Source organism: Alicyclobacillus pomorum DSM 14955 (assembly GCF_000472905.1).
Classification (GTDB): domain Bacteria; phylum Bacillota; class Bacilli; order Alicyclobacillales; family Alicyclobacillaceae; genus Alicyclobacillus_A; species Alicyclobacillus_A pomorum.
In genome coordinates this window covers 1-57,671 of sequence record NZ_AXAR01000018.1, presented here as the reverse complement: position 1 = coordinate 57,671, position 57,671 = coordinate 1, and the positions used below count along the sequence as shown (strand labels likewise).

The 57,671-nt window shown below is 51.7% G+C and carries 46 protein-coding genes, 11 tRNA genes and 1 riboswitch; of the genes, 38 read left to right on the top strand and 19 right to left on the bottom strand.

All coding sequences use genetic code 11. The annotated features are described in order from the left end of the window. Nucleotides 1–116 precede the first annotated feature (116 nt). Complete coding sequence (locus YWK_RS0115415; protein WP_026965504.1) at nt 117–1,220, bottom strand: hypothetical protein; 1,104 nt, start codon at nt 1,218–1,220, stop codon at nt 117–119. A gap of 205 nt (nt 1,221–1,425) precedes the next feature. Between YWK_RS0115415 and YWK_RS20220 the strand changes: the two genes are divergently transcribed. From YWK_RS20220 to pdxT, 4 genes are all read left to right on the top strand, one after another. After that, a complete protein-coding gene (locus tag YWK_RS20220; RefSeq protein ID WP_051375653.1) occupies nt 1,426–2,664 on the top strand; it encodes a D-alanyl-D-alanine carboxypeptidase family protein in 1,239 nt (412 codons plus the stop codon). Nucleotides 2,665–2,754: 90 nt separating this feature from the next. Beyond that, on the top strand, nt 2,755–2,880 hold the full coding sequence (locus YWK_RS22715; RefSeq protein ID WP_281172261.1) for a hypothetical protein: 126 nt from the start codon (nt 2,755–2,757) through the stop codon (nt 2,878–2,880). A 55-nt stretch (nt 2,881–2,935) separates the two neighbouring features. Then, nucleotides 2,936–3,820, top strand: coding sequence for a pyridoxal 5'-phosphate synthase lyase subunit PdxS (gene pdxS / locus YWK_RS0115400; RefSeq protein ID WP_026965503.1), 885 nt, complete (start codon nt 2,936–2,938; stop codon nt 3,818–3,820). 133 nt (nt 3,821–3,953) lie between these two features. Continuing rightward, complete coding sequence (pdxT, locus tag YWK_RS0115395; RefSeq protein WP_026965502.1) at nt 3,954–4,529, top strand: pyridoxal 5'-phosphate synthase glutaminase subunit PdxT; 576 nt, start codon at nt 3,954–3,956, stop codon at nt 4,527–4,529. A gap of 50 nt (nt 4,530–4,579) precedes the next feature. On the opposite strand, the gene YWK_RS0115390 is transcribed toward pdxT, so the two are convergent. The 4 genes from YWK_RS0115390 to YWK_RS0115375 form a co-directional block, all read right to left on the bottom strand. Then, entirely contained in the window at nt 4,580–5,287 is a 708-nt protein-coding gene (locus tag YWK_RS0115390; RefSeq protein ID WP_026965501.1) for a hypothetical protein, read from the bottom strand. Between the two features lie 184 nt (nt 5,288–5,471). Further along, nucleotides 5,472–5,771, bottom strand: a complete 300-nt coding sequence (locus YWK_RS0115385; RefSeq protein WP_026965500.1) for a hypothetical protein — start codon at nt 5,769–5,771, stop codon at nt 5,472–5,474. A 305-nt stretch (nt 5,772–6,076) separates the two neighbouring features. Then, nucleotides 6,077–7,012, bottom strand: coding sequence for a DMT family transporter (locus YWK_RS0115380; RefSeq protein ID WP_026965499.1), 936 nt, complete (start codon nt 7,010–7,012; stop codon nt 6,077–6,079). Between the two features lie 120 nt (nt 7,013–7,132). Further along, nucleotides 7,133–7,507 (bottom strand): VOC family protein, encoded by a 375-nt coding sequence (locus YWK_RS0115375; RefSeq protein WP_026965498.1) that lies wholly within the window; start codon nt 7,505–7,507, stop codon nt 7,133–7,135. 170 nt (nt 7,508–7,677) lie between these two features. Between YWK_RS0115375 and serS the strand changes: the two genes are divergently transcribed. From serS to YWK_RS0115330, 6 genes are all read left to right on the top strand, one after another. Beyond that, nucleotides 7,678–8,958 carry a serine--tRNA ligase gene (gene serS / locus YWK_RS0115370; RefSeq protein ID WP_026965497.1) on the top strand — a complete coding sequence of 427 codons (1,281 nt, stop codon included), beginning with the start codon at nt 7,678–7,680 and terminating at the stop codon, nt 8,956–8,958. Nucleotides 8,959–8,961: 3 nt separating this feature from the next. Then, nucleotides 8,962–9,258 (top strand): hypothetical protein, encoded by a 297-nt coding sequence (locus YWK_RS0115365; protein ID WP_026965496.1) that lies wholly within the window; start codon nt 8,962–8,964, stop codon nt 9,256–9,258. 15 nt (nt 9,259–9,273) lie between these two features. After that, entirely contained in the window at nt 9,274–9,723 is a 450-nt protein-coding gene (locus YWK_RS0115360; RefSeq protein WP_026965495.1) for a hypothetical protein, read from the top strand. A 191-nt stretch (nt 9,724–9,914) separates the two neighbouring features. Continuing rightward, a tRNA-Arg gene (locus tag YWK_RS0115355) sits at nt 9,915–9,993 on the top strand. Nucleotides 9,994–10,594: 601 nt separating this feature from the next. Continuing rightward, nucleotides 10,595–11,158 carry a hypothetical protein gene (locus tag YWK_RS0115345; RefSeq protein ID WP_026965494.1) on the top strand — a complete coding sequence of 188 codons (564 nt, stop codon included), beginning with the start codon at nt 10,595–10,597 and terminating at the stop codon, nt 11,156–11,158. Between the two features lie 885 nt (nt 11,159–12,043). After that, the gene (locus YWK_RS0115330) at nt 12,044–12,328 is read left to right on the top strand and encodes a hypothetical protein (RefSeq protein ID WP_026965492.1); all 285 of its coding nucleotides are present in this window, start codon (nt 12,044–12,046) and stop codon (nt 12,326–12,328) included. Nucleotides 12,329–12,697: 369 nt separating this feature from the next. On the opposite strand, the gene YWK_RS0115325 is transcribed toward YWK_RS0115330, so the two are convergent. From YWK_RS0115325 to YWK_RS0115295, 7 genes are all read right to left on the bottom strand, one after another. Then, the gene (locus YWK_RS0115325; RefSeq protein ID WP_026965491.1) at nt 12,698–14,227 is read right to left on the bottom strand and encodes an ATP-binding protein; all 1,530 of its coding nucleotides are present in this window, start codon (nt 14,225–14,227) and stop codon (nt 12,698–12,700) included. Continuing rightward, a complete protein-coding gene (locus YWK_RS0115320; protein WP_026965490.1) occupies nt 14,202–14,594 on the bottom strand; it encodes an ATP-binding protein in 393 nt (130 codons plus the stop codon). The genes YWK_RS0115325 and YWK_RS0115320 overlap by 26 nt, the downstream gene beginning before the upstream one ends. 291 nt (nt 14,595–14,885) lie before the next feature. After that, nucleotides 14,886–15,434 carry a 6-phospho-3-hexuloisomerase gene (gene hxlB, locus YWK_RS0115315; RefSeq protein WP_026965489.1) on the bottom strand — a complete coding sequence of 183 codons (549 nt, stop codon included), beginning with the start codon at nt 15,432–15,434 and terminating at the stop codon, nt 14,886–14,888. A 15-nt stretch (nt 15,435–15,449) separates the two neighbouring features. Further along, nucleotides 15,450–16,085 (bottom strand): 3-hexulose-6-phosphate synthase, encoded by a 636-nt coding sequence (gene hxlA / locus YWK_RS0115310; protein WP_026965488.1) that lies wholly within the window; start codon nt 16,083–16,085, stop codon nt 15,450–15,452. Next, a complete protein-coding gene (locus YWK_RS0115305) occupies nt 16,082–17,377 on the bottom strand; it encodes an MFS transporter (protein WP_026965487.1) in 1,296 nt (431 codons plus the stop codon). Before YWK_RS0115305 ends, hxlA begins: the two co-directional genes overlap by 4 nt. A 185-nt stretch (nt 17,378–17,562) precedes the next feature. Beyond that, complete coding sequence (locus YWK_RS0115300; RefSeq protein WP_026965486.1) at nt 17,563–18,582, bottom strand: LacI family DNA-binding transcriptional regulator; 1,020 nt, start codon at nt 18,580–18,582, stop codon at nt 17,563–17,565. 144 nt (nt 18,583–18,726) lie between these two features. Beyond that, nucleotides 18,727–19,395 carry a LysE family translocator gene (locus YWK_RS0115295; protein WP_245578637.1) on the bottom strand — a complete coding sequence of 223 codons (669 nt, stop codon included), beginning with the start codon at nt 19,393–19,395 and terminating at the stop codon, nt 18,727–18,729. Between the two features lie 178 nt (nt 19,396–19,573). Beyond that, nucleotides 19,574–19,696, top strand: a riboswitch (cyclic di-AMP (ydaO/yuaA leader). A 314-nt stretch (nt 19,697–20,010) separates the two neighbouring features. Between YWK_RS0115295 and YWK_RS0115290 the strand changes: the two genes are divergently transcribed. The 5 genes from YWK_RS0115290 (at nt 20,011) to YWK_RS0115265 (ending at nt 27,142) form a co-directional block, all read left to right on the top strand. Further along, a complete protein-coding gene (locus tag YWK_RS0115290) occupies nt 20,011–21,225 on the top strand; it encodes a murein hydrolase activator EnvC family protein (protein ID WP_026965484.1) in 1,215 nt (404 codons plus the stop codon). Nucleotides 21,226–21,501: 276 nt separating this feature from the next. Then, nucleotides 21,502–22,077 carry a MerR family transcriptional regulator gene (locus YWK_RS0115285; RefSeq protein ID WP_026965483.1) on the top strand — a complete coding sequence of 192 codons (576 nt, stop codon included), beginning with the start codon at nt 21,502–21,504 and terminating at the stop codon, nt 22,075–22,077. A gap of 403 nt (nt 22,078–22,480) precedes the next feature. Beyond that, a complete protein-coding gene (locus tag YWK_RS0115275) occupies nt 22,481–23,737 on the top strand; it encodes an MFS transporter (RefSeq protein ID WP_026965481.1) in 1,257 nt (418 codons plus the stop codon). A gap of 157 nt (nt 23,738–23,894) precedes the next feature. Further along, on the top strand, nt 23,895–25,148 hold the full coding sequence (locus YWK_RS0115270) for an NRAMP family divalent metal transporter (protein WP_026965480.1): 1,254 nt from the start codon (nt 23,895–23,897) through the stop codon (nt 25,146–25,148). A 278-nt stretch (nt 25,149–25,426) separates the two neighbouring features. After that, entirely contained in the window at nt 25,427–27,142 is a 1,716-nt protein-coding gene (locus tag YWK_RS0115265) for an acyl-CoA synthetase (RefSeq protein WP_245578636.1), read from the top strand. Nucleotides 27,143–27,245: 103 nt separating this feature from the next. On the opposite strand, the gene lpdA is transcribed toward YWK_RS0115265, so the two are convergent. The 5 genes from lpdA to YWK_RS0115240 form a co-directional block, all read right to left on the bottom strand. Continuing rightward, nucleotides 27,246–28,640 carry a dihydrolipoyl dehydrogenase gene (gene lpdA, locus YWK_RS0115260; protein WP_026965478.1) on the bottom strand — a complete coding sequence of 465 codons (1,395 nt, stop codon included), beginning with the start codon at nt 28,638–28,640 and terminating at the stop codon, nt 27,246–27,248. 16 nt (nt 28,641–28,656) lie between these two features. Beyond that, on the bottom strand, nt 28,657–29,895 hold the full coding sequence (locus YWK_RS0115255; RefSeq protein ID WP_026965477.1) for a dihydrolipoamide acetyltransferase family protein: 1,239 nt from the start codon (nt 29,893–29,895) through the stop codon (nt 28,657–28,659). A 64-nt stretch (nt 29,896–29,959) separates the two neighbouring features. Then, entirely contained in the window at nt 29,960–30,997 is a 1,038-nt protein-coding gene (locus tag YWK_RS0115250; RefSeq protein WP_026965476.1) for an alpha-ketoacid dehydrogenase subunit beta, read from the bottom strand. Between the two features lie 31 nt (nt 30,998–31,028). Next, nucleotides 31,029–32,015 carry a thiamine pyrophosphate-dependent dehydrogenase E1 component subunit alpha gene (locus YWK_RS0115245; protein ID WP_156909173.1) on the bottom strand — a complete coding sequence of 329 codons (987 nt, stop codon included), beginning with the start codon at nt 32,013–32,015 and terminating at the stop codon, nt 31,029–31,031. 310 nt (nt 32,016–32,325) lie between these two features. Continuing rightward, complete coding sequence (locus tag YWK_RS0115240) at nt 32,326–34,215, bottom strand: sigma-54-dependent Fis family transcriptional regulator (protein WP_026965474.1); 1,890 nt, start codon at nt 34,213–34,215, stop codon at nt 32,326–32,328. A gap of 246 nt (nt 34,216–34,461) precedes the next feature. Here YWK_RS0115240 and YWK_RS0115235 point away from each other — a divergent pair, with 246 nt between their 5' ends. Then, nucleotides 34,462–35,844 carry an aspartate aminotransferase family protein gene (locus tag YWK_RS0115235; RefSeq protein WP_026965473.1) on the top strand — a complete coding sequence of 461 codons (1,383 nt, stop codon included), beginning with the start codon at nt 34,462–34,464 and terminating at the stop codon, nt 35,842–35,844. A gap of 79 nt (nt 35,845–35,923) precedes the next feature. Here YWK_RS0115235 and YWK_RS21160 read toward each other — a convergent pair whose 3' ends face one another. Continuing rightward, a complete protein-coding gene (locus YWK_RS21160) occupies nt 35,924–37,609 on the bottom strand; it encodes a PucR family transcriptional regulator (protein ID WP_026965472.1) in 1,686 nt (561 codons plus the stop codon). A gap of 157 nt (nt 37,610–37,766) precedes the next feature. Here YWK_RS21160 and YWK_RS0115225 point away from each other — a divergent pair, with 157 nt between their 5' ends. The 8 genes from YWK_RS0115225 to YWK_RS20200 all read left to right on the top strand — a co-directional run bounded on the left by YWK_RS0115225 (nt 37,767) and on the right by YWK_RS20200 (nt 49,791). Continuing rightward, the gene (locus YWK_RS0115225; protein ID WP_026965471.1) at nt 37,767–39,233 is read left to right on the top strand and encodes a CoA-acylating methylmalonate-semialdehyde dehydrogenase; all 1,467 of its coding nucleotides are present in this window, start codon (nt 37,767–37,769) and stop codon (nt 39,231–39,233) included. A 245-nt stretch (nt 39,234–39,478) separates the two neighbouring features. Continuing rightward, nucleotides 39,479–40,402, top strand: a complete 924-nt coding sequence (locus tag YWK_RS0115220; protein WP_026965470.1) for a nucleoside hydrolase — start codon at nt 39,479–39,481, stop codon at nt 40,400–40,402. 195 nt (nt 40,403–40,597) lie between these two features. After that, complete coding sequence (locus tag YWK_RS0115215) at nt 40,598–41,890, top strand: ABC transporter substrate-binding protein (protein ID WP_169727197.1); 1,293 nt, start codon at nt 40,598–40,600, stop codon at nt 41,888–41,890. 71 nt (nt 41,891–41,961) lie between these two features. Next, complete coding sequence (locus YWK_RS0115210) at nt 41,962–42,858, top strand: carbohydrate ABC transporter permease (protein ID WP_026965468.1); 897 nt, start codon at nt 41,962–41,964, stop codon at nt 42,856–42,858. Next, nucleotides 42,855–43,742, top strand: coding sequence for a carbohydrate ABC transporter permease (locus YWK_RS0115205; RefSeq protein ID WP_342664253.1), 888 nt, complete (start codon nt 42,855–42,857; stop codon nt 43,740–43,742). Before YWK_RS0115210 ends, YWK_RS0115205 begins: the two co-directional genes overlap by 4 nt. Nucleotides 43,743–45,092: 1,350 nt before the next feature. Further along, the gene (locus YWK_RS20205; protein ID WP_035467242.1) at nt 45,093–46,049 is read left to right on the top strand and encodes a glycoside hydrolase family 130 protein; all 957 of its coding nucleotides are present in this window, start codon (nt 45,093–45,095) and stop codon (nt 46,047–46,049) included. A 59-nt stretch (nt 46,050–46,108) separates the two neighbouring features. Continuing rightward, on the top strand, nt 46,109–47,167 hold the full coding sequence (locus YWK_RS0115190) for a BtaManbiosPhlase (protein ID WP_026965466.1): 1,059 nt from the start codon (nt 46,109–46,111) through the stop codon (nt 47,165–47,167). Between the two features lie 20 nt (nt 47,168–47,187). After that, nucleotides 47,188–49,791 (top strand): glycoside hydrolase family 2 protein, encoded by a 2,604-nt coding sequence (locus YWK_RS20200; protein ID WP_051375650.1) that lies wholly within the window; start codon nt 47,188–47,190, stop codon nt 49,789–49,791. On the opposite strand, the gene YWK_RS0115180 is transcribed toward YWK_RS20200, so the two are convergent. Next, nucleotides 49,745–50,194: a hypothetical protein gene (locus YWK_RS0115180; RefSeq protein WP_026965465.1), complete on the bottom strand. Its 450-nt coding sequence runs from the start codon at nt 50,192–50,194 to the stop codon at nt 49,745–49,747. The genes YWK_RS20200 and YWK_RS0115180 overlap by 47 nt on opposite strands. Nucleotides 50,195–50,524: 330 nt before the next feature. Here YWK_RS0115180 and YWK_RS22905 point away from each other — a divergent pair, with 330 nt between their 5' ends. From YWK_RS22905 to YWK_RS0115110, 14 genes are all read left to right on the top strand, one after another. Beyond that, the gene (locus YWK_RS22905; RefSeq protein WP_084453761.1) at nt 50,525–50,923 is read left to right on the top strand and encodes a heterocycloanthracin/sonorensin family bacteriocin; all 399 of its coding nucleotides are present in this window, start codon (nt 50,525–50,527) and stop codon (nt 50,921–50,923) included. 168 nt (nt 50,924–51,091) lie between these two features. Then, nucleotides 51,092–53,050: a putative thiazole-containing bacteriocin maturation protein gene (locus YWK_RS0115170; RefSeq protein WP_026965463.1), complete on the top strand. Its 1,959-nt coding sequence runs from the start codon at nt 51,092–51,094 to the stop codon at nt 53,048–53,050. Beyond that, complete coding sequence (locus tag YWK_RS0115165) at nt 53,047–54,990, top strand: TOMM precursor leader peptide-binding protein (RefSeq protein WP_026965462.1); 1,944 nt, start codon at nt 53,047–53,049, stop codon at nt 54,988–54,990. The genes YWK_RS0115170 and YWK_RS0115165 overlap by 4 nt, the downstream gene beginning before the upstream one ends. A 22-nt stretch (nt 54,991–55,012) precedes the next feature. Next, on the top strand, nt 55,013–56,590 hold the full coding sequence (locus YWK_RS0115160; protein WP_026965461.1) for a SagB family peptide dehydrogenase: 1,578 nt from the start codon (nt 55,013–55,015) through the stop codon (nt 56,588–56,590). A 181-nt stretch (nt 56,591–56,771) separates the two neighbouring features. Beyond that, nucleotides 56,772–56,847: transfer RNA gene (locus YWK_RS0115155), tRNA-Ala, on the top strand. A gap of 38 nt (nt 56,848–56,885) precedes the next feature. Next, nucleotides 56,886–56,960: transfer RNA gene (locus tag YWK_RS0115150), tRNA-Asn, on the top strand. 2 nt (nt 56,961–56,962) lie between these two features. Continuing rightward, nucleotides 56,963–57,038 (top strand) — tRNA-Thr (locus YWK_RS0115145). 26 nt (nt 57,039–57,064) lie between these two features. Further along, nucleotides 57,065–57,139: transfer RNA gene (locus YWK_RS0115140), tRNA-Glu, on the top strand. A 6-nt stretch (nt 57,140–57,145) separates the two neighbouring features. Next, nucleotides 57,146–57,221, top strand: a tRNA-Phe gene (locus tag YWK_RS0115135). A 28-nt stretch (nt 57,222–57,249) separates the two neighbouring features. Beyond that, a tRNA-Gly gene (locus tag YWK_RS0115130) sits at nt 57,250–57,324 on the top strand. A gap of 3 nt (nt 57,325–57,327) precedes the next feature. Next, nucleotides 57,328–57,401: transfer RNA gene (locus YWK_RS0115125), tRNA-Gly, on the top strand. A gap of 11 nt (nt 57,402–57,412) precedes the next feature. Then, a tRNA-Val gene (locus YWK_RS0115120) sits at nt 57,413–57,487 on the top strand. 8 nt (nt 57,488–57,495) lie between these two features. Then, nucleotides 57,496–57,589 (top strand) — tRNA-Ser (locus tag YWK_RS0115115). Between the two features lie 4 nt (nt 57,590–57,593). After that, nucleotides 57,594–57,670: transfer RNA gene (locus YWK_RS0115110), tRNA-Met, on the top strand. Nucleotide 57,671 lies beyond the last annotated feature (1 nt).

The following is a 57,671-nucleotide window of genomic DNA, read 5'->3' as shown; positions in this document are numbered from 1 at the left end:
GGTGACACAGACACAAAAAAATCCGCCGTTGGGCGGATTTTTTTGTGCTTGATTACGTTGTTTACTCAGGTAGAGGACGCGTGGTCGAGACAGTGCGTAATCACGAACCGCAACACCTAGGACCGCGCATCATCGTCATAACTGCTTTCGTAGGTTGCATCAATCACGTGCCCTGAACTCGGGGAACTCGGTGCCCGCTTTTTCGCGATTTGCAAGGCCTCAAGTAAGACATCGAGGTCCCTCTGGACTTCTTGATACTGTTTTTCCGCAAACGCTCGTTGTTTTTCGATTTCTTCAACTTCACGCTGTTTCATCGCAAGTTTCTCAAGCAGCTTTTGGTTCTCCTGGCGGAGGTGTCCGACTTCGCCGTTCTCATCAACAATTTCTACCGTGCGCAGGAATTGGATCAACTCGTTCTTAGAAATCTTCGTCCGTTTGAACAGATCTTGTGGCCGGTGTTCCTCAACCGGCTGCACATGGACAGGAGGTTCTGTAGGTTGTTCCGGTCGTTGTGGTCGTTTTGCAACATCCACTTGGAGACCGTCCGTCAACATTGGCTTCAACACTTCTTTCCACTTCTTTCGGGTGGCCAATGCTGTCTTCGACAACCACTCCATGCTGATACTCGGATGAACCGGTCTCGTGGATCGGCGTGTGGGTGTTCGTGATGCGCGCACTTCCACAATGTCCGTGGTGTTGAGATCTGTGTCTTTGATGAACTGGACGAGGTTCATGAGGCAGATCTCGTGAAATGGCCCTTCGGGATCTAGGTGAGCGCATTGGTGGCACACCACATGGCGTAACTCATCCAGAAACGAGCGCTTGAAGTACATGACCTGGGGAATTCGGTATATGTTACCGTCATCCCGCGTCTCCACAATTTCCAACTTGCCTTGCTCAACCAGTCGTTTGGCCGCAGCTTCGGCAGCTACTTCATGGATGGGAAGCCCTCCACTGAGTGCCACGGATAGGTCAAATATTCGGGCCTCCGACTCTTGCCGCTCAAGCAGCGCTTTCTGGTATTCGCGCAGTACAATGCGCTCCGCCTCTTCGTCCGTGTCGGGCCAGTCGTAAACGATGAATACGTCCGGATCGCGTCTGCGTTCAATGTATTCCCGGGCCTCTGCTGGACTAACCTCCTTCTTGTTTTCGAGATCATACAACAGGATGTTGTGTTGTTCAGCAACTTGAATGGCTTCGTAACCTTTTAACGTTCTCAACGGTTTCCCCTCGCATTCAGATGATGGACGTGTGCTTTTTCGATTCATTTCTCCTTATATTGTTCGGAAGAAAGGTTGGGGTATGACGGGATAGCCCTCTCACCTCCGGACCCATCCCTTCCCAAACCATTCCAACCGGCACTCCACACTCCCTATGATATACTGAACCTCGTACCATCTCGGTCATTGAGGAGTGCAGCAAACGGTGACTTTTCGTATACAAAAGTTCCTTCTGCTTGCTGGAGCATCTGCGTGTGCCATCACATGGCTTACAGATGGTCTCCATGTTGCTTCGGCGTCTTCCACAGTCGTCGCCGCGAAGCAGATGCAAGCCTTTCGGTTGCCTGCACCGCCCGTCATTCAAGCCAAATCCGCAATCCTCGTAGACGCAGACAACGGCCAAGTCCTTTACGAAAAAGATCCGGATCAGCGGCGAGCCCCGGCATCGACGACGAAGTTGATGGCGATGCTTGTCACCATGAAAGCGGTTCATGACCACGAGATATCATGGTCGGACGAGGTTCCCGTCACGGAAGATGCCTACAAAGTATCGACCACGCGGGATGTGTCGAACGCCTATCTGGATCCGAAGGAGCACTTTACCCTCCAGGACATGATGAAGTTCATTGCCGTGTTGTCGGCGAACGACGCGACCGTGGCTGTGGCGGATAAGATTGGCGGCAACCAGGCCACATTCGTGCAAAGGATGAACCAGGAAGCCCAGCAACTGGGCATGAAAAACACCCATTACATGAACGCTGACGGGCTGCCCCAGGCCAACCACTATTCGTCGGCGCGAGACCTGGCCACTTTGGCATGCTACATGGTAAATAATTATCCAGAAATTCTACAGTTCACGTCAATCCCGAAGATCCAAGTGCGCAAGTCCAATTCGGTGTGGCCGAGCACTGATGAACTGTTAGGTCATTATCCGGGCGTGGATGGGCTAAAGACGGGGTACACGGCGGATGCGGGATATTGCTACGTCGGTACGGCGAAACAAAACGGCGTTCGGCTGATTTCCGTTGTGATGGCCGATACCACCAACAACATTCACCAACGATTTGAAGATACGAAAAAGTTGTTTGATTACGGGTTTCACAACTTCACGGAATCCAAACCGACCATTCGTGGCCAGGTGCTATCGCAGACAGTCAGCGTACCCAACGGACAAGACACTCAAGTAGCCATTGCGCCGAAAGACGACTTGATTGTCGATTTACCGAGCGGTGTCCATGGCGCATTGAAACTGACGACACAGAGCAACGTTCCAGCCCCGGTCACCAAGGGACAGAATGTGGGAACCCTCGAATACGTTGTAGGGAATACAGTGCTCGCAAAAACAGACGTGGTGGCTCTACAGAACGACAAAAAAGCAAACTGGTTTATCCGGCTGCTACGGTCCATTGGGAGCAGCATCAAGAATTTGATACATCGTCTATAATGTAATAATGTAGTGGTGATTCGGTCGTCCGTAGAAGCGGTGCGCGTTGTGCCGCGTGATGGGACAAGCTACACGAGATGGGGTGGCGAAATGACGACACCGCTCTGGATCAAGATTGGATCCATCGTGTGCAGCACCATTCTGGCGTTACTATTCATCGTTGGCGGATTCTTTGAGACGCGCCGAATGTTGCGTAAAATGAAAAAGAATCAATAACGGTGTTACTGCCAGTTTTATGGTCAACATATTTGCTGGGGGAGGTTGTTCAAGAATGGCGAAGACAGGAACCGAAGTTGTAAAACGCGGTATGGCAGAAATGCAAAAGGGTGGCGTCATTATGGACGTCGTCAACGCGGAACAAGCAAAAATTGCGGAAGCAGCAGGTGCTGTCGCTGTCATGGCGCTGGAACGGGTGCCATCGGATATTCGCGCAGCAGGCGGCGTGGCGCGTATGGCAGACCCGACCATCGTGGAGGAAGTCATGAACGCGGTGTCCATCCCCGTGATGGCAAAATGCCGTATTGGACACATCGTGGAGGCGCGCGTCCTGGAAGCTCTGGGCGTGGACTACATTGACGAGAGCGAAGTGCTGACGCCGGCAGACGACAAGTTCCACTTGAACAAGAAGGCGTTCACCGTGCCGTTTGTCTGCGGTGCACGCGACCTTGGCGAAGCGCTCCGCCGCATTGCGGAAGGTGCATCCATGATCCGTACGAAGGGCGAACCAGGCACGGGCAACATCGTCGAAGCGGTCAAGCACCAACGCATGATGCAGGCACAAATCCGGAAAATCCAGAACATGTCCGAGGACGAACTCGTGGCGGAAGCCAAGAACCTCGGTGCGCCGTACGAATTGGTGTACGAAGTGCACAAGCTCGGCAAGTTGCCCGTCGTAAACTTTGCAGCAGGCGGTGTCGCGACACCAGCGGACGCAGCACTGATGATGGAACTGGGCAGTGACGGCGTGTTCGTGGGATCTGGCATCTTCAAGTCGGAGAACCCGGAGAAGTACGCGCGTGCAATTGTACAGGCCACCACGCATTACAAGGACTACGAGCTGATTGCGGAACTGTCCAAAGGCTTGGGGCCTGCGATGAAAGGGATTGACTTGAACACATTGCGCGACGAGGAGCGAATGGCGACGCGCGGTTGGTAACCGAATGGCGTCACAGTCGAAGTATACAGAGTGGAATCCTGCGAGGCGTGCCTGGCATTGCCTTCGCAGGATTCTTGTATTCGCTTTGTGGCACAGAGTACACGACTTCAATAGGACATAGAGGGACATGACCATGAAAATTGGCGTATTGGCATTGCAAGGCGCATTTCAAGAGCATCAAGAGATGTTGGAGCAATTGGGCGCAGAGACCGTGCTTGTGAAGAAGCCGGAGCACCTCGAAGGTATCGATGGTTTGGTTGTACCCGGCGGTGAAAGTACGACGATGGGAAAACTGTTGCGGGAATACAACTTGTTGGACCCGATTCGAGCCATGGGGCAACAGGGCATGCCGGTTTTCGGGACCTGTGCAGGCATGATTGTGATGGCCAAAGCGATTCAAGGTGCGGATGAGCCCCATCTCGCCTTGATGGATGTAGAGGTCAATCGCAACTCGTTTGGACGCCAGATCAACAGTTTTGAAACGGACTTGGACATTCCCGCAATTGGAGATGAGCCATTTCCTGCGGTGTTTATCCGCGCCCCGCACATCACCAGAGTCGGGGATAACGTCAAGGTATTGTCTACGTACGAGGATCGTGTTGTGGCAGCTCAACAAGGCAATCTGCTCGCACTCTCCTTTCATCCTGAGCTCACGGGTGACAACCGCATTCACAAGTATTTCCTTTCCCTTGTGGAAGAGCAGAAGTAACATATTGAGAAACATAAAGGCGCCGGAATCTCTTGGATTCCGGCGCTTTACTATGCACCTTGATGTTCTACAAACTTCGTCGCGTTTGCCGCGAATTTACTCAAAATCTGTTGTTCTTTCGCTGTCGTCAACTTGCCGTTTTGCACAGCTTTGTCAAGTCGTGCTTTCAGGTCTTTTTTCAGATCAGAGATCAGCGTGGCTTTCGAGATGCCCTTCGACTGGGCGATTTGTGCCAGGGATTGTCCAGATTTCAAGTCAGACTTGAGTGTGGCTTGGTCCATTCCAAGAATTTTTGCGACATCCTTCCATGCTACGACACGCCGGCGGTGCCCATCGGCGGCCTTCCACAGATGCTTGTCTTCCACCAATTTCTTCGCACGTTTATCGTAATTGCTCAGAATCTGCTGTTCCTTTGTTGCCGTCAACTTGCCGTTTTGCACAGCTTTGTCAAGCCGTGTTTTCAAGTCCTGTTTCAAATCAGAGATCAGTGTAGCTTCCGAGATGCCCTTGGACTGGGCGATTTGTGCCAAGGATTGTCCAGCTTGCAAATCATGTTTCAGTGTAGCTTCGTCCACCCCGATAATTTTGGCGATGGAAGTCAGTCCTGAAAATCTTTTCAGATGATGAGGCGCAGCTGAAACTGTTTTGGAGGTTGTGGATTCTGATGGCGCATTCGAGTTGGTTGCTGCAAACGCCGTTACAGACCCCAACACTCCAATGGTCAACGCTGAACCAAGTACCGCCATTTTCAATTTCATTGGATTGCCTCCTTGTCATTTGATGTTTTGCACCTCGGAGATCATCCTATCCAGTTGGTATGGATTTTCTGTGGAGAAGTTGTGCGGTTATTGTGTTGGGGTGTGATATCGGAATCTATGTGCAAGCACACGGCTCTATGTATTGGTCAGAGGCACCCCAAACCGTGGAGTGCCTCCTGTTCCGTTAAATGAAGAATCCTGGACCTGGCCACAGTCCAAATAGTCCAGCGTACGGCACAAACAGTCCCGGAGCTGGCAGGAAAAATTGGACTTGTGAGACGTCCATACTGTCTCCAGCTTGATGCAGCCCCGGCTGGAATTCTTGGGGATGCGGATTTGATCCGCTCGCTAGCTGCGTGTGGTGCACTAGAATGAGGCCATCGCTTAGCGCTCTGTGGACAATCCCTACGTGCATGCCGTACATCGAGTGGCAATGGACCCATTGGCCAACAAATCTGCGTGCATAGTCTTTGCTCATCTCCATCATGTCACCCTCCATACACGGACATTCGCTGCGGTGCGTATGCCTACACCATACGCAGGGATGCGCATTTGTTCTTGTACGTTTGTCATGGGTGTACGTTGGCTTCAACTGCTGGAGATGGAGAGCATGATGAGGGTGTAGCTGTCTACGCTGTAGCAAAAGCATATGAATTATCCACAGAATTGTGCGACAAAACTCTGGATATGTGTATAAAGTACGCAGTGGTCAAATGATTCACTCATCCGTTGCATGGACCTGTCTGGGTTATCCACAACTTTGAACTCAGATTCGTGGACTTTCAAACGTTATTCTTGCAATGAAAGCTGAACCTCTTCAGGTGCGTTCAAAACCGCCATCGCAACCCCGATGACAATCAGAACTCCACCAGCAAAGAAATTCCATGTGAGTTGTTCTCCGAGCAAAAGCCAACCAAACAATCCCCCAACGACGGGTTGAAAGAAAAAGAAGAGGGACCCAGGACCGGCATCCATTAACTCCATTCCTTTGTTCCACAGAAAGAACGCAAGCGCTGTGGACACGACTCCTAAGTACAGGACGCCCGCGAGGAGAAGTGGATGCGACAAGGCTTGAAGTTGATACGAATCCCACTGATGATAAGCGACAGGTGCGGTAAACACCAAAGCAAACGCCAGTGCGTACGTCGTCACTGCGAGCGAAGAGTGATACCTTGCTGCCACTTTCGCGTATACGGACAACAATGCCCAAGTAACGGCTGCTAGCAGCAAATATAAATTCCCCAGTAAGTGAGTCCCCTTGGAAAAGTTCCAGCCTACTACCACAATGACGCCCATGCTTGCGAGAACCAGAGACCTTACCTTACGACCCGACAACCGTTCACCTAAAAGAAAACGTGCGAACACAAAGATAAAAGCAGGGGAAGCTGCCGTAATGAGCGCTCCTGTGTGGGCGTCAGCCAATTTTGTACCTACAAACTGAGACCCGACGGATACGAAGTAACCGATAAAACCAATCCAGGCAAAGAGAATGACAGATTTCCACCATGTTGTCCGGGAACCTAGTTGCATGCTCGGTACTCGCCGGTTTCTTCGGGATGTGATCCACAACACTGCAGTCAAAACGATGACGCCGATAGCATAACGGAGAAACAAGAGAGGAAACGGCGATATGTACTTGAGAACATACTTGCTAACAACATACATACCACCCCAAATGCTGGCGGCCAGTGTTAAACAAATGGCTCCGAGTAAGGATTTTCGCATTGTGAAACCTCCGCCACCTCGTTTTCTTGATTGTATCTCACTCGCTCTCTCACAAGGAACGATTGATAAACCATCTTCCGCACGAATCAGGCTGTCGACATGTCCGGGGCTTTTCAACCATCAGATCCATTCCATGAACTCAAGTCGATTTCCGAACGGATCTCTCACGTAGAATCGTTTTACACCTTCATCTGCGCGTGCATCGTCTTCCATCACTTGGACGCCGTTTTGGAGCAAATGCTCTCGCAGTGCGTCAATATTCTGTACACGAAAGGCTGGGTGGGCCTTTGTGGCAGGAACAAAATCTTTTTGAACCCCGATATGTACCTGATGGATACCACATTGAAACCAAACGCCGCCCCGCATTCTCAGGTTTTCAGGCTTCGGGATTTCAGTCCATCCCAACAGTTCTCCGAAAAATCTACGCGCCTCAGTCTCACAACCTTCAGGAGCGGCGAGTTGAACATGGTCTATTCCAGAGAATTCGAATTTCATCTTTGGCCCTCCTTATGCGCTTTCCTGAATATTACCACCCCTCTGTGTGTATTGTCGCTGGTCATTGAAGGAATTGTGAGCGCACCATTCAGCCAATTCAGTTGATACGACCGCACTCCATTTGGTATTCTCAAGGAATACAGATGGCATAAGGGACGGTGGCATTTTTCATGTTGGACCTCAAAGCGATTCGGCAAGATCCAGACAAGTTCCGCCAGGGCGTAAAACGCAAAAAGTACGATCCAGCTCTCATTGATCAGCTGCTTGAAGCGGACGAAGCCTGGCGCAGTGCGCTCACTGAAGTGGAACGCTTGAAGTCCGTACGTAACAAAGCGTCCGAAGCGATTGCAATGAAGAAGAAGCAGGGGCAGGACGCGTCGGCCGAGATTGCAGAGATGAAATCAGTATCGGAAAAGATCAAGGAACTGGACGAGCGAGTCCGCCAGTTGGACGAGCAAGTGCACGAGATGTTGCTCGGCCTGCCAAATATTCCGCACGAGTCTGTACCAGATGGCGACGACGAAAACGATAACGTCACCATAAAGCACTGGGGCGATAAACCGCAGTTTTCGTTTGAACCGAAACCACACTGGGAATTGGCACAGGATCTCGACATCGTGGACTTTGAGCGCGCGGTCAAAATTACCGGAAGCCGCTTCGTGCTGTACAAGGGCCTCGGTGCCAAGCTCGAACGCGCACTCGCCAACTTCATGCTCGACTACCAGATTGAGAAAAACGGCTACGTGGAGATGTTTCCACAATTCATCGCGAATGACACCAGCCTCATCGGAACTGGCAACCTGCCCAAGTTTGGCGACGAGATGTTTAAACTGGAAGGTTTGCCGTACTACTTGATTCCAACGGCTGAGATTCCACTCACCAACTATTATCGAGACGAGATTCTCGATGCATCGCAGTTGCCCGTGAAGTTTGCGGGGTACAGCTCCTGCTTCCGATCCGAAGCCGGAAGCGCGGGCAAAGACACACGCGGCCTGATCCGACTTCACCAGTTCCAGAAAGTCGAGCTCGTGAAACTGGTGACACCGGAATCGTCCTACGACGAACTCAATTCCCTCGTGGAAGACGCTGAAGATATCCTGCAGGCCCTGGAACTGCCATATCGCGTCATTGAGTGCTGCACAGGGGATCAAGGGGTGAAAGCGTCCAAACAGTACGATTTGGAAGTCTGGCTTCCCGCAGCAGGCAGGTACCGCGAGATTTCATCCTGCTCAAACTTTGAGGCGTACCAAGCGCGTCGCGCCAACCTGCGTTTTCGTCGGGACGAGACATCGAAGCCGGAGTTTGTGCATACACTGAACGGGTCAGGGCTTGCCATTGGTCGCACTGTCGCCGCCATTCTGGAGAATGGGCAACAGGCAGATGGGAGCATTAAACTTCCGAAAGCCCTTGTTCCGTACATGGGTGTGGAGACCATTACGCGGAGGGCATAAGCGATGTCTTGGAAAGAGGTCGTTGGGCTCATTGCTCTCATCGTGATTGTGATTTGCATGATGTATCAGCACAGAGCACTCAACAAGATTGCCTTTGGCCGCTCCATGTTTATCTCGTGGAGCGCCATTGTGATGGGGTTTCTCGTCGGCCTGCTTCCCACCATTGAGGCAGGCGTCGTCTCCGTGGTGCTCTTGTTGCTCGGCTTTGGCATGATTGTGTTCATGGGTGTGAAGTCGTTCCAGCACTTGCGCAAGTTGAGATACCAACAGCGTACCCGGGACGCTGAGCTGCAACAGTAACGAGGAGGGCTATCCTTGCGGATTTCCCACGTGCGTGTGGACTTGAGCGCAGACGACATCAACAGTCTGATTCGCGACTTTGCCGTAGACTCAAACCTCCGCATCACAGACATTCGCGAGGACGGCATCCATGGACAAGTGAAGTTACTCTTTCTCAACGTCGATTTCATCGCCAAGCCATCGTCAGGCAGCGAGTACGAAGCGTCGATTGATATTGCAGCTCACAAACTCGTCGCCATCCCTGGTACCGTCGTGAACCGCCAGTTGCGCGAGGCAATGAAGGACGCGCCGCCGGGTATTGACGTGATTCGGAATTCGCTCGTCGTGCACATCCCGTCTTTGCTGAGAGCGCTCGGAGTTGGGATTAAAATCCGCGAACTGCGGTGCTACAACGGATATCTTCGTATACATGTCGACGATGTGGAGTTACCGCTGTTTCGGAAGTTGGCGGGGGTAGGAAAGTAGATATTTCGGATGAACCATCTCATTGCGGTGATGAGTACATGGATCTTCGTTCTCATGCCGAGAATATTGAATCGAGCGCCGGCCATTGATGCGCGCCGGCGCAGCACCTATCTTTGTGAAACCAGGAACTACATCCGAAGTTTTCCTTTGCGCAATCGGTTGTATTTTTTATATAATGTTGTAGTCAACGTGCACCCGTAGCTCAGGTGGATAGAGCGGTGGTTTCCTAAACCGCGTCTTGCGGGGGTTCGAGTCCCTCCGGGTGCGCCACATTAAAAAATGCCGTTTTGACGCGGCTTTTGGAACATCGGACGAATGAGGGATACATGGCTAGACCGCGTTCGTGATTTGGCGAGTCCGCGTGAGTTACGGCCTCCGTTTTGGCGTTTTGTCGAAACGGAGGTTTTTTGTTATGGATAAACGTAAAGGACGAACGATTGTACGCAAGCTACAGACCCAGAATGATGACGCAAGTCTCATCCGCGAATGGATTCTCCATTCGATGCATGTTTTGCTTTTGTACGAAGAGGGGTATTTGACGACGAATCCTACCCAATGAGTGAAGTTGCTGAAGAGCGGGCACATCGGTTTGTCGAAGAATGGACGAATTGGTCGAATGAGCGAACGATTGATGAGCGATTGAATTGCGAAAATTGGTCACAATTACTTTGCTGACGGTCACCATCCGACCAACCCCGGCCACCCCATTTTGCACAGACGGTTCTATACGCGACTCGTACAGATCTCGATGGGTCGAAACTCTGAGCGACGAATCGACGACGCACCTAATAATAGGCATTGTGTGTGATTTTTATCTGGAGGTATACTATTCTAAAGTTCTGAATGCGAATTGAAGAATGAGGGTAGGGTAGTGAAAAAAGTCATTATTGGGTCTAGTGCGCTAGTAGGTGTTGCCGCTATCTCAGCCGTCATTTGGTGGTATTTACCCAAATATGAAGCGAATCAACACGCGGTATCCATCGCAAAGAGCAAGCCACCATCCATTGATTTAACGCCGATAGAAAACACCGTTACGCATCTGAGAGATAGGATTGACGCCGACACAGGGTTTGCACAAATGGACTTACTGTCAAGCGGGGATAGCTACGGGTGGAGTTTACCATTACAGGACGGCGAGCTTGTACAAGGTCCGAATGAGCTTGAATCTGAAATCGGAAAGTGCGTAGCACCTGATGATGTAAAGAAGAAGCTACAGGCAGACGTTTCAAACTTGAAGCGTCTTTACGAGGTTGCAGCCCAGGAACACAACGCCAAGGACTACAAAGACGGTGCCCAAGCATTGAAGTATTACCATCGTGTCACCGAGGACATGAACTTCTACATAACGAATCAAGGTGAGCATTACGAAGTGTCACACATTCTAGGCGGCTATCAGACCGTCGAGAGCTTCATCAACGCCCATCTCGACCACTAAAAATAGGGAGGGATGCGGGTGTTCGTGGTAACCACGCTGATTTCATTTGTTGCGTTTTTCGTGGTGGCATTGACTGTGTATGCGGTATTTTCTAAGTCTTTCAAAGGTACAAGCAGATCGACAACGCTCTTAGGCGGTGCTGTGATTGCTGCCATACTTGGAGTTGTGGGCCTATTATTGAATGATAAGGATGCGTATGCCTTAATAGCGGTCTCGGTCTTGTGGTTTTCGACAGTGTGTTTGAGAGGAAGGAAGCCAAGCTAATGCTGTGGCTAATTGTAGACAACTAGGCGAACTACAGCTACGAGTACCTCTATCTTCTTTTCTCAAAGAAAATAGAGATGCGAAAAGTCGTGTCAGCTCTGTTTGTTGCAAGCGGAGGTACCCTAATGTCAATGATGGGTAAATCAATTTTTGGCAACATTGGTGTAGGAATACTTGTGATAGGGGTACTCATACAACTTGTCGAGAGTGTAAAAAGAAAGTAGTGTCTGTAACTGCTAACGAGATAGTCCCGAAACTGCAAGTGCAAGAAAGTCGCCCTTGGCTGTGTGCCTTGGGCGTTCTTTCTTGATATACGTCTCGCCTTTCGACACAAGCCACACAGTCGGTGTGCCAACTGTCGAAGGGTGAGACTTTTTTCATGCAAGAAACTGTCGTTTGAAGGCCGTTGAAGGAAGCAAAATGGAGCGATTAACAGAAGTTTTGCGGGGCAGCAAGCCAAGTAAGAACTGCTTTATGGCCATTCGAGCGTGTTCGTCAAAACTTCTAAAATTACACCCGTTGTCTTTGTCTGATAAGTCCGTCTATAATCACATCAACAGCAACGGAAGTAGGCGCGCCAGACATCATAGGCAATGAATACAAATCGGGAGTGATGAATAAATGTTGTTGGTGTATGTGGTCATCGGCTTGTTGACCTTGGGCATGGGATTGATGTTGACGAATCTCAATCGGTCGGTCGCACGTTTAAATGAAGAACATGGGACACTTCGTCAAGAACACATGAAACTCCGTGCTGAACATATGGAACTTCAGAAATATTGCTCTGTACTTGAGAAGCGCATCTTGTATCTGGAACGAAGTCGACGACTTCTCTCTCACATCGTGAAGAATGCGAACGTCCTCAGGAGTACCGGCACAGAACCGGGATTGCGCTTGATTCGTTGATAGCCATGTGAGGCACGTCTCGTCGTATAGGGAGCTCGTCATTGGCAGATTATCATTGGCAGAGGAGGATTCATGAAATCAAATCTTGTTGCGGATTGAGCTGTTATAAAGCCAAATCAGAAAGTGGAAGGCGACTTCAGGCGATGTGCTGAATGCGATGTTAAAAAAACTCAACACAGCCACTTACAGGAATTGTTGGATGCCGAAATTATGGAAGTAATGAGATACTGCTGAACCGGTCACACAGTCGCCTACGCTTTGCTACGGACGATGGGATGTAGAGGTTGCGAGATGCTGATAATCCCATCGTCCATACCCCGGGGATTGCTTAGGAAACATTTTTTCTTTCTGGCTCTGGGCCTGCTCCTATTAATGATATTCCTCCAAGGCTTGTTGCAAAGTTGCCTTCGTCTCTACCTTTTCAGTAAATGGGATTCCTAATTCAATCATTGTGTTCGCAATTTCTGGGCGAATACCCGTGATAACCGCTTTACATCCGAGTAAACCAATTCCTTCTACAATTCGAAACAGATGTCCCACCACAGCCGTATCCATAAACGCAACACCGGACAAATCAATAATGATTCTTTGTATTTTTAGGCTAGAGATTTGATTTAATGTCCGTTCCTGAACTTTCTTAGCCCGATAGGTATCTAATGTGCCAACAATGGGTAGCACCGCCATAGAATTGGATAATGGTATAATGGGAACTGACAAGTCATCAATCGTTTCGCGGTGAGTACGCAGTAATTCATCCTTGTACTCTATATAACTTGAAAAATAATGAAAAATGTAATGGTCCAATATGAAATTGGTCTTTATTCCGAGTTGGAAAAAACCTTCCATATCGAGTTCGACATGTCTATAATAGTTGTGTAAAAAATTCCAATACAATTTACGAAATGCCTGAGATAATTCCAGTTTTATGACCAAAGGAACATCGTTCTTTGCAGCATTCTTTCCAACTTCCTTTGCAAGGATAATCAGTTCATGCTGCCGATCTTCGACTAAGAGTTTTGCCTTTTTATCAAAAATCGCACGCGCATCCAGCTTATACTTGGATTCTTCAATGAGTTGAATCGTATCTTTCGTTTCTAAAGCAAATAACTCGTTAAAACGATCCTGATTCAGCAAAAAAAATTCTTTAAAACTGTGACCGCTTACATATTGTAGATCCAAATCAATCACTCCAATTTTTTCAGTAATCTCAGTTGGAAATCGAATGGTAAACGTAGTTCCTATTCCTTCTGTACTTTGCACATCGATTGAGCCTCCATGTTGGTAGATGGTCGAAAACACCTGAGTTAGCCCCATTCCCGTGCCATCATCTTTCGTTGTAAAGAAAGGGGTTCCTAACAGTTGAATCTTATCTTTAGGTACACCAACGCCTGTATCAGAAATGATGACGTAAACGAAGTCACCCATGCGGTAGTGTTCGATTGCAATGATCCCTTCATTCGGGATGGCTTCAAATGCGTTTTTCAAGAGGTTAAAAAATGCTTTCTTTAACTGATTTCTCTTCCCATAGATTGTATCATCGCTATTATGAAAATTCTTAACAATTCGAACCCGGTAGATTTGATCCTGAAACAAATACAGCAAAGACTCTAATTCTGAACAAAGATTAATAGCAACATACGACTCGTCTTCCAAGTCAGGTTTAGAAACTTGCAATAAATCTTGTAATGTAGAGATTGCCTGATCCAGTTCTGAGCTAGCAAAGTCTATATATTTGTGGGAAAACTCCTTTTGTAGCAACTGGAGAAATCCCTTCACCGATGTTAGTGGGTTTCTCACTTCGTGTGCAATTCCCGCCGCAATTTGACCTATGGAAGCAAGACGGCTTAATGTATGATCCGTCTCTGTGACTTTTTTATTTTCCTGCCCATTTGATAGCAACGATTTTCGTTCCTCTCGTCGAAGTCTCAATCTGAAATTCATCCATTAATCTCTTCGCACCGGACAATCCGAGTCCTAATCCACGCGACGAAGACGTCTTTTTTCCACTCAAAGCTTCATCTACATTGCGAATTCCTGGACCGTGATCTATTACCATAAAACGTATTCCCTTATCAATTAACTCACAATAAAAAATCCCCTTGCTACAGGCATGATCCAAAACGTTTCGGGTTAACTCTGAAACACTCACAAATACCTTCTGTTGATCTGACTCGGAAAAGGGGAGTCGCTTCATAAAATGACGAACGGCACTTAGTGCAACATATATATCATCTTCTGACGAGATGTTCACTTGCTGATAGGTCATCGGCTAAGGAATCCCCCAAGCGGCGAAATTTCATCTATTATTTAATTTGATTATATTGACTCTAAAGAATATATCAATGGGCATTATTTTGCAGTGAATGACCATCACTTGCAGTGGAGGGGGCGTTCGCGAGGACGGATCTCACGAAGCATCGTTTTTCGGAAACTTCGTCCTGCGTCACCAGCAAAACGTGGCTGTACATATTAAGTAGCAGCTATGCTGTCTGAGTGTGACGCAGGACGTGGATTCGAATTTTTGATACTTCGAACTTGGCTACAATCCTACGCCGGATTACTCCATATTGCTGTGACGCAGGAAGGCCGAGTTGTTGTCTTCTCGAAGCTGTGCTGCATAATGGAGACTAATTGCATCCAGCGTGACGTGAACGCACTGGTCAAAGAGGGACCCGAGTGGCTGAATGCTTTCTTGTTCTCCAGCCTGCCGATACTTTGTAGCAGCCGGAATGAGAAGTAACGCATCAGCGACTTTGGCCAAGTCCGATGCACGGTTTGTAGATACTGCAACAATGACAGCCCCGACTGCTTTCGCCTTTTCGGCCACACGAACCACCTGTTCCGTCTTCCCAGAGCCTGAGATGGCTACCAACACGTCGTTTTCCTGAATCGATGGTGTGATGGTTTCTCCAACCACAAACGATGTGGCGCCAAGATGCATCAGTCTCATCGCGAATGCACGTCCCATCAGCCCAGAACGTCCTTCGCCAACCACGAATACACGAGGTGCGCGAATCAGACGTCCTGAGATGTCCTCCAGACTCGTTCTATCCACGTGCGCTAACACACTGCTTATCTCATTCACAATGGTCTCCATGACGCTCATCGCCACACATCTCCTTCAACTCATTGTTTTTTCGTTATCCATTGCAGATTGAAATTGCCGTGCAGCTTCAATGGGGTTGTCTGCCTTTGTGATGGCAGAACCAACAATGACAATGTCAATTCCACGACGCTTGAATTGTGGAATACTCTCAACTGTAATTCCCCCTGCAACCGCCGTTTGAATCCCCATTGGACAATCCGCTATGTTCAGGGTTGTCGCTGATTTTCCCTGCCCCTCCTGCTCGTCCTTGCTTACGTGGTAACACCACTTGACGCCGGTCAAACGAGCCAGTTGGTGATACTGTTCCGGCGGGACATTCAGTAAGTCCACCATGATATGTCCGCCATATTCGTCGGCCACCCGCTTACACATTTCAAGCGTGGCAAACGGTGCTGCCCCCATGACAGTCGCTACGTTGGCCCCTGCTTCGAAACATAACTTCATTTCATACGCCGCGTTATCAAAGGTCTTCATATCTGCTAGGATGGTCTTCGTTGGAAATGCCTTGCGAAAGGCCCGGACGCTCTCCATGCCAAACTCTTTGATGAGCGATGTTCCCACTTCAATCCAGTCCACATAGTCCTCGACGGACGACGCAAGGGCAATGGCTTCATCGATACGGAAGCGGTCCAGTGCAAGTTGAATCTTCATTGACTCACAGCTCCCTCTGAAGACGTATTGGCAAGCAACACGTTTCTACGTGTGCGCACAACAAGAGTAAAGACCACGGACAACAGAAGGCACACAGCCATAAACGCATAGGACAGGCTCGGATTACCGGTCAGACTGTTTAAATAACCGACCACGTATGAACCAGCAAACGATCCAAGTGCACCCATTCCATTGATCAATGCCATAGCTCCGCCGGCAACATTTCGAGGCAGCATCTCAGGTATCATCGCAAAGAAGGAACCGTACGGCGCATACATGGCTCCACCTGCAATGACGAGAACTACAAAGGACATCCAAAAGTTTGACGCACCTAGGAGATAGGACCCGTAAAACGCAACGGCCCCAATGAAGAGTGAGACCCACACGAAAGTCTTGCGATGATTCGACCGATCCGACCAATAAGACGTGAGGATCATGAGAATGGCAGCCAACAAATAAGGGACGGACGACAGCCAACCGGTGCTGACAATCCCCACCTTCGAGGCGGATCGAATCATGGAGGGAAGCCAAAGTACAAAACCGTACACCCCGATACTCCAGAAAAAGTATTGGAACGACAATAAGACAACCGGCTTCGAACGAAATGCTTCTCGATAATTTTTTACTTCTTCCAAGCCGGACTGTTCGCTGAGGAGACGATGTTCTACCGCCTGTTGTTCGGCCGGAGAAAGCCAGGTTGCGTCCTTTGGTCTATCTCGAACCACTGCCAACCAAACAAATGCCCAGATGACCGAGGGAATCCCTTCAATGAGGAACATGCCTTGCCAATGGAACCATTGGACGAGATACCCCGAAATGACCGACATCCAAAGAACGGTCACAGGGTTGCCCAGGATTAAAAACGTATTCGCGCGAGATCGCTCTTCTTTCACAAACCAGTGGCTGATAAATACCAGCATGGCTGGCATGACAGCGCTTTCTACGACGCCAAGCAAGAACCGGTCTACGAAGAGTAGAGGTATATTTGTTATGACACCCTGGGTGGACGCCAGAATTCCCCAGGAAATCAGCGCCCAGAAAATCAGTTTCCTTGCGCTGTATTTTTCCGCGTAGTGTGCTCCAGGTACTTGAAAAAAGAAGTAGCCCAAAAAGAACAAAGCACCCAGTAATGCGGAAGCTCCACCGGTAATATGAAGGGCTTCCTTCATCCCGGCCGCTGCGCCAAAGCCATAGTTGGATCGGTCCAGATACGCAAGACTATACGTGATAAAGACCATGGGAATCAGTCTTGCCCAACGCGATTTTGGTAGTGCCACGTGTGAAGAATTCATCCGTGTACCCTCCCTGCAAATGGATTCATGAATGCGTTTAACTTGTCACGTGTAGGAAGTCCCTCCAAGTCGCCTTCAGACGTGACTGCCAGTGCACCAATCGCGCATCCGCGTTCTATTTCTGCTTGTTCCGACACTATCAATGAAACCGGTTCCATTCTGTTGAAAAAAGAGAATCACAATTGTTACACATTGGGCGTCGAGCCGCGAACCATCAATTCCACTGGAAGCGCAATATGTTGATACGGTTCCTCCTCTCCATTCATCCGTTTTAACAACTGCTCGACCGCTTGAACGCCGATAAGATATGTGGGTTGAGCCAATGTTGTAATCTGAACGATTTCTGCCCAGTCCGGGTTATCGAAACCGAGTATCCCGACTTCTCTTGGCACATGGATACCTTGACGCTGTAATTCAAGAACCACTTTGAGCAAAATGACAGCGTTTCCGGCAAATATGACTCTCGGATGTTCTTCAGAGCTTGAAAGGAATCGCTGGATGGACGAACGAATTTGCTCTTCGCTATCCACTTCATATACATCTTGATTCGTCGCTAAACCAGCTTCGTTCAATGCCGCTGAGAAAGCCTGGACGCGTTCTGTTCGAGTACTGATGCCACGAATCGGCTGCGTAAAGTACGCAATTCGTTTGTATCCCCGGTGAATCAGGAATTGGGTGGCCTGCGCTATCGCCTGGCGATTATTCACCGTCACCATGTCTGCATTGAAATCAGGAATTTCTCGATCCACTAGAACAATCGGCAAATTTTCTGCGCTCAGCGTTTGCAACAGGGTGTTGTTCTGGCCTGTTGTATTGATAATCAAGCCGTCAATATGATGCGACTGCAACATGAGTATGTAGTTCCGCTCTTTTTCTGGGTTGTTGTCGGTATTACAGGCCAACAAATTGTACCCATGCTTGTGGCAAGCGTCTTCCGCACCACGGAGTATTGCTGTGGAATAGGGGTTTGTAATGTCCGCCAAAACCACACCGATGAGGTAACTGCGCCTGCCTTTTAAACCGCGCGCGAGTTTGCTCGGACGATAATTCAATGCCTCGATGGTGCGCGCAATTCGTTTGAACGTGTCTTCGGCAAGCGATTCGATATCCCCACTGATAAAGCGAGAAACGGTCGTTTTCGATACACCTGCTGCCTTTGCGACATCTGTAATCGTCACTCGCTTCGTGGTGCCTTTACCGCGCATCAGACCATCGACCCCAGCAAAAAAGTATTATGAAATCGATTACTGAAACCGGTTCCATAGAAAAAAGACTAATCTTTTCGACAACGGGTGTCAACCAGCAACGACCTGTCGGGGAAGTGTATGAGCCGCATTCGCGGTAAGAAATCACAATCCACGGGAATTGAAAGCGAACGTGTGCAGGCCACTCAGAAAAACTTTGCAAGCAAAGTAAATGAATAGAATCGCAGACGTCAAAGAGAGCATGCGTATGAATTGAGGTCCCATATACTTCCGAGCTTGGCCACTAACGTACGCCACGACGAGTGACCACAGCACACCTGCACAAAAGAAACCAACAAAGAAAGCCACCAATGAACCGTTGCTCGTGCCATGGTGATCTGTTGCCGAGATAATACTACCTCCCACAGTAGCGAACCATAGAATGGCTGATGGTGAGGATAAAGCTAAGCCAGCTCCTGTCAGCAATGTCCCTATCCAGGATTTTGACCTTGTTGCCGAACCTTCGAGAGACATGGTCAGGTTCTTCGGCCACAAGGTTTCCTTCATCATGTTGAATGACAGATACAACAGTACAAGTGTTCCACCAATCCACAATATCCAACGAACCACTGTAAACTGCATGAGTAATGACATGCCCACCATCGAGAGCAGCGCATAGATTAAATCACCGAACGATGAGCCGAGACCGACCAAAAACGACGGTAATACGCCTCTCTCCAGCCCCGTCTTTACTACTGCGACATTCACTATCCCTAAATCAAGGCATAGCGAAAGCGATAGGAGAAAACCAGATACGAATCGCTCCATCATCATCACGTCCGACTCTCTTTCGAAACAGAAATTATCAACATCGTTAGTTTGTCAGTGTTTCTGACCCATGTCGACCTCTCGGCTACACGGCAGTTCAACCGGCGCGCACAATACAGGCGCACATCACAATTGGAAGGGACGGACGTAATCACAACAGAGAGCTCGAATGATCTGTAAGTGCAAAACATAAGTGCCGAACCGTATGGGCGGGGGACAATTTTCCTTTTGGGGTGAAAGACATGATGTCGAGGGCACCTTTCTGCCCGAACCCGTCAGCTAACCTCGTAGGCGAAAGAAAGGATGAATTCAAATGAGCAACCTCTATTTCACTGTTCTCCTCGCATCGCATGTTGACCATTTAACTGCCAAAGAACTCATCGAATTGCCACGTTTCTCGTGAAGTGATTCCCTAGTTTCATACCCACAAATCATAAATATACACACGTGAACAGGCATCCAACGCTGGTATGTTGTCGATGCTTGTTGAAATGTATATTTCGTGAAGCGAATGATTTTGCGCTTTCCAGGCGACTCGAAGACATTGAATCATCTTACGTTACATCATCAGGCGTTACGGCAATTGGAAGGTTTTGCACTGGAGATAGGAGAGACGTAGAGTTGAAAGTAACCACAAAAATACTCGTTGTCATGTCTACCATCACAACCGTCGTAGGAATGACGACCCAGTTGTCGATGGCGAGCACGCTGTCTGAAAAACAGCAGTTGATGCGTCAATTACAAGCTCAATCACAACAAACGGCGGAAGACGTGTTGAAGAACAAGCAACAAGCAGAGAAGTTGCAAGGGAAGATTCAAGATTATCAGTCTTTACTAGACAGTATCCATCATGAGATTGCAAACAATCAACAGCAACTCCAAGACCTTCAAAAGCGGTTGGACCAACTGAACCAGGAAATTCTCCAAAACCAAAAGCAGCTGAAGCACGACCAACAGAGCGTCAACAGCATGCTCCAAGCGCTTTACGAAGATGGAAATGTACCCTACATAGAGGTGCTGTTACAGGCAACGAATTTCAGCGATTTTCTCAGTCGACTGCAGATGCTCTCCATGATTACGGAGGCAGACAAAGAGTTGTTACAAAAAGTTGTGGCATTACACCACAAGTTGGAGACAGAGAAGCAGGCTCAAAAGCATGCCTATCAGTCCTTGCAGAATAAAACGAAGGACCTGAAGGCATTGCAAAAGGTAGATCAATCGCTGCAAGCTCAACAAAAAAATGCATTAGCGCGTGTGCAGCAACAAATTCAAGCAGGCACCAAAAAACAAGGCTTTTTGAAGTACAAGATACAACTTACCCAAAGTCAAATTGCCCAATTGGAGCAACAGGTACAGCAGGAGGACGCCATCTTATCAACGAACGTTTCTGCAGTCACGGAAACAAGTCTACAGTACCAGCCCATTGCGCCGACGGCCCTCTATGCCTATGTTCGTTCGCGCAATTCTACATTTTCCCTGCAAGACATAGAAACCATATGTGCAGCGGCACAAAGATATAACGTCAACCCTGCATTGCTTATCGCCATTACTGGACAGGAGCAGCATTTTGTGCCGCCAGGGCCAGACGCGGATATGATTCGGAACAACCCGTTCAATGTGTTCTACAGCTGGCAAGTGTACAACACGAACTTAGCGGATACAGCAAATATTGCCGCTGACACGTTGCGACACAAGCTTTCGGCTCCACCGCCGGCAGGCGAAGATCCCATCCTTTGGATTAACGATCCCCGGAATCCTTGGGGCATTTATGCCACAGACCCGAACTGGGCCTATGGCGTCCGCGCCATTTTCAAGGACATCATGAAGTCAATTTAAACGACGCTACACTACTAGCAAATACCCGTAATAGGTAGCGCGCGTTCTCCAAGGAGGGAACGCGCGTTTTTTGGTTCAGATGAGAGTGAATTACACCATGTTGTGTTGATGATGCGGAGGAATCGCCATCTGAGTGGAGAATTGATTAAAAGACGCAATATGGTCGGATGGACGAAAAGTGACGTAAACGCTGGTCTGACATGGCATATCGGCGATTAGCGCAAAATCGGCGAATTGCGCTAATCGGAGTGAGCGAATTTGCGGAGGGGTGAGCGAATGAACGAAGAATGGGTGAGTCTGAGTACGATTGCCAGAGAACTGGACATTGCGGATAGTACTGCTCGACGATGGGCTTCGATGTTTAGCGACTTCTTAGAAGCAAAAGGTCGCGGCGCGGGGAGACGTTTTAATCCACAAGCGAGAGACGTGTTGCGACGTGTACAGCAGCTGTACGACAAGAACTTAACTGCAGACCAAATTGCGGATACGCTCCGTCAGGAGTTTTCCGTGGTGGTCGATGTGCAATCGGAAGATGAGCGGACGCCATCCAATGTTCCAGCGGTGAAGACGGAGGAAGTGCTGCACATGATGGCACAAGCGATGGCTGAGCAACAGCGCAGGCTGGTGAACGAACTGCGAATCCAGCTATCGGATACATTGAGTGCATTGCGCAACGAGATAGCAGCGACACGGGAGGAAAACGAGAAACTGAGGACAATGCTGGATGAGCGATTGAACGAAAGCGAGCAACGTTTACAGCAGCGCGACAAGATGCTGTTGGATACACTGCAAACCATGAACGAAAGAGCGAATGAGAAGAAGTCCTGGTGGCAACGATTGATGGGCAAGTGATACGGCGTGCGACATTCGGTTCCGTATCAATTCCCGTATCACTGGTCGTCTACCGTTTATTCAACAGCCTCCACATTGCCAAAGAGAACATGTATCGAGCACTACATCCACCCTTTCTTGATATCAATGCACTCATTCACACTTCGGTCTCTGAAGTTTCACTTGCACAAAACATGCGGGCCCATCCGTTGGGATGAGCGGCCCGCAGTCTATACCTGATGTCGAGGTAACAACGCGTGCTCCACGGAAAACTCATCTTTCATCTCCATACGTGGACAGTCATTTCCCGAATGTACACAGTCTTTATTTCCTCTCCATTTCATCACCCTTACAAATTCACAACCATCGGGCATACTCATGATTAATAACCTGAATTTTATGATGATTTACCAGAGGTGAGCGAATGAGCGAAGAACAGCAGTTTCAAGCCAAACAGGTCCATTTACCTGGCATGGCTGGGTTGGGACGTAACGTGGGATTCGGATGTAACAAGGTATTTGCAGCAGCTCTTCTCCAATCGCTCGCTGTGTCGCAACCAGTGATTGGGCTGATTCTTGGACTGGAAGGACTGCTGGGAATTTTGCTCAATCCCCTGACAGGTTACATCAGTGACAGAACAAGGAAGACAGGTTTTCGCCGCAAGGTATACCTCCTGATTTGTTTTCCAATGGCTGCTATCACTTGGCTTGTTTTCTGTCAAACACATGATCTCGTTGTTTCCCTTGTTGCCTTATGTTTGTTTTACGTGTTTCAGCAGGGCTCCATCAGTCCGTATCAAGCGTGGATGCCAGGACTCATTCCCCAGCGCTTCTGGGGCTTAGCTTCGGGTTATTTGAATCTATGGTGGCAAACGGGAAACTTGGTCGCATTTCTGGTCATTCCCCTTGTATGGGGACTCAGCCACACAGGCGCGTACGTGTTCACGGCAGTTCTCATCGCGACCTGCGGCATGATCACCGTCATCGGCGTCCCTGAGCAAGGTTCAGTTGCTGTGAACGAGGAACAACATGATAGGCCAATCGTTCGGCCGTCTTATCGGCCTTTATTTCGTGGCAACTTGATCTTGTATTACATCGCGCAGACGCTCGCTTGGCTTTCTTTCGAATCGATTGCGTCGTTTTTCACCCTCTATATCGTGCACTCCGTGCACGGAAGCCTCATGGATTCCGCGCTGGCCATGTCACTGTACACGTTTATGGGCATGGTGGCTGCTGTCTTTGTGGGGAAAGCATATCGTCGATTTGCACCACGTCACCTGTTGGTCACTTCGTTTGGATTGTTTGGGATACTGGCTTTGTCGGGGCTTTGGGTCCACAGTCTTCTTTTGGTATTCATGCTTGTCGGGGTGGAAGGCATATTTTGGGCCGCAACACTCACGGTGTCGTACGCCCTTGCTACGGACCTCCTCAGAGAGACGACAAGAGACGAAGCGCAGGAGAACGACCTGCGTGGTGGATTATATGGTCTAAACAACGTAGTGCAGTCCATCGGACTTCTTGTTGCTGCGCCCCTGGCGGGATACGTCATTCACGCTTCAGGTGGGGAATACAAGGACATGTTCATTGTCAGTGGTGTGTCAAGTCTCGTGGCCATTGTGTTTGTATTGCTGATTCGCTCAAAAGCAGTGCCTGAGCAAATGACTGAAGATCTCCAAGCTTGACCGTGGCGTGTGAGAGAACACTTATGGCCAGCGATTTGCAAATCAGTCTTCGCAATTTTAAAAAGTTGACTATTGAAATCAACATTATGACTCGATTACACTAACTCATGTAATTAGATCATACTAACAGTGTAAAACTGGAACTAGGAAGACACGGATGGAAACTCTCACACAGCCCATGAAACCCGTAGGATCCATGAAACGCGTGCTCAACGCCCTTGCTATATTTGGGCCGGGAATTATCGTCATGCTTGCCAATACGGATGCCGGATGTATTATCACAGCTGCGCAATCCGGTGCGGAGTGGGGGTACGCGATGGTGTTACCGCAGCTGATCCTCATTCCGATTGTATATCTGGTACAGGAAATTACCGTTCGTCTCGGGATTGTTACAGGAAAAGGGCACGGCGAACTGATTCGCGAGCGATTTGGACGAAAGTGGGCCATTTTCTCGGTGTCCACGTTATTCCTCTCTGCCATAGGGGCACTGGTGACAGAGTTCAGCGGAATCGCGGGCGTCGGCGAATTGTTTGGGATTTCGCCAAGGTACAGCGTATCCGTTGCGACGATTTTGTTGATTGTTATCGGGCTGACAGGGAGCTATAAGCGAGTCGAACGCATTGGGATTGCCATGGGTTTGTTCGAATTACTGTTGGTTCCGGCCGCCATGATGGCCCACCCAAACGCGCACCAGATCCTTCAAGGATTAGGTACCATCCCGATTCACAATCAAAGTTACATCTTTCTTTTGGCTGCGAATGTCGGTGCTGTGATCATGCCGTGGATGATTTTTTACCAGCAGTCCGCGGTCGTCGACCGGAAGTTAACGCATCACCACTTGAAAGGTGCACGATGGGATACATTGACTGGCTCGGTCTTGACGCAAGTTGTCATGATTGCCGTTGTCGTCATGATCGCGGCCACCGTCGGCATTGCCGACCCGTCACATCCGTTAAACACGGTTGGGGACATCTCACAGGGATTGCTTCCGTTCCTCGGTCCATCTGGTGCGAAGGTGATCTTTGGCTTAGGGATGCTGGGGGCCAGTTTCGTGGCAGCGCTTGTCGTCTCTTTGGCAGGCGCATGGGGGATTGGCGAGGTCGTCGGTTTCAAACACAGCGTCAACAGCAAATTTAAAGATGCAAAGACATTCTATACCATTTACACGCTGGCGCACATTGGTGGCGCGATTCTCGTGTTCAGTGGAATCAATCTTGTGAATCTTTCTGTGGACACGGAAGTCATGAATGCCCTGTTGCTACCCATCGTGTTAGGTTTTCTCCTGTTGCTGGAGGCAAAGGTTTTGCCGAAAGAGTGGAGAATGCGTGGCGTGTACAAATACGTCGTCTGGGGTGTCTCCGGTATTGTCATGCTCTTTGGTGTCTACATGGGAATTCGATTGATTGTGTAACGATGCAGCGTTGAGGACGAGTGTAAGGGCGAAAGTTGAAGACCCGTTGCTTGCTCGTGTCATGGAAACAATGGATACGCAGGGAATCATGCGAGGAGGTTCTTAACCTCCTCGCGATTTTCAATGGTGCGAGTCAGGGACCACCACGCTCGCGGAATCTGCAATTCGCTCCATCATGTACGGACTCGTATGTCTACCGTATGACGACGAAGGATATCCTCCATATTTTTAGAATAGTTACACAACAAGATGTCACCCACAACTTGGAGGGACCGCATATGGAACTCGCACGAGACGAACACGAAGAGTGGCTACGCATGTCGGACTTATCATGCGACACTTCTTATGACGAGTTGAGAAAGCGATTTCGATGGAGCCTACCGACGACGTTCAACATCGGTGTGGACGTGTCCGATAAGCATGCGGTCGACAAAGGAAAATTGGCCATCATTTACGACAAAGGCGACGGAACGCACGAAAAATGGACGTACTGGGAGCTTGCGATGTCGTCGAATCGCCTGGCGAACGCATTGTGCGGTCTCGGATGTGTTCAGAGAGACAGGGTGGGTATTCTTCTATCCCAAAGTCCCGAACTCGCCGTCTCTCACATTGCGACGTACAAGATGGGAGGTATTGCGGTTCCGCTGTTCACATTGTTTGGTCCGGACGCGCTCGTCCATCGACTGAACGATTCTGGGGCGCGGGCGCTTGTGACGGAAAGCGTGCATCTGGACCGAATTCTCGATGCTCGCGACGACCTGACCACTTTGGAGTTTGTCGTAGTGACCGATGCGGAGAAGAGTCGGAATGCAGGCAGACTCCGGATCTATGCTTGGGCAGATCTGATGGCGAACAGCTCGGCTCGGTTCCAGTCGGTGGTGACGACCCCGGATGATCCGGCTGTCATTATCTACACTTCCGGGACGACGGGGCCTGCGAAAGGGGCGTTGCACGGACATCGTGTTCTGCTGGGGCATCTACCAGGGGTGAGCCTGCCGCACGACTTCATGCCACAACAGGGTGACCTGTTTTGGACGCCAGCAGACTGGGCCTGGATTGGGGGACTGTTCGATGTGCTGTTTCCGGCGCTGCACTGGGGGGTGCCGGTACTGGCACAGCGGATGGCGAAGTTTGATCCGGAAGACGCGTTCCACCTCATGGAACGCTGGGGTGTCCGCAACGTCTTTTTACCTCCGACGTCACTCAAAATGATGCGTCAAATAAGAGATCCACGGAGTCGGTGGGATTTGGATGTCAGATCCATTGCCAGCGGTGGCGAGCCAATGGGAGAAGAAACGCTGGCCTGGGCGAGAGAGAATCTGGGCGTCTCCATCAACGAGTTTTATGGACAGACGGAATGCAATCTGGTGCTTGGAAACTGTAGCCAACTGTTCCCTGCAAAACCGAACTCGATGGGGCGTCCCATCCCAGGTCACGACGTGACGGTCCTGGATGAGCAAGGGCAACCGGCGAAGGCGGGAACTGTCGGAGAAATTGCCGTTCGAAGTCCAGATCCTGTGATGTTCCTGGAATACTGGAATCGACCGGATGCGACGAAATCCAAGTTTACGAACAGTTGGATGCGCACGGGCGATTTGGGCTACGTCGATGACGAAGGCTATTTTCACTTTGTCGGCCGCAGCGATGACATCATCAGTTCTGCGGGATACCGTATCGGGCCTGCGGAGGTGGAGGAAGTACTGGTGAAGCACCCTGGCGTCGTGATGGCGGCTGTCGTGGGCAGTCCAGACGCGGTTCGGGGAGAAATTGTGAAGGCGTTCGTTCAACTGCGAGACGGCGTTTCACCCACTTCAGAGTTGGCTCTGGAGTTGCAGAACTGGGTAAAACATCGACTCGGTGCGCACGAGTATCCGCGTGAGGTAGAGTTCGTCACAGAGTACCCGATGACGCCTTCGGGGAAGATTCAGCGCAATGTGCTCAAGCGGCGAGAGTACGACCGGAAAGGAAAGCGCGCAGGCGCACCTCCCACATGAGCGATATTGCAATCGCTGACATAGAAAAAAGAGAGACGGGCTCACCGGTTGGGGCGCGTCTCTCTTTTTGCCATGATGCCGCACTGAACATGAACGCTTACGGTCAAATATGTACCGCTTTGCCTACGGCTTGTAACACAGCCTCCCTCACGGCTTCGGACAAGGTGGGATGTGCCGAGATCAAATCCTCTACGGAGTCCACGGTCATCTCTCCATGTAACATGAGAGTGCCTTGGCCAATGAGTTCGGTAGCCAGCGGGCCGACAATCGTGACCCCGAGGATTTCGTGAAACTGTGGATCGACCATCACCTTCACTTTGCCAGAAGCTTCGCCGTGTATGAGCGCTTTTCCGTTGGCTGCAAACGGGAGTTCTCCGATGAGGATGTCACCGTATTGCTCCCTCGCCTGCTGGCTTGTCAAACCAACGCTCGCGACCTCTGGCGAAGTGTAAATGCACCGCGGTACGGCTCGGTAGTTTACTTTTTTCTGCTGGCCGTTCTGTGAGCACGCGTTGACGGCGGCCACCTCACCTTCGTGAAAAGCCACGTGTGCCAACTGAATCCCACCTGCCACGTCGCCACAGGCATACATGTGAGAAACAGTCGTCTGCATGTATTCGTTCACAGAAACGCCATGTTTTGTGTAAGTGACGCCAGTCAACTCCAGTCCGAGGTTGTCGATTCTCGGCTTACGTCCCACAGAAATGAGTACATATTGCGCCGAGACGTACTGTTCTTCACCATCACGGGTGGTAAAACAAACGCGCATCGTACTAGCATCCAACGTCTGAACCGACGAAGAGGTATGAATCGCTACGCCGTGGTGCTTCAGTTGGGCGTGCAATATCTCGGCGATGTCGCTGTCTTCAGCGGGAAGGATGTGATCCGCCGCTTCAATGATGGTCACCTTGGTTCCCAGTCGGCTGTATACACTCGCGAACTCGCAGCCGATGACGCCACCTCCGACAATCACAAGAGATTCAGGGATCTGAGAGAGTGTCAGAGCGTGGCTGCTGTGGATGACCCACTCGCCATCCACGGGTGCAAACGGGAGCTGCACGGGTTCGGACCCCGTGGCGATAATGAATCGGTCCGCCTCAAGTTCCTCGGTTCCGTCTGTAGTTTCGACGGCGAGCACTTGTTGATTCACGAAATGGGCTTGGCCGTGAATCACCCTGATCTGGTTCTTTTTCATCAGGTATCCGATGCCTGCGACCAGTTGCCGCACGGTCTTATCCTTGAAGCGCTGGATATTCACCCAATTGGGGACGACTTGGTCGACGGGCAAGTCGATGCCAAAATCGTAGGCTGACTTCACTTTTTGATACAAACTGACCGACTCGAGCAGGGATTTGGTGGGCATGCAGCCTTCATTGAGGCACGTTCCGCCGAGGTCCCCTTGTTCCACCAGTGACACTTTCGCACCGAGTCGCGCGGCCATGATAGCCGCGCAGTAGCCAGCAGGCCCACCACCAACTACGATGATGTCGCTTGTCACATGCGTTCACCTCCGATTAAAGCAACAAGTGGATAGGCGCTTCTAAATATCGCTTCACGGTGCCGAGGAACTGAGCGGCGGGGGCGCCATCCAGAGCTCGGTGATCAAACGTGAGACTCAGCGGCAATATGCTGCGTCTTTGTAATTCTGAACCGATGTACCGGGGCTGGTCTTGCACGCTCCCAACACCCAGGATGCCGGTTTCCGGGGGATTGAGGATGGGGGTGAAGTACTCGACGCCGTATGCACCCAGGTTTGTAATGGTAAAAGTCGATCCGCCCGTTTCCTCACCATGCAATTTTCCGCTTCGGGCGCGCTGACTCACCGATTTCACGGATTTGGCCAAGTCGATGAACGACAATCGGTTAGCGTTTCGAATGGTAGGTACGATGAGGCCATCGTCCAGCGCTACAGCGATTCCAAGGTGGACTCCGGTGTGCTGCAGGATCTCTGAATCCGAGAAGACACTGTTTACCTGTGGGTGTTCGAGCAGGGCGAGAACGGTGGCGCGTGCGACGAAGTCGGTGACGGTGAGCTTCGTATCATAGCGTTCACGAATACGTTCTCCGTGCTGTCTTTGTATCTCTAGCGCGTCCGTGACGTCGGCGCTCATGGTGATGGTTAACTGGGCTGTTTGTTGCAGGCTCTGCAACATCCTGTTTGCAATGGCTTTGCGCACACCTGTTACAAACACTTTGACTGGTTCCGAAGGTGCAGCAGACAGGTCTTGCGGGTTCTCTTGGGGTATCTTCGCGGCAACCGAAGGCGTCGCAGTCGTGGGCTTCGTTTCAACATGAGGGCCAACATCCGGGCTCCCCGCTGCAATCGCACGTTCAACGTCTTCCTTGGTGATTCGGCCGTCCGGCCCTGTCCCAACGATGCTGTCGATATTGAGTCCTGCAGCCTCCGCTATCTTCTTGGCGACAGGGGAAATTTTTATCTTCTTCTGTGGCGGAGCTGCGACAGCAACCGCGGTTGTTTGTGTCACATGAGAAGAATCCGTGTTGACCAGCTCTGCGGGGGAGCCCACGTAGCCGATGATGGTCCCGCAAGGCACCACACCTTCGTTTGGCACCGCGATGTCCAGGAGGACGCCATCCTCCGGTGCTTCCACTTCGAACTCAATTTTCTCCGAGCGAATTTCGACGAGTGTCTCGCCTTTTTGAACAGGATCTCCCACTTGTTTCTGCCAGGCCACCACCGTTCCTTTTTCCATTCCCATTCCTAGCTTCGGCATGACGATTTCGGTTGCCACTTCCAGCACTCCTTCCTGGTGATGAGGGGCGAGCCTCCCCTCGCCCCGTCTCGGCATGAATTGGTTAGGAAACGGCGACAATGGAGCTGTCTCCGAGTAACTCTGAAACGACTTGAATCACTTTTTTCGGAGATGGTAGATAGAGGTCTTCCAGTACGGGTGAAAATGGCACCGGTGTATGGGGACCGGTAATCAGTTTGATGGGGGCATCCAACGTGTCAAATCCTTTGTCTGCGACCAGTGCTGCAATGTCCGTAGCCGCGCTGCATCGGGACGTAGCTTCGTCAATGACAATAAGGCGGTTGGTCTTGGCGACAGAAGCCAGGATGGTCTCTTCGTCGAGCGGAGACAGGCAACGCGGATCTACGACCTCTACCTCAATGCCCCGAGTGGCCAACTTTTCTGCTGCGGTCAGCGCGGTATGCACCTGCTTGCCAATGGCGACAATCGTCAAGTCGCTGCCTTCGCGTTTAATGTCTGCCTTGCCCAAGGGGATGAGGTAGCTCCCTTCCGGCACTTCGCCGGTCATGTTATACAGCGTTTTGTCTTCAAAGAACACGACGGGATCGTTATCTGCAATGGAGGCGAGCAACAGTCCCTTCGCATCAGCTGGGGTGGAGGGGATGACGACTTTCAGACCCGGAATGTGCGTGAACAAGGCGTATAGACTCTGCGAGTGTTGCGCGGCCGCACGAAATCCGGCCCCATGCGTGGTGCGAATGGTGACAGGCACCTCTGCTTTACCACCGAACATGTATCGAAGCTTCGCGGCCTGGTTCATCAGTTGGTCCAGGCAGCTTCCAATAAAGTCGTTGAACATCAACTCGGCAATTGGCCGCAAACCAGTTGCCGCGGCGGCAACCGCAGCTCCGATATATCCCGCTTCGCTGATGGGTGTATCGAGCACTCGTTCGCGACCAAACTTTTGAACTAAGCCCTTTGTGACACCGAGGACGCCACCCCACGCTTCGTCGTCCTGAAGGTGGTCCACCTGGGCGCCTCCTGCAACATCTTCTCCCATCAAGATAACGTTTTCATCTGCCTCCATCGCCAGCGTCAACGCTTCATTAATAGCTTCTGAAAAACTCATCTTTTTCGACATGTGTATCCCTCCATTCAATCTGACACGATGCTCAGTAGGAAACGTAGACATCCGTCCACAGTTCTTCTTCTGCTGGGAACGAGCTTTCTTCGGCAAATTGAATTGCGTGTTCAATCGCTTGTTCCACATTCGCATCAATGTCGGACAACTCTTGTTCCCGTACCACCTGATGCTCTACGAGATACCGCCTAAACTGGGAGATAGCGTCCAGCTCTTCCACGTGTAGGCGCCTTTCGTCCTTGGTTTTGTATTTCTGCGCATCCCCCTCAAAGTGACCGTAGTTTCGATAGGTCAGGCACTCAATCAGGGTTGGTCCTTCGCCGTTTCGCGCCCTCTGGATAGCTTGTGCAGCCGCTTGGTAGACTTCAATGACATCCTTGCCGTTTACGACCACGCCTGGAATGTTGTAGCCTGCTGCCCTGTCAGCAATTCGGGTGCAACTGGATGCGTAGGAAAAGGGTGTCGCCTCGCCATACCCGTTGTTTTCTGCGACAAAAATCACGGGAAGCTGCCAGATGGCGGCCAGATTGATGCCTTCGTGGAACGTTCCTTGGTTGTTCGCACCGTCCCCGAAGAAACAGACGGCGACATCGTGCGTCTTTTTCACTTTGGCCGTCAATCCGGCACCGCAAGCGAGCGTGAATCCACCGCCGACAATACCGTTGGCTCCGAGCATTCCCTTCGTTAAATCAGCGATGTGCATGGAACCGCCCTTGCCTTTGCACAAGCCCGTCGCCTTGCCGTAGATTTCCGCCATCATGCCGTCGAGGTCACATCCCTTGGCAATGCAGTGACCGTGTCCCCGGTGGGTGCTTGTGATATAGTCCGTTTCGGCGAGATGAGCGCAGACACCAACAGCAATGGCTTCCTCACCGGCGTATAAGTGAACAAATCCTGGTAACTTGCCCTTTGCGAACAAGTCGTGCACGGCGTCTTCAAACTTTCGAATCTCAACCATCTTTTGGTACATCCACACAGCTTTGTCGTGTGTCAAGGCGGGTTGGATGACTTGAGTCATACTCACGATTCCATTCCTCCTGTGAATTGATTTCAAAAATTTCAGTTTCCATTTGAAAGGTTGCCAGGTCAGCGATTTGCAAAGTCACGACGAACGACTTCGTGGAATGTTGCAATTCGCTGAGCGAAAGGTTGACCACCTCCCGCCACCCTTACATAGCAAGATCCTTGCCAACCGAGCTCACCGACGTTTCGCCGCACATGCCTCGGGTTCATGGCGGCCATTGGCTTGGCGTGTGTGAAACAAAAAGAGACAAAGCGAGATCACTGTCTCACTTTGTCTCTTTTTGTCCTGGCACTCTGAGCGAAGCTTACAAGCCGAACTTCCGTATTCTTCGATAAAACGTGCTACGAGGGATGTTCAACAGTTGTGCAGCCTTCGTGACATTGCCTCCTGTTTGCTCGAGCGCTTGCAGCATCGCCGCCTTCTGCAGGCGTTGGCGGCACGAGAGGGCGCCTACTCTTGTATCCTGGATCTTCGTTTGTGGAGTCTGATCCTCCCGGTTTGCATACGCATCTTCCAGCCATTGTGGTACGTGAGTGATATTCGGCCTGCCACCATCCGCATGAATTCGAATTTGTTCCAGGACGTTGAACAACTCCCGCACATTTCCTGGCCAATCGTGATTCATCAACCTATGAGTGATTTCTTCAGGCATGTGGATGGGCCAATTTCGCTGCATACAGTAGTACCGTACCAAATGCGGGATATCTTCCTTGCGTGACCGCAGGGGAGGAACGTGCAACGGATACACGTGGATTCGATAATATAGGTCCTCCCGAAACTGACCGGTCTTGACTAACTCCCAAAGGTCTCGGTTGCTAGCCGCAATCAGTCGAAAGTCTAAGGCCACAGGCTTCTCTCCACCAATTGGGACGACTTCTCGTTCTTGCAGAACGCGAAGAAGGGCAACCTGCATGGCCTCTGGCATCGCTTCTACTTCATCGAGAAACAGGGTTCCACCATGCGCTTGTTGAAGCTTTCCTTTATACCCTCCCTTGCGTGCCCCGGTGAAGGCACCTTCGGTGTAGCCAAAGAGCTCGCTTTCCATGAGGTTGTCTGGAATCGCCCCGCAGTTGAGGGCCACAAAGGGTCCGTGAGAACGCAAGCTGTGTTTGTGAATGGTTTTGGCGATGAGTTCCTTCCCAGTTCCGCTTTCACCCGAGATGAGGACGGATGTATCCATTCTTGCGACGCGACAAGCGTCACGAAGCAATTGGCCGAACACATCACTCACACCGACTTCTCCAGGAAAGTGGTATACCGAATATGGGGAATCCATACTAGCTACTCTTCGCTTCGACGGTAAAACGTTTACACGATATCCAAGCAGATATGGAATGGGCGACGTTTCTCCGTGTGTCGGTGACTGAGACGCTAACGGCTGCCGATGCGCAACCGTGTATCCTTCAGCAAGCAGCCAATCAAGCGGTTTCTGAAACCATCGGCTGCCTGTCCAATCGATGTCCCGACTGACACCGATAATCCGGTGCTTCCTATCGATGATCACGGTATGAGTTACATTGGGATGGCGAAGTAAAGCGCTGGACTCACGGAGAAGTTCCAGTAGGATGGATTGTTCCCGACTACGCCAATCCTGCTCAATCGCGTATGCAGTCATCGTAACTGATCCGAGCATCTCAACATTGGCGGCCTCTACAGGACCAGATATGTCAATCACCCCACGGAGTTGTCCATCCGCATCATGAATGGGGGCGGCCGCACAACTCCAATCCTGGGAAGCCACTGCATAGTGCTCGCAACCGACCAGCAACATCGGTTCGTTGCTGATCAACGCATTTCCAATGGCGTTCGTGCCCACCTCATTTTCGGTCCAACGTACACCTTCGACGAAATTTATCTCTTTTGCCTTTTTTGTAATATCGGCGACGCCCATCGCGGAGATCACGTATCCATCTTCATCAGTCAGCAACACCATCGCTCCTGTGCCGCGGACGGAATGATAGAGGGATTTCAAATGCGGCGTTGCCACTTCCAGGAATGTTGCGTTTTCCTTTTTCTTCTTCCGAAGCTCTTCCCCTGATAAGATTTCGCTTCCATTGCCGCTGTAGGGATTCACCCCCATTTTTCTGCACCGCAACCAAGACTCGCACATGTTTCGGTGGAGGCGGTATGGATCTAACACGCCCTCGCGGACAAATCGTTGCCAAACGTCTTTTGAGAGGAATTGACCGACCATGTCAAATTCACCCCATTCCAGAACGGCTTGGAGATTTAGGCGACGAGTCAACTGATTATGATGTTAGTATAGTCTATATAGATGAAATTATCAGTTATATTGCGGCAATCGATATTGTAGATGGGTCCCTATAGACAAAGGTCAGATATGTCGCGTTTGGAGACGGCTTTTCATACAGTTTGTCGCGGTTGGACACGCAGGCATTGATTTATGATGGTGGCAAGAGTCGTCGGAAGAGGTGAGAGCATGGCGAAACAACTCGGCAATACCGAGACGAGTCAAGCGTGGCTGGAAAAAGATCGGAAATATGTGTGGCATCAGATGATGCCGTATACCGCCAGCCAAAATCCGATGCTTGTCAGTCGTGGGGAAGGCCCCTGGATTATCGATGAAAGTGGCAATCGATACCTGGACGCCATGTCGGGGTTGTGGTGCATCAACTTGGGATATTCCAATCGAGAATTGGCCCAAGCGGCTTTTGATCAGATGGTGGAGATGCCGTATTATCCGCTCACCCACAGCCACAAACCGGCTATTCAGTTGAGCGAAAAGCTCAACCACTGGCTGAAGGGAGATTATCGGATCTTTTTCTCCAACAGCGGATCGGAAGCGAACGAAGTCGCTTTTAAAATCGCGCGGCAATTCCATGAGCAGAACGGTCAACCGTCAAGATGGAAAATCATCTCTCGCTATCGGGCCTATCACGGAAACTCGATGGGTGCGTTGGCGGCCACGGGGCAGTTCGAGCGGAAGTACAAATACGAGCCACTCGCACCCGGATTTCTCCATGTCCCGCCGCCGGACTGCTATCGATGCCCATTTGGCCGCAAGCCAGAGGCATGCCATCTGGAGTGTGCCGAAATCTACGACCAAGTCATCAACTGGGAAGTCCCGGAGACGGTGGCGGCGGTCATCATGGAACCGGTCATCACGGGCGGTGGCATGATTGTCCCACCTCCGGAATATTTGAAACGGGTGCGCGAAATTTGTGATAAGTACGGTGTTCTGTTGATTGTGGACGAAGTAATCTGTGGATTCGGCAGATCCGGAAAGCCGTTTGGACACCAGAACTTCAACGTGACCCCTGATATCGTGACCATGGCGAAGGGGATTACAAGCGGGTATTTACCTTTGTCTGCGACCGCGGTACGGGCGGAACTGTTCGATGTGTTCCGCGACGACAAGCAATACGCGCACTTCCGTCACGTGAACACATTTGGTGGCAACCCTGTCGCTTGCGCATTGGCTGTGCGAACACTGGAGATCATGGAAGAGCAAAATCTGGTACAAAGAGCGGCAGACCTCGGTGCCGCCCTTCAGAAGAAGTTGCAAGTCTTATCGAATCATCCGAACGTGGGCGACTTGCGGCATTTCGGGTTCTTGGCGGGCATTGAGCTGGTCGTGGATAAATCGTCGAAGACACCGGCGCCTGCGGATTTCGTGGGGAAAGTAATTGCCGAGTGCAAGAACAACGGCGTGCTGATTGGCAAGAACGGAGACACGGTGCGCAACCTCAGCAACGTACTGACGCTGTGCCCACCGTTGATTGTCAGTGACGACGAGCTTGCGTTGATTGCCGATACGGTGATTCAGGCGATTGAACGGGTTGGAGCAGCAACAACGGTTTGAGCTCGAGTGAACGATAGAGACAGAGAGACAGGGGCAACTCAACGCCATCGAACGATGTGTTGTGACGGCTGCCTCTGTTTTAGGCGAAGGCGTTATTGTACAGGAAGAAATACAGGGAAACGTGTAGGCCCAAGCGCTGGACGGGGTCTTCGAGGTCGACCTGCAACAGTTGATTGAGTAGTTTGAGCCGGTGGTACAGCGTTTGCCTGTGGATGAACAGTTGTTCTGCGGTTTTTTGCTTGGAGCGGTCGCAGTCCAAATAGACCTTCAGGGTTCGCAACAAGTCTGAATGGTGTTTGCGGTCGTATTCCAATATCTTCTGGATATCCATGGTGATCCATTCCCGCGCATCATCACTGTTGTTGAGATACGGGGCCCACCGATACACGCCGGAATCATCGTAAAAGTGCACTTCCTTTGGGAACGCTTTTCGGCGAATGTTCCATGCCATGACGGCGGTCTTGTAGCTTGCAGCCAAATCGGTGGCAGAGACTTCGTGTCCCACGCCCACTTCCATCTCAGAGCGAAGTCCGCTGCGAGCCAACGCTTGTTTGAATTGCTGAACGGCGGATTCAATTTTTGACTTTGGGGACTGTGTCGAGTTGTCCCATTCCAGCACAGCGACAGTCATATCCTGTCGGACGGACAGATACGGGCGGAATCCCTCTTTCGAGAACGCCAGTCGCATCATCATCGCCAAGTCTGTTTTGCGGATGACCCAGTCTGTTTCATCTGTGGCCGTCGTCGACGAGGTAGCAGTTGGAGTGGACAGCGTACCCATACCCATGGGGTCTGTGCACGTGATGACGGCAACGCGGAATCGTTTATGGCGGACGCGGGCGTCCTTCATGAAGGTGGGTAACTCTGCCTCATCGTTGCGGACCATTCGTTCCACCCAGTCCGCTTCGCGAAACAGCTGACGTTCTTCCATAGACAATCGACGAAATTCGTCGAGAGACAGCGCGTTGGTGACTCTGTCTGTCATGAGCAACAAATAGTCGTCCACTTGACTGCGATTCACGAACATCGCGAATGTACCGCGAGGCATGCCCAAGACCATTGCGGACTGTAAAATGACGGCATCGCCGAATGTCCGCAAGGTCACACACGTATCGGGAATATCCCGGATTTCGGGTTCAATGAGGGGATCGGCCTCCATTGGGAAGTACGTAGACCACTCCGCTAAAAGATGGCTGCTGTTGACGGTGTGGGTACCTACGGCGACGGGCCGCAGTCCGGTTCGAGCATACATGACGGTGCATCTCGTCGACTCGTGAATCAACTGAAGCATTTGCGACGTCCCCATGGCACTTACGGTGAGTTGTTGCAACTTTCTTGATAATCCTTCCAAATCGTCAATGAGTTTGTGGTGTCGGCTTAAAATCAGCCGGTGTATATCCTGCGTGATATCGACGAAGTGGACCTGTGTGGAAAATACAATGAGCGGAAATTGGTGCATCTCTGCAAAATCCAAGACATCCTGTGGAATGTCCGACACGGCCGTCCCCAATTCGACGCACAATCCGGTCGCGCCCCCCTGGATGAGCTGTTGCACGTATTGGAAGAATCCGTGTTGCCGCTGGACAAAGCCAAGCCCGGTGCTCAGAACCAATTCACCGCCGCGGATGAGGTTCTGCGGTTCCGGTACATCCAATATGTGCACCCATGTGACGTGGCGATTCAGCCCGGATGCACCTGCCACAACATGCGCATCTCGAAAAACAGGTCGTTTTAGGATATCTGTCACTGTGATGGGACCGTACATCAAATCACTCCGGGGATGCTGATATAGTCTGTCTATTTACAATAGTTGAAGATCCGAGTGGCGTCCATGTCTTGGGCATTTCATGAGCTTTCAGCGATTTGCAAAGCGGGTCAATGTGCAAATCGCGCCATTCTACGTTGAAAGTGAGACGAGAGCGATGAGGGCATCGACAGAAGTACAAACGGTAAAGAATTTGATAGGGGGACAGTGGGTGGAATCCACATCTGACAAACAGGTGGAGGTTCCAAACCCCGCAACAGGTGAGACGGTGGCTTACGTACCGTTGTCCAATCGGGACGATTTGGAGAAAGCGGTGGCAGCTGCAAAAAGCGCTTATACGACCTGGAGTCAAACGCCGGTTCCAAAACGCGCACGCGTCTTGTTCCGGTACCAGCAGATACTTGTGGATCACTGGGAGGAGCTTGCCGAACTTATCACCATAGAGAACGGGAAGAGCTACAAGGAAGCCTACGGTGAAGTTCAACGTGGCATCGAATGTGTGGAGTTTGCTGCAGGCGCGCCCACGCTGATGATGGGCACACAGCTTCCGGATATTGCAACGGATATCGAGTCGGGAATGTACCGCTACCCGATTGGCGTGGTGGGTGGGATTACCCCGTTCAACTTCCCGATGATGGTGCCGTGTTGGATGTATCCCCTTGCCATCGCCTGTGGGAACACCTTCGTGTTGAAGCCTTCCGAGCGGACGCCTCTGAGTGCCATTCGCCTGGCTGAACTGCTTGCAGAAGCCGGTTTGCCGGACGGAGTCCTCAACATTGTCCACGGTGCACATGACGTGGTGAATGAAATCCTGGAGCACAAGGACGTGACTGCCGTTTCCTTTGTGGGTTCACAGCCGGTCGCCGAATACGTGTACAAGACGGCAGCTGCCAACGGGAAGCGCGTTCAGGCATTGGCGGGGGCGAAGAACCATACCATTGTCATGCCGGACGCCAACCTGGACCTTGCAGTGAAAGAGATCATTGGTGCGGCTTTCGGCTCTGCAGGCGAGCGCTGCATGGCATGTTCCGTGGTGGTGGCGGTTGGCGATGTGGCGGATCAACTCGTACCCAAGTTAGTGGCTGCCGCCAATGAAATCACCATCGGCAACGGGCTGGACGAAGATGTGTTTCTGGGTCCGGTGATTCGTGAGGCGCATCGGAACAGGACGGTCGAGTACATTGAGATGGGTGAAAAAGAGGGTGCGATTCTGGTCCGCGATGGTCGGAAGGACGACGTGGCTGCGGCTGGGGACGGATACTTTATTGGGCCGACCATCTTTGATCATGTGAAGCCCGGTATGAAAATCCGGCAAGATGAAATTTTCGCTCCGGTGCTCAGCATAGTGAGAGCCGAAGATTTGGATGAAGCCATTCAAGTTGCGAATCAGTCCGAGTTCGCGAACGGTGCGTGCCTGTTCACAGACAGTGCCAAAGTGGTTCGGAAGTTCAGGCAGGACATTGATGCAGGGATGCTTGGCGTGAACGTTGGCGTTCCGGCGCCCATGGCATTCTTCCCATTCTCCGGATGGAAGAAGTCCTTCTACGGGGATCTTCACGCAAACGGCCGTGACGGTGTCGAATTCTACACGCGCAGAAAAATGATGACGGCACGATATGTCTAATCCGTAGAGACAGAGTTGGATTGGCATTGAGTCCCCTTTGGGTCTAGAACCAAGTCACAATGAGCGACAGACATGTCCTGTCGCTCATTGTGTTGTGGGAGGAGCTTCGCGTTTCGAGGTTTCCTATCTCCACAGTATCCTCAACACTGACATGGTATATTGTCGTTAAACGTGCTGAACTCGATGTTCGTCGTTTTTTTGCACATCGCTGATGAGATGTAAGTATGCCGAAGGGTGGAGCTGGAATGACGAAATTGTTCATCGATTGCGATCCAGGCTTGGACGATGCGATTGCGATATTGCTGGCGGGGAAAGCGGAAAACCTGCAACTCTGCGGTGTTTCCACCGTCGCGGGGAACCAGACCGTGGCTAAGACGACGGAAAATGCCCGGCGTATCGTCGGTTTAGGTAACCTACAGTGTCCCGTGGTCCAGGGCGCAGCGAGGCCTCTGTTGCGTGAGCCCATCATAGCGGACGACGTACACGGCGAGTCGGGGTTGGGTGGAGCCGAATTGCCACCTGTTGATGCACCGCTTGCGGCTGAGAACGCCATTCTGTGGCTGGCCCAACAACTCCTGAACGAAGAGGAGCCAGTGACGCTGGTTTCGATTGGGCCAATGACCAACACTGCGCTACTGCTGTCCACCTTTCCAGATGTGAAAAAGAAGATTCAACGCATTGTCATGATGGGCGGCTCGGTTGGACAAGGCAATGTGACGCCGTCTGCCGAGTTTAACGTGTTGGCGGATCCGGAGGCTGCGAAAATTGTGTTCCAATCTGGGGTGCCGGTGAACATGGTCGGATTGGATGTCACGTATCAAGTTCTAGCTACCCCATCCATCGTGGAGAAAATCCGCAAACTGAACAACTCCGTCAGCGAGTACGTCAGCACCTGGCTCACAGATTACATCAACGCGTACTACAAAACGCACGGTATCGAAGGTGGGGCACTACATGATCCTTTGGCAGTGGCAGTCCTCATGGACAGCGACGTGGTTCAGTTCGAGGAAATGTACGTGGACGTGGAGACGCGCGGTGATCTCACTTACGGCCGTACCGTCTGCGCCCGGAAGGGTCAAACTGGAAAGGCGCCAAACGCGCAGGTCGCAGTGGGGGTGAAGCCGGACTTGTTTTGGGACATGTTGTTCGCGGTCCTGATGCGGTACTAGGAATAGAAGGGGAGCGGTAGGGCCATCCACAAAATCTATTTCAAGTGAACGTTGTTCGTCGAGATTTTGCAAATCACTGACTTGCAAATACTTTATAAACTATTTATTAAAAATAATGTATTGAGTAATTCACTCCAAAAAATGAACCGGGAAACCTGCGTACGTGTTGATCCACACAAAAACGGGGGGATTTCGATGAAAGCGATATCAAGATGGTTAGTTGCTGGAGTTTCCAGCCTGATGCTCTTCTCCACCACAGCATGTGGTAGCACGGACAATAGTAGCAATACCAGTAACCCAAAGGGGCCAGTCACCATCACCTTCGGAACATGGGGCGGCGCGGAAGAAGACGCGCAGCTCCACAAAATCATCGACAAGATCAATGCAGAACACAAGAATGAGTTTCAAATCAAGGAATTGAATGTACCGTCCAACTACGACCAGAAACTGAAGACGCAGGTTGCAGCAGGCACAGCCCCAGACATTTTCTATCTTCCCGACGGAGAAGCGGCTACATATGCAGCAAACGGCGTGTTGTTGAACTTGCAGCCCTATCTGGACAAATACAAGAGTCAGTACACGGTGGCAGACATCAACAACTATTACCCTGCGACGTTGAAAAACGATGTTTACCAGGGCTCGTACTACGCCTTGCCGTGGATCGGTCAACCGACTGTGATGTACTACAACCCGGAAATCTTTAAGCAGGCTGGACTGTCTGAGCCGAAATCCGGTTGGACGTGGGACGATTTCCTGAAAGACTGTGAGGTCATCAAGCAGAAGACCGGGAAGTATGGATTCCTCCTCTCGAACGGTTGGCCGCCGGTATACGACTTCATCTGGTCTTACGGAGGAGACTTCTGGAACAAAGATCTGACCAAGAGCACGTTCGACTCGCCCCAAACCATCAAAGCGCTGACCTTGTTGCACACGCTAGTGACTGAAAAGTTGGTACCGAGCCAGGCAGAGTTGGCCAATGTCGATATTGAAGATTTGTTCCGCCAAGGCAAAGTTGCCATGTTCATGGGCGGAGCGGCCGACGGTAACTATGCAGCCCAGGGATTCACAGCGAAAGTCGCCGTGTTGCCGAAAGGTACGCAACAAGTGACTGACCTCGGGATTGACGACATGGCCATCAACGCGCATACCAAAGTTGACAAGGAAACCGTGTTCAAAGCCTACATGGCACTACTGGATGCCATTGACCATTGGAAAATTGTCCCGCCCATCAAGCAATACGCAGCAAACCTGGAACAGATGGACGTGCCGGATGCGCCGGGAGGTCACACTCCGGCAGACAGGGTACAGCCGATTCTGGATTCCATGAAAGTTGCACGTTTGTACCAGACATTGCCCAACCCGACGGCGATGCAAAACTTCTGGAACGTGCTTGCGAACGATGTGTACGAGCCGTTGTTGATGAATACGTCGACACCGGAAGAGATTGCGAAAAAGACGCAAGCGGATCTCGATGCCCTGCTCAAATAACTGATGTGGATTTGACTTTCTCCCCCAATCCGCAGTCGGGTTGGGGGGACCAGAGGTGACTCGAATTGAAAATGAAGCACAGGGAAGCACTCCTCGGTTACGCATACATCAGTCCCTGGTTGATTGGCTTCGTTGTCTTGACGCTAGGACCGTTCGTCGCATCGTTTTATCTCGGATTTACGCAATATAACCTGTTGACTGCGCCGAAATTTATTGGCTTGCAGAATTACATTCACATCTTGAAGGACCACGACTTCTGGCAGTCTCTGTACGTGACGTTTTACTACGCGATATTTTCAGTTCCACTCGATTTGCTTGTGGCATTGGTGCTCGCGATATTACTCAACCAGAAAGTTCGGTTCATGCGCTTGTTCCGAACCATCTTCTACTTGCCAGCCATCCTGCCTCCAGTCGCAGTCGCTATCCTTTGGAACTGGATATTGAACCCACAGTACGGCATTCTCAATCGATTTCTCGGAATCTTGCATCTCCCACAACCACAGTGGCTCGTCACGCCGCAGTGGACAGTGCCTTCTTTCATCGTGATGAGTGTATGGGGCGTGGGAACGTGGATGATCACGTTCTTAGCGGGCTTACAGGATGTACCCAGAAGTCTCTATGAGGCGGCTGTGATTGACGGCGCATCGGTTTGGAAGAAGTTTTGGTACGTAACGCTTCCAATGATTTCTCCAGTCCTGTTCTTCAATTTGATTATGGGATTGATTGGCGCGTTCAGTTACTTCACACAGGCGTTCGTAATGGGGGCCGGATACGGAGGTCGAGGTGCAGGGATCAACAATGCGGGATTGTTTTATGCACTAAATATTTACATACAGGGTTTTACGGAGTTGAACATGGGCTACGCGTCCGCGCTTGCGTGGGTTCTCTTTTTCATTGTCTTGCTGCTCACTCTGTTGGTCTTCAAGAGCTCGTCGCTCTGGGTGTACTACGGAGGTGAAAAAGAGTGACTCCCCAACGGTTGAAACTCCATGCGAAGGCACTACCTATGAAGCCAAGCAGTGGTCGCGTCGGGACTCGAGTGAGTCGACTGGTTGTCTACCTTCTGTTAATCGGCACGTCGATTTGTTTCTTGATTCCTTTTGTCTGGCTCATTCTCAGCGCGCTCAAGTCGAGTGACGAAATCTTTGTTTTTCCCCCGGTTTGGCTGCCTAAGCACTGGGAGTGGGGGAACTTTGGTAAAGCTCTGACGGCGTTGCCGTTTGCACGGTATGCACTGAATTCCATCATCATTGCCGTCGTCAACGTGATTGGCAATGTCGTCTCCTGTGCGTTTGTGGCGTATGGGTTTGCACGGTTTCGATTTCCCGGACGGAGGATTTTGTTCATGGTGCTCCTAGCCACCATGATGATTCCCAATCAAGTGTTGCTGGTTCCTCAGTTTATCTTATTTCACGACCTAGGCTGGATTAACACGCTGTTACCGTTGACGGTGCCTGCGTTTTTCGGATCCGCGTTCTACGTGTTTTTGCTGCGCCAGTTTTTTATGACGATACCTCCAGAATTAGAGGAGGCCGCGATGCTAGATGGGGCTGGAAGTCTGCGTACGTTTTTTACAGTGGTTCTTCCACTCGTCAAGCCTGCGTTGACGGCGGTCGCCATCTTCTCGTTCCAAGGAGCGTGGAACGATTTCTTAGCGCCTCTGATTTACTTGAACGATCCGAGCAAGTTCACACTACAACTGGGGCTATCACAATTCCAGGGTACATTCCACACAGAGTGGAATCTGATTATGGCTGCAACGGTTGTGGTCATGTTGCCCATGCTCGTCATCTTTTTCGCCGCGCAGCGGTACTTCATTGAAGGCATTACATTGACAGGGACGAAAGGCTGACGCGAGAATTTTCGTGTCCAGCATTCCTTGACTACAAACAGCAGCCGTTCCCACGGCCACCCAGTGCTCGGCATTGCATAGTTGGTGAAAGCGCGGTTGTCATGAAGACAGACCGCGCTTGTTGATGTGGAAGAAATTTGGCTAAAGACGCATCCGGAGCGTTTTGATGTGCTATGTGTCTGTGTCCCATTCTGATCTAGAGATGTATATCGTTTCTGATATATCAGAACCAATGGTTGTAAAACGACAAACCCATAAAAGCGTGCGACATTGTCGCAGAATAAAATCATAGCCTTGTTGACTACACGAAAAAATAAATATGCCATCTCCACATTCTTTGAATCGCATTTTCGTTAAAATGTTTTTACCGGCTTGGGATACAGCGTATGCAATGATCCTATCTACAAATACCCCCCGCTTACGGAGTCTCTTGAGATGGTCTTGTAAGTGAAAGAACAAAAATTCCCCTTTGTAATACGGGAACTGTTGTTTATCAATCACGATGGACGAGAGATAACCACAGTATGTCCCCACGTGGTCGAAGGGGATGACCTTGTGCTCTAGATTCCTGTCGTGGATCAATCCCCTTTTGATTTCTCCGTACACTGACGAATCAATCGGATAGAGTGAAATGTAACCCACGAGATGTTCTTGATGTAAAACGAGGATATCTGTAAAAGAGTTCAGCTCAATCCTTTCCAATGTTGCTTTTACATCGGATTGGTATTCCAGTGGATATACTTTTGAGTCAAGATTCAGCAATTTCTCCACATGATCCGGTTGAAGATATTGGGGTACGAAGACACGTTCACCTCTATGCGAATGGATCCTGGTGATGTTGTTTTTACGTATATGACCATCCATCAGTTTTTATGTGATGGAACATACCCGAAAGACAATGATTCTGCTTGTCTGCATTATTGCATCACCCGACCGAAATTTACATAATAATCTTTAAATTATCGTGTGATTTTTCGATTCACCCCTCCGTGCAGGTGGATATCTTGGGTTCTGTGCAGCTGTCTTCGGTGATGGTGTGCCACAAACCGATAGGGAGATGTTCAAATTTTCACCGACCACGTGCAGCGTGTCGTCATTGAGATACAACGAGCATGGTGGAGATTGTTCCAGATAAATTCGATAGATACTCCGGAATGCTGGGAAGAGCGCCATTACCCTTGCTCGAAGGCGTTGCGTTGTCGCAGGTTTCATCATAAGTTTCATCGTATCAGCTATCAACTGTAGCGATTTGCAGTATGAGCGATTTGCAAATCGCTCTGATATGGCTTCTGGGCCATTCATCCTCCAGATTCACTACACGAGATAGCAACAAAACCGGAGGGACTTGATGTGAGCGTACCTTTATCCCGCGTGTCGTTTCCGTTTGGTCCATTTGTCAAGAACGAAAGCAATCCCATTTTGGGGCCGCAAGGGGACTCGTGGGAAGCCAAGGATCTGTTTAACCCTGCCGCGGTAGTGAAGGACGGCAAGGTGTACATGCTCTATCGCGCAGAGGATCACAGCGGCGCTGGGGAGTGGAACGGAACCAGCCGCATTGGGATTGCCGTCAGCGAAGACGGCGTGCGCTTTGAACGCCATCCTGAGCCGGTACTAGTGCCAACCGAGAGCTATGAATTACCGGGTGGATGCGAAGATCCTCGCGTGACGCAGATTGGCGACACGTATTACCTGACGTACACAGCGTTTGATGGACACTCTGCAACCCTATGCTTGGCCACGTCAAAGGATCTCTTCACATGGGAAAAACACGGGGTTCTGTTTCCCGACTGGACTGAAGGTTCCGATAGGGTGTGGTCGAAGTCTGGGGCGATTCTGTCTGAACCCATCAATGGCAAGTACATCATGTACTTCGGCGATACAAGTATCTGGCTTGCATATTCGGAAGACCTGGTTCACTGGACGCCGGTGAAAGAACCTGTGTTCACACCGTCCACTGATCCAGAGGCGTTTGACAGCGCGCTGATTGAGCCAGGCCCGCAACCCATGTTGACGGACGACGGTATCTTGTTGATTTACAACGCTGCGAGGGTGATCACAGACCCGCAAGATCCGTCCTTTGGTAAACTCCGCTACTCTGCCGGGCAGGTTCTGCTGTCGAAGGAAGATCCGACGAAAGTCTTGAAACGCACGGAAGCACCGTTTTTCGTCCCAGGCACGCACGACGAGATTGTTGGACAGGTCGGGAACGTGGTATTCGTTGAGGGCCTGGTAGAGTATCAGGGAGCGCACTACCTGTACTACGGGATGGCCGATTCCAAAATTGGCGTGGCCATCTATCGCCGTTAGTGTCTTCGCGTAGATCTGGCACTGACGAACTCGTACGTTGCACAGGAGGCATGTGCACCATGAAGATCTACCGATACCAAGAAAACCCGCTGATCACGCCGAAGGACGTCCCGCCGTTGCGGCCGGACTTCGAAGTGATTGGCGCTTTTAATGCTGGCGTTGCTGAATACAATGGCGAGCTGATTATGCTGTTGCGCGTGGCAGAACGCCCCATCCGCACGGACGCCCACATCGTCAAGGCGCCGGTGTTCAACCCAAGCACGAGGGAGTTGGTCATCAAAGAGTTCGACCTGCGGGACCCTGCGTATGACGTTTCCGATCCGCGCGTCATCCGCGAACGGGGCAAAGAAACATGGTCCTACCTGACTTCGCTCTCGTATTTGCGCATTGCGCGCAGCCGAGACGGTCACCACTTCACCGTCGATGACGGGGCATTCCTGTTTCCAGCTGACGCACTGGAGACGTTCGGCATCGAAGATCCGCGCATTACGTTCATCGAAGGCAAGTACTACATTACGTTTAGTGTGGTGTCTCCGGTCGGTGTAGGGGTTGGCTTAGCGGTGACCGATGACTTTGTCCATGCGGACAGGCTTGGCGTCATCTTTCCACCGGAAAACAAGGACGTGGTGTTGTTCCCTGAACGCATTCACGGCAAGTACTACGCACTGCACCGCCCCGTACCCAAAGGGGCGGGGGCTCCGGAAATCTGGATTGCGGAATCGGACAACCTGCGCTACTGGGGCAATCACCGTTACCTGATGGGGCTCCGCCCGGACCACTGGGACAACACGCGCATCGGTGCCGGTGCTGTGCCCATCAAGACGGAGATGGGATGGCTAGAACTGTACCACGGTGCGGATGAAAAGAACCGCTACTGCATGGGCGCCGTGCTGTTGGACCTCGACAACCCAGCGAAAGTGCTGGCACGCACTGAGCAGCCCATCCTTGTGCCGGAGGCTCCGTATGAAACGGACGGGTTCTTTGGCAACGTGGTGTTCTCTTGTGGTGCACTGGTCGACGGGGACACCGTGAAGATGTACTACGGCGTCGCAGATACGTCGATGGCCTGTGCGGAGTTAAGTCTGCGCGAGATCATGTCGGCGCTGACTTTTCACTGAGGCATGGAGGAGAGACATCCATGGTGACGCTATCAAATTGGAAGATCCAGTCCTTCGACGACGGTCAGGTTCCGGACCTCGTGGTGTCCCATCCGGATTACATCGACCATTTTTGGATGTCGGCAAAGGTGCCCGGCGACGTGCACTCCACACTCATTGACAAGAAGGTCATTGAACACCCGTTCTTTGGGCACAACGACCTCAAGTGTCGCTGGATTGAGGAAAAAGTCTGGTGGTACCGAACCGAGTTTCACTGGGATGAGGACCTCCAACCCGACGAGCGAATGGAACTGACGTTTGAAGGGCTCGACACATTTGCCACCATCTACTTGAACGGCGTGGAACTGGCCTTTTCGGACAATATGTTTGTACCAGTGACGTTGGACGTGACGCGAGAGCTGGTGCGCGGAAAGAACGTGGTCGCCGTGAAGTTTGACCCTGTCTCCAAACACGTGGGCGGCAAAGAAATGACGTATTGGTCGGGGTTTAGCAAAGAGCGCATCTGGGCGCGTAAGGCGCAGATGAACTTTGGTTGGGACTGGGGGCCGAGACTTGTCACGGTTGGTATCTGGCAACCGGTCCGACTCGCGAAGAAGAAGTACGCAAAGTGGGACTCGGTATTTGCGAGAACGGTTTCGATAGACGAACAGGAAGCCGTGGTTGCCGTGGATCTTCACGTGCAAACCTTTCGTCGCAGGCCTGTGGGGTACGGCGCAGCATCGGTTACCGAACCGCCTCGGACACTGACGGCTGTGGTTACTCTGCAGGATGAGGACACGTGTGTTGAGACCCGTGTGGAATTGGGGGGAACTCCGACGACCGCGGAGTTGCGCGTACCAAACCCGAAACTGTGGTGGACCAGGGACCTGGGGACTCCACATCTGTATCAGCTGTCTGCCACACTCTACGTCGACGGGGAGGCGGTGGACACGTTTACCTCTCAGTTCGGCATCCGTAGCTTGTACGTCAAGCAAAAGGCGGAGGACGGGAGGAACGTGTTCACCTTCGTCCTGAACGGCAAGGAAATCTTTGCAAAGGGGGCCAACTGGATCCCCGTCGACAGCTTCATGGGTACCGCACCAGATTCCCGCTATCGACACCTCATTTCGCTGGCTAGGGAAGCCGGCATGAACATGTTGCGGGTGTGGGGCGGGGGCATTTACGAGAAACCGGTGTTTTACGAGGAATGCGACAAGCAGGGGATTCTGGTTTGGCAGGACTTCATGTTTGCGTGTGCCCTGTATCCCGACTACAACGCAAACTTCATGGCGAACGTGGAAAAGGAAATTGTGCATGTTGTGAAGCGGTTACGGAATCACGCCTGCCTCGCGCTCTGGTGTGGTAACAATGAAAACGACTGGATCTACGAGTCGATGCTGTCGAGTGGCACCATCCACACTCCATTTTACGGCGAGAAAATCTACCACGAGATGATGCCAGCGCTACTAGCGGATTTGGATCCGACTCGCTTGTACTGGCCGAGCTCTCCGTATGGAGGCAATGATCACAACTCGGCCGAGGAAGGGGATAGGCACAACTGGCAAGTGTGGCACGGTCACGTCTATCCGCGGAAGTTCGGGGAACCAGAGCGCATCGACTACAGCGTTGAAGGCGTGTCTTTCAAAAATTTCGCGAAATGTCTGTCCACATTTGTCAGTGAGTTCGGCATGCATGCGGCGTCCAATCGGTACACTTTGGAACGGTGGATCCCGGAGGGACAATGCTTCTGGGGGAGCGACGAGCTGGCCTATCGCAACAAGGACTACCACCACCCCAAGGGACTTCTGCTGATGGAAGGCTACACTGGGATCCCGGAAAATCTCGACGAATACGTCAACTACTCGATGCTGACGCAAGCTGAAGGTTTAAAGTATGGAGTCGAACACTACAGGCGAAGGAAGTTCCAGTCCAGTGGGACGCTCTTTTGGCAGCTGAACGATTGCTGGCCGGGTACAAGCTGGTCCGTGATTGATTACCACTTGTTGCCCAAGGCTGCATACTTTTACGCAAAACGGTTCTTCGCCCCGATTCTTCTGTCCGCGAACATTGACGATGCTGGCCACGTTGAACTGTGGGTGGTCAACGACACCTTGCAGAACTACAAAGATCAAATTCATGTCGAGGTCATCGATTTTACCGGCAACGTCGCTTGGGAACACATACAGGACGTTTGCGTGGCTGACAACGGTAAGCTCAAATTCCTGGAGTTGACTGAAGCAGAGATGTTGCGTGGTGTAGACGCGCGCCACGCCGTCCTTCGCCTGTCGTCGAAGAGCGGCAAAGCGCCGACGAATATGTACTATTTCCGCGACCACAAACACCTGTTGCTCCCTTGCGCGGCGTTGACGGTCGAGGTAGACACGGCCGCAAAGACAGTGACCGTTTCCACAGACCATCACGCGCGAATGGTGAACATCGCGTTTCATCAACCACATGTCACTTGGAGTGATAATTACTTCGACCTCATCGCAGGAGAGACGAAGGTGGTTGAAATAGGTCACTTCGATGGAGACGATGTCGACTTCCCAACCATTCGTGTTTCGGCCATCAACGCCCCAGCGGCGGACATCTCCTTCGTCAAGACCGGAAGGACTGCCGCTCATATGCCTGTTCGATTCTCGTAATCAGCATATGGTAAGCGGTCGCCACATCTTGATAATCTGCTTCTCCGCTCGATTGGAACTGCCATAACAGCTGCTCGAACGCCTTTAGGCCTTCCCTCACAGGTTGCCCCAAGAGGTGAAGGCCTTCGTACAGTAACGGGCGCATCTTCTCGACATATGGCTGTGTGTTGATATCTGGCACATCAAAATCAAACAGCCCGTATTCTGCGTGAATTTTGAGTACTTCGTTGTATATCTGAAAGCGTCGGTCACTCTCGGCAAAGGATTTTTGCAGCATAGCGAGTTGCTGTTGGCTGCGCATCTGCCTATTTCCGGCCACAAAACTGCCCAGCACCCCCACGCAAGCCCCCAATATACCCGTTGCACCTGTGATTGCGGTCGGCACCCAATCCGCATTCACCATGATATCCCCACCCACGCCATCACTTCTTATGAATCAATGTACAGTGAATTCACACCCGTCATGACTGTCAAAACCGAAAACTGCTGTGATGAAACCGTTGCAGTGAATTCCGCCAAAGGTCCACTGTCTGCGTTGCAGGCCGTGGGCTGTTGTTCTTGTCGGCCTTGGCCGCACAAAAAAATAGGTATTTGGTCAAAGGTATAGGCCTTTACAGTGCTGACGCTTGCGACATACATGTACAGCATGCTGCGGTGAGGGGAGGGTATGGATGGGCGAAGTACTGGATGGATGTTTGTGTTCGTGAATACACGCTAGGTAGTCGTGTTTCTGATGATTTTCGTTGTATTTATGGTGTACGTTCCTGAATCGGTGGCCTATTCAAATTCAGAATCGGAGGTTGTTTACAACATGGATGATTTCAAAAAAGAGCTCAAAAAGTTAAACATTGATGAGTTTAAGGCGAGTGAAGTGACTCCCACGGAGGACAAAGGATCTGACGACGCCGCCCTTGCTCAATTTGGCGGATTTGGCGGATTTGGCGGATTTGGAGGCCGCTGTTTCCGCTGTTTCCGCTGTTTCCGCTGCTTCCGCTGCTTCAGGTGTTCCCGTTGTGGTGGTGGTGGCTTCTGTGGTGGAGGTGGCTTCTGTGGTGGAGGTGGCTTCTGTGGTGGTGGTGGTGGCTCCTGTGGTGGAGGTGGCTTCTGTGGTGGAGGTGGCTTCGGCGGGTAATCTCTCCGAGGTTTAGTTTCCAGTAGACAGCAGAATACCCCTGTGCGAACAAGCCTCGTTCGCACAGGGGTTCTGTTTTTGGTAAGCGGGGACAAACAGCGCTACATACGATGAGGAAGAACATGATGACAGTGGACGTGAAAGCGGCCGACGGTAAGGAGGAGCGGGATGACAAGTGTAAAGCCTTCGATGCGCCTGAAAGTGAAGGGAGATACGTTTTTTCTCCCTGATGGGAACGGCGGTGTGTACTTCCGGAACAACGAAGGATGGTTCCGAATGGAAGGGCGGAGCATTCACCAGTGGATTGAAACGCTAATACCGGTGTTCAACGGGGAACTTTCGTTGACAGATTTGACGGATGGATTGCCGGGCCCCCACCGGGAGATGGTGTACAACATCGCAGACGTGTTGTACCAAAACCACTTTGTGCGAGATGTGAGCCAGGACCGTCCACACGATTTGTCGGATGCGGTTCTCCAAAAGTACGCGTATCAAATCGAGTTCTTGGACAATCTGGCGGGTTCGGGTGCCCACCGCTTCCAGCAGTATCGGCAGGCCAAGGTACTGGTCATTGGCTCTGGATCGGCATTGGTCTCGTTGGTTTCGGCGTTGCTGGAGTCGGGACTCCCCGGCATTCACATGCTTGTGACGGACTCGCTGCCGATGAACCGGTCTCGACTGTCGGAATTGGAGGAACACCACCGAAAGTCCGATGCAGAGGTGAAGTTGACAGAAATCACTTTGGGGAATTCAGGCTCTGAACGCTGGCGTGCGGCCATTCGGCCGTTTGACGCAGTTCTGTACGTATCGGAAACGGGAGATATTGAGGAACTGCGCGCGTTGCAACAGGCTTGCAGAGACGAAAAGAAGGTGTTGTTACCCGCCCTGTGTTTGGAACAGGCAGGCGTTGCTGGGCCGCTTGTGCACCCAGACTCGGCCGGAAGTTGGGAGTCAGCGTGGCGGCGTATCCACGAAACTGCGATTTGCAAAGACCCACAGTTACACACATTTTCCTCTACAGCGGGGGCCATGCTGGCGAACGTCATTGCGTTTGAATGGTTCAAGACAGTGACCGGTGTCGCCGAATCCGAGCTGAAGAACCAATTCTTCCTGTTGAACCTCGAAACATTGGAAGGCAGCTGGCATCCCTTTCTCCCGCATCCGCTTGTGGCCGGACATCCGCGCCCCGTATCGGTGGAGGATCTCAAGAAGCGTTTGAAGCAATCAACAGCACCCCCTGAGTCCCCAGGATTGCTTCCGTACTTTCAGGAGTTGACGTCTACCGTGTCGGGCATTTTTCACCAGTGGGAGGAAGGGGAACTGATTCAGCTTCCACTCGCTCAGTGCCGCGTTCAACCGGTCGATCCCCTGTCCACCGGCCCCGCCACACTGTTGCCGGGCATCATCTGTAACGGCATGACGCATGAGGATGCTCGCAAGGAAGCTGGACTCGCCGGGATTGAAGCGTATGTAACGAGATTCGTTCAGCTCTGGAAGGCGGAATCTCGTGAACAGGGGAATGGCGAATTCGTCCTGCCAGAGGAATTTGTCGGCGTGGGCGCTGGCGAGTCGGTCGCGGAGGCCGTGTGCCGTGGACTGCAAAAATGCCTAACAGAGGCACTAACACGAGCATGCACAAACCAACCTCCAGCGGTGTCCCGCGTGCACGTGCGCAAAGTCTCCGATGACCGGTGCCAATTCTACTTGCAGGCGTTGACGACGATGCAAGGCGCTCCAGTCATTGGATTGGGGCAACCCATCTGGGGGTTGCCTGTGGTGTGGCTGAGCACGGGGGAGCGCTGGTACGGCAGTGCCGATTTGAACGTCACACTCGCTTTGCGAAAGGCCCTGCAACAGGCCTTACTGGTAACACAAAACCCGGATGATTCCGACCTTGGCATCGTGTGTACGGTTCCAACCGTGTTACTGCAAGACGAGGATCCGGACGAGGTTGTGGTTCCAGCGTCCCCGGATCTCACGGAACTTAAGGTGTTGCGGGCGGCACTCCAGACGTTGGAGCGAAGCAACCGACAGGTGTATGTATTTGACCTGGCACAGGAACCGTTTGTACGAGAGACGTTGGCTGGTGTCTTTGGTGTCGTGCTCTACGGGGAGGGATCCCAGTGAACGCTGTTGTTTTGGTGATTGGAGATGGCCTGTTGGCCAACCATGTAAGCCAGGCATTATCCGCGCAATGTCAGGTGGAGCGCCATCTGCATTTGACGCAGGAAGTTCCGGATAGCGTGGACTTGGCGCTGGTGCTCGACGACGGCTGGAATCCTTCGGATTACCAACAGGCGGAAGAAGTGTTTCAACAAGCGAACATCCCTTGGTTGCTCGGCTTTGTCTCATTCGGCCAAGGCATCGTTGGACCGCTGGTTCGTCCAGGCACGCCAGGGTGTTCGCAGTGTGCAGATGCAAGACGTCTGATGGCGGCAGACAACAGACAAGAACTGTGGGCTTTGCAACAAGCGTTGACCTCCGGCGGGGGAATGCAGCACGACGTCTGGGCATCATCGTCCGCTCTGCTGCAACTGACGCACCTGCTTGTGGCGGAAGTGGGGCGGGTACTAGGGGGCAACCGCGCGCACGCGGAAGGGCACGTATTTTTGATGAACCTCAAAACGTTCACGACGACGCGACACTTCTTTCTGCCTGACCCGCAGTGTGCGGTGTGCGGGCACTTACCGGACGACACGCCGACGGCGGCCTGCATGGCTTTGGAACCCAGTCCAAAAGTGAGCGCTGACAGCTACCGTTGTCGACCCTTGGCTGAACTGAAGGGCGTGTTGCAAAAGGAGTATTTGGATTACCGGACTGGATTTCTGAATGCGAAGGTATACGACCTCGTGACGCCGTTTGCAACTGCAAGTGTGAATCTTCCGCTGACCAACGGCGATGAGGGCTGTGCTGGCAGGACGCACTCGTACGCGGACAGTGAGCTGACGGCGATTCTTGAGGGATTGGAGCGGTACTGCGGCTTGATGCCCCGAGGGAAGCGCACCGTCGTTCGCGAAAGTTACCGGGATGTGGCAGATAAAGCACTGAATCCTGTTCGAGTCGGGCTGCACGCGAAGGAACAGTACGCAGAGCCCCAATTTCCGTTTCAGCCGTTTCACGAAGATGTACCTCTGGATTGGGTGTGGGGTTATTCGTTCCTGCAGGAACGCCCCATCCTCGTGCCCGAGCTGCTGGCCTACTACAGTTTGGGCTGTCGGGGCGGCTTTGTGTACGAAACTTCCAACGGGTGTGCGTTGGGCGGGAGCTTGGTTGAAGCCATCTTCTACGGGATTTTGGAGGTGGTAGAACGCGATTCCTTCCTGTTGACGTGGTACGCGCAGCTTCCTCTGCCGCGGCTCAATCTGCATTCCGCCAAGGATTCGGAACTCCAGATGATGGTCGATACACTGCGGGTGGTTGCAGGGTACGACGTACATTTGTTTAACGCCACCATGGAGAACGGAATACCAAGCGTTTGGGCGGTGGCGAAAAACCGAAAGGGGAAAGGGGTCAACCTGATCTGTGCAGCGGGGGCTCACCTCGACCCTGTACGGGCGGTCAAAGGCGCCATTCATGAGTTAGCCGGCATGGTGATGGTGATGGACGAGAAGTACGAAGCCAACAAGGAAGAGTGTTTGCAGATGTACCGTAACCCGTTCCGTGTCCGGAACATGGAGGACCATTCCATGCTCTACAGCCTGCCGCAAGCGGAAGAGCGTCTGCAGTTCCTGCTCGACGAACGGCGCCCGCTGCGGTCGTTTGACGAAGAATTCAAAGTGAGGCCGTGGCACGCGGATCTCGCCGACGATGTGAAGGACATCCTCGACGTGTTTCGCCGCTTGAATCTCGAGGTCATTGTGGTGGATCAGACCACGCCCGAGGTCAAGCGGATGGGACTCCACTGCGTAAAAGTAATTATACCGGGGATGTTGCCTATGACGTTCGGTTACCACTTGACACGGCTGGATGGACTGGAGCGCGTGTTGCGAGTGCCCATGGAACTCGGTTACGCAAGGAAACCGCTCACCCGTGAACAGCTCAATCCGCATCCACATCCGTTTCCATAAAGCTGCAGGGAGGTACGAAAGCATGGATTTAAAGACATTTCTGCACAACCTGCACTTTGACACCGACAAGGCCCGCCCTCCGGATTTTGAGGTGGATTGGGATGACGCGCCGCTCGCGTATAAGCTGTATCGCGGCCTGCCCACGTTTCCGCTGTCCTCAGACGTCCCACTTACACTGGAAGGACAGAGGCCAGCTTCTCTACCTGACCTGCGGGACATTGGGCATTTTCTGTGGTACGCGTACGGACTGACGGCCCTCTCACAGTCTGGTTTCGTCGGGGGCGGCGACCCGGGCACCCATGTCACGCAGGTGTATCGGCGGTTTGCTCCGTCTGGCGGCGCTTTATATCCAAACGAGTTGTACGTCTATTTGAATATCGAGGAGATACCTTGCGGTGTCTACCATTACGACGTCGCTCATCATCGCTTGGTATTGTTGCGCGAGGGACAATTCCACCCGTATCTTACCCAAGCCCTGGCCAACCGCTGCAATGTATCTCGCTGTTTTGGCGCAATTTTTGTGTCGACAATGTTCTGGAAAAACTACTACAAGTACAACAACTTTGCTTATCGGCTGCAAGGGCTCGACGCCGGCGCTCTGATGGGGCAGGTGCTGGAAGTGTCAAGGCGATTCGGCTTTGAATCCGCCGTGTACTTCCAGTTTCTTGACAACGCTGTCAACCACTTGCTGGGACTCTCCGAACGGGAGGAGAGCGTGTATGCCGTGATTCCGCTGTCTGTAGAACCAGCAGGGAGCTGGTTTACGGTTACGCCCACCGGGGGTAAGACAACTTGTGCAACCGCGTTGTGTCGGGCGTTACCTTCGGTTCAGCACGAACACTATGTCCGTTCGCGCAGTGTTCAGGATTATCCGATGCTCATTCAGATGAATGAAGCCTCCAAGCTGGAGACTGTTCCGCCTTGTGCAGGACAGCAAGGAAGACAGAACTGTTGCGGGGATTCCACGGTGTCTTTACCTTGTGTGACGCCGACATTCTATGACTTTGCAGCGGTCTGCAGATCCCGGTATTCGCCAGGGACGGACTTCGTACTTGGGAAGATACCCCAAGAGAAATTTGCGATGCTGCTGAAAGAGACCACTCAAGCTTTCTCATACCGCACGGATTTGAACCTGGACGGGGTACAAGGCGCCTTACCTCGCGTCTCGTTGTACGTGTGTTTGTACGGCGTTGAAGGTGTCGAGGATGGAGCGTATTGCTATGACCCCGCCGCCCACGTGCTACGGCAGATACGCCCAGGTGATCACCGCTTTCGGCTGCAAGACGGCATGTCCATGCACAACGTCAACCTATCGCAGGTACCGCTGTGTTTTCACGTTGCGGGGGATAGGGATCATTGGAAACCGTCGCTCGGGTACAGGGGATATCGCATTCAACAAATGGAGGCCGGAATGCTCGTACAACGTCTCCTATTGGCGGTGTCCGCCATGGGCATGAATGGCCACCCGCTCCTGGGCTTTGATGCAGAAATATGTGATGACATTTACAAGATGGTTCCGCAGGGAATCACAAGTTTGATTCAAATCCCGGTGGGCCCTTATCGCCTGGGGTCCAAACTAGAGGGCGGTTTGCACGCTTAGGGCGAGAACACGAATCTCCTTCAAACCATCGCACGGACGTGGCCAGTGGTCGATGGATGGGCAGAAGCGAAAAATGCAAAAATTAACCATTGATCAGGACCGGGGAATGATGTTATTTTAATACCTGCGTCTGAGATTTGTCTGAAGCCGCTCAGGTTTGAGTACGGCCTTCAAATCATGTGGGGGTATAGCTCAGTTGGGAGAGCACCTGCCTTGCAAGCAGGGGGTCGTCGGTTCGAATCCGTCTACCTCCACCAGAAGCCAAAGCCGACACAAGACGGCGTTTGGCCACCGTTCCTCGATAGCTCAGCGGTAGAGCATCCGGCTGTTAACCGGAGGGTCGTAGGTTCGAATCCTACTCGAGGAGCCAGCGCTCCCATAGCTCAGTCGGCAGAGCGCATCCATGGTAAGGATGAGGTCATCGGTTCGAATCCGATTGGGAGCTCCATCGAGACGACCTTGTGTTGTCACTGTGGCCCCATGGTCAAGCGGTTAAGACACCGCCCTTTCACGGCGGTAACAGGGGTTCGAATCCCCTTGGGGTCACCACCTTATGGCTCGGTAGCTCAGTCGGTAGAGCAGAGGACTGAAAATCCTCGTGTCGGCGGTTCGATTCCGTCCCGAGCCACCAAGCAACTCGTGTTGAGTTGCACCTGTCTGCGGAAGTGGCTCAGGGGTAGAGCATCGCCTTGCCAAGGCGAGGGTCGCGGGTTCGAATCCCGTCTTCCGCTCCATATGCGGGTGTAGTTCAATGGTAGAACTCCAGCTTCCCAAGCTGGCGGCGTGGGTTCGATTCCCATCACCCGCTCCAGTATGTATTACGCGGCTATAGCTCAGAGGGAGAGCACCACCTTGACACGGTGGGGGCCATAGGTTCGATTCCTATTAGCCGCACCAAAAGCTGCGGAGAGATGTCCGAGTTGGTCGAAGGAGCACGATTGGAAATCGTGTAGGCGGTTTAAACCCGCCTCGAGGGTTCGAATCCCTCTCTCTCCGCCACTGTGGCGGCGTAGCTCAGCTGGTTAGAGCACACGGTTCATACCCGTGGTGTCGGTGGTTCGAGTCCACTCGCCGCTACCAA

What these genes read in the sequence shown, in the direction of transcription:
- YWK_RS22715 (WP_281172261.1), top strand. Translation starts at nt 2,755, where the DNA reads ATGACGACACCGCTCTGGATCAAGATTGGATCCATCGTGTGCAGCACC.
- pdxS (WP_026965503.1), top strand. Translation starts at nt 2,936, where the DNA reads ATGGCGAAGACAGGAACCGAAGTTGTAAAACGCGGTATGGCAGAAATG.
- pdxT (WP_026965502.1), top strand. Translation starts at nt 3,954, where the DNA reads ATGAAAATTGGCGTATTGGCATTGCAAGGCGCATTTCAAGAGCATCAA.
- YWK_RS0115390 (WP_026965501.1), bottom strand. Translation starts at nt 5,287, where the DNA reads ATGAAATTGAAAATGGCGGTACTTGGTTCAGCGTTGACCATTGGAGTG.
- YWK_RS0115385 (WP_026965500.1), bottom strand. Translation starts at nt 5,771, where the DNA reads ATGGAGATGAGCAAAGACTATGCACGCAGATTTGTTGGCCAATGGGTC.
- YWK_RS0115380 (WP_026965499.1), bottom strand. Translation starts at nt 7,012, where the DNA reads ATGCGAAAATCCTTACTCGGAGCCATTTGTTTAACACTGGCCGCCAGC.
- YWK_RS0115375 (WP_026965498.1), bottom strand. Translation starts at nt 7,507, where the DNA reads ATGAAATTCGAATTCTCTGGAATAGACCATGTTCAACTCGCCGCTCCT.
- serS (WP_026965497.1), top strand. Translation starts at nt 7,678, where the DNA reads ATGTTGGACCTCAAAGCGATTCGGCAAGATCCAGACAAGTTCCGCCAG.
- YWK_RS0115365 (WP_026965496.1), top strand. Translation starts at nt 8,962, where the DNA reads ATGTCTTGGAAAGAGGTCGTTGGGCTCATTGCTCTCATCGTGATTGTG.
- YWK_RS0115330 (WP_026965492.1), top strand. Translation starts at nt 12,044, where the DNA reads ATGTTGTTGGTGTATGTGGTCATCGGCTTGTTGACCTTGGGCATGGGA.
- YWK_RS0115320 (WP_026965490.1), bottom strand. Translation starts at nt 14,594, where the DNA reads ATGACCTATCAGCAAGTGAACATCTCGTCAGAAGATGATATATATGTT.
- hxlB (WP_026965489.1), bottom strand. Translation starts at nt 15,434, where the DNA reads ATGAGCGTCATGGAGACCATTGTGAATGAGATAAGCAGTGTGTTAGCG.
- hxlA (WP_026965488.1), bottom strand. Translation starts at nt 16,085, where the DNA reads ATGAAGATTCAACTTGCACTGGACCGCTTCCGTATCGATGAAGCCATT.
- YWK_RS0115305 (WP_026965487.1), bottom strand. Translation starts at nt 17,377, where the DNA reads ATGAATTCTTCACACGTGGCACTACCAAAATCGCGTTGGGCAAGACTG.
- YWK_RS0115300 (WP_026965486.1), bottom strand. Translation starts at nt 18,582, where the DNA reads ATGCGCGGTAAAGGCACCACGAAGCGAGTGACGATTACAGATGTCGCA.
- YWK_RS0115295 (WP_245578637.1), bottom strand. Translation starts at nt 19,395, where the DNA reads ATGATGATGGAGCGATTCGTATCTGGTTTTCTCCTATCGCTTTCGCTA.
- YWK_RS0115285 (WP_026965483.1), top strand. Translation starts at nt 21,502, where the DNA reads ATGAACGAAGAATGGGTGAGTCTGAGTACGATTGCCAGAGAACTGGAC.
- YWK_RS0115275 (WP_026965481.1), top strand. Translation starts at nt 22,481, where the DNA reads ATGAGCGAAGAACAGCAGTTTCAAGCCAAACAGGTCCATTTACCTGGC.
- YWK_RS0115270 (WP_026965480.1), top strand. Translation starts at nt 23,895, where the DNA reads ATGGAAACTCTCACACAGCCCATGAAACCCGTAGGATCCATGAAACGC.
- YWK_RS0115265 (WP_245578636.1), top strand. Translation starts at nt 25,427, where the DNA reads ATGGAACTCGCACGAGACGAACACGAAGAGTGGCTACGCATGTCGGAC.
- YWK_RS0115250 (WP_026965476.1), bottom strand. Translation starts at nt 30,997, where the DNA reads ATGTCGAAAAAGATGAGTTTTTCAGAAGCTATTAATGAAGCGTTGACG.
- YWK_RS0115245 (WP_156909173.1), bottom strand. Translation starts at nt 32,015, where the DNA reads ATGACTCAAGTCATCCAACCCGCCTTGACACACGACAAAGCTGTGTGG.
- YWK_RS0115240 (WP_026965474.1), bottom strand. Translation starts at nt 34,215, where the DNA reads ATGGTCGGTCAATTCCTCTCAAAAGACGTTTGGCAACGATTTGTCCGC.
- YWK_RS0115235 (WP_026965473.1), top strand. Translation starts at nt 34,462, where the DNA reads ATGGCGAAACAACTCGGCAATACCGAGACGAGTCAAGCGTGGCTGGAA.
- YWK_RS21160 (WP_026965472.1), bottom strand. Translation starts at nt 37,609, where the DNA reads ATGTACGGTCCCATCACAGTGACAGATATCCTAAAACGACCTGTTTTT.
- YWK_RS0115225 (WP_026965471.1), top strand. Translation starts at nt 37,767, where the DNA reads ATGAGGGCATCGACAGAAGTACAAACGGTAAAGAATTTGATAGGGGGA.
- YWK_RS0115220 (WP_026965470.1), top strand. Translation starts at nt 39,479, where the DNA reads ATGACGAAATTGTTCATCGATTGCGATCCAGGCTTGGACGATGCGATT.
- YWK_RS0115215 (WP_169727197.1), top strand. Translation starts at nt 40,598, where the DNA reads ATGAAAGCGATATCAAGATGGTTAGTTGCTGGAGTTTCCAGCCTGATG.
- YWK_RS0115210 (WP_026965468.1), top strand. Translation starts at nt 41,962, where the DNA reads ATGAAGCACAGGGAAGCACTCCTCGGTTACGCATACATCAGTCCCTGG.
- YWK_RS0115190 (WP_026965466.1), top strand. Translation starts at nt 46,109, where the DNA reads ATGAAGATCTACCGATACCAAGAAAACCCGCTGATCACGCCGAAGGAC.
- YWK_RS20200 (WP_051375650.1), top strand. Translation starts at nt 47,188, where the DNA reads ATGGTGACGCTATCAAATTGGAAGATCCAGTCCTTCGACGACGGTCAG.
- YWK_RS0115180 (WP_026965465.1), bottom strand. Translation starts at nt 50,194, where the DNA reads ATGGTGAATGCGGATTGGGTGCCGACCGCAATCACAGGTGCAACGGGT.
- YWK_RS22905 (WP_084453761.1), top strand. Translation starts at nt 50,525, where the DNA reads ATGATTTTCGTTGTATTTATGGTGTACGTTCCTGAATCGGTGGCCTAT.
- YWK_RS0115170 (WP_026965463.1), top strand. Translation starts at nt 51,092, where the DNA reads ATGACAAGTGTAAAGCCTTCGATGCGCCTGAAAGTGAAGGGAGATACG.
- YWK_RS0115160 (WP_026965461.1), top strand. Translation starts at nt 55,013, where the DNA reads ATGGATTTAAAGACATTTCTGCACAACCTGCACTTTGACACCGACAAG.